Here is a 57,671-nt window from a genome sequence, read left to right on the forward strand (position 1 = left end):
CCTCGCCAAAGACTGGGAACGCTCCATCGAGAGCTCGACCGCGTGGGCGAATATCGCTTCTATCCGGATGCTAACCCGCAGAATTGCGCGACTTTCAGCCGCATGACAGACTTTTGAATCGGGCTCTTAGGTCGTAAACTCATAAATCGCGCCGTTCGGGTGTCCCTTCGGGATTTACCTCGCGGTGAACTTCGTTTGACCAAAACGGCCCATTGCAGCGTCGGAAAGGCTTGAGATATCGACATATCCCTGCGCATTCCTTCCTTGCACTGAGCCGTTTTGCTTCAAACCTCGATATCTCGATTTATGAGTTTACGACCTAATTCAGGCCGATGCAGAGCGCGATCTTGTATTCGGCTATCAGGATTATGCCGATACCATAGCGGGCATAGCCAGCTTTCGCAGGCCTGCAGATGCTTGATGCGCAGGCGCTACAAGCGATAGCTTGCGCGTACTGGTCAGAGCAGGCGACTTACCTTGCGCTTATTCGTCAGAACATGATGGCCACGATGCGTCGGCCCGTTCTGTTGAAGTGACGCGGTCCTTTAGGCGGGCGGCGTTGTCAGGGCGAGTGTCGACGGTGAAATCTCGAATACCTCAGGCGCCGTCCGTTCAGGGAATGGCAGCGGTCGGAACGGCGGGGCTATGGATCGAGTGCGGATTCTGGTCAGGCGGCCTGCAAGGCGGGGGATGGATCAGGGGGCGGGGGCGTAAAATTGGGCACGGGCAGATCGTCGAGCGAAGAGAATGCCGGGACCGCATCGCGCAGCAGCAGCGGAGCAGGTCCGCGCGCTACGACCCATCGCACCGGCTTGATCCGCAGCGCAAGCGCAGCCCCGGTCAGGATGGCAAAGTCTGTGCCCGGATCGCATCCCGGCAAGGCCAGAGCGCTGACGAACAACGATTGCACCAGAGCCCAGGCGCATGCCGCACCGGTGGCCAGTGTCGGATCCTGAACCGATGCATATGTCGAATGGCGCAAAGGTTTGAACGCACGGACGAAATGTAGGGTCAGTGTGATGGCGCCGACCACACCCGTACAGCCCAACACGGCGGTGACCAGACTTGAAGAGCGGAAACTGCCGGGCCCGATGCCGATACCACCGCTGACCCAGAATGCGCTGATTCCCTGCATCGCCCAAAAACGCCGCTGTGTGCCCGACGTCGAGCCGGATTTGTCGATTGTCATGTGCTTGACCAGATCGATGAACTGGTCGGCGAAGAGGGGGTGTACCGCCAGCACAACACCTACCAGAATAGTCATGGCGAGTGCCGCTGCCGCCATCCACAAGGCGCGATCAAGCGATACCGCGCCCGGAAAAACCATCGCGCGGGTGATCAGCAGGATCGCATAAAACGGCAAACCGACGTAGGCGAGGCTCGACGTGCTGAATACGAGCGCTGCCAGCAATGCCAGCGCGGCGGGGAAGGTGAACCGCGTCTCGATCCGGCGCATCCAGCATTCGAAAACGAACACGAACCAGACCATGGCGAATGCGGCATAACCCGATGCTTCGGGCCAGATCCCGGTCATCCGGACAAAACCCTGATAGGCATTGTCGAGCTGGGCATAGCTGGCATTGCGGAACATCATCAGACCAGCATCGATCGGCGTGTTCTTGCCCACCACCGACAGGAAACCAAGCGCGCTGTGGATCATTCCGACGATCGCCATTGTCCGTATCAGAGTGACGCGTCCACGCTCGTTCGAACAAACGATGTGGGCGGCCATTGCCACCAGCAATGTGCCGCACAGGTAGATCGACGTGGTGATGTTCTGCGTTGTGAATTTCAGCGGGCGGGTAGCGAAAAGATAAGCTTCGAAACTGCTGTAGCGGACTTCGGTCCGGCCGCGCAGCGGTGTCACGTCGATCATCCCGGCAAAGATGCGCGGGGCGACATAGGCAAGGACTACGCCATAGAACACGTAACTTGCCAGCCAGACATTGGCGCGCGCGGCGCGGCCGATCGCCGCCATCTGGCCGGCCCCCGGAACGAACAGGCGCATTGCCATGAAGACCAGTGCAAATTGCACCGGCGGGATCGATGAGCCTGTGCCCAGAGCCGGCAAGGTGACCGCAGCCGAGCCGCCGAACAAAGCGGACACCAGCAGAAAACCGAACATGGCTTCGATCGTGCCGCCAAGGAACAGCGACAGCCCCAGCAATGTCTGGACTGCGCCAATGAATGTCAGAATCATGATGGAGTTCCTCGCCGAGGCCAGCTCTCTGGTCGTCTTGATCCGTGATTGCTGTCCGCTTGCCTCACGGCCGGACGAACTTGTCCGACGCGCGCACCGGCTTCACGAAGGTTGCCGGATTGCCGCGCCAAAACCCGTCGGCTAGGTTGTCATCGAACATGACCGATCCCGCCGCGACAATGGTGTTGTCGTCAATGGTGGCGCCGGGCAGGACTATTGCGCCACGCCCCGGCCAGACATTGCGCCAAAGCGGGATCGACACCTGATACAGCGCATCATGTTCGCGCATAGACGGATGCCTGGTGTTTGCGAGCTTGCGACTGGTTTTCGGCCGATGTTGGTGGCCGAAGGTTCTCCGATGGCGCCAGATAGGCTCGCCCGTCGACCTGAGGACGGTCCGTTCACCGATCGAGGCCGAGACGCCATGCGCCAGCTCCAGACGGACCAGGGTTGGTCCGCATGGCAGATCGACCCCGCAAGCGGTGAACAGCTTGTCAGCGCGCTTGTTTGTCGGAAACCGACAGCCGTGGATGGCAAAACGCCGACCAGCGCGCGTTCCGCGAAGTCGCATGCGCAAGGAGGCTCGAAGGGTGACCAGATTGGCCACGGGTTGCAGGAGGGGCCCGCAACGGTTCCGCGCCGTTAGCATAGGCTCCTGCTGTCTCCCGCGGCTGGCTGCCAGCTCGGCCAGCGGCAGAGCCCGCCCTTTCACGCGTAGTACCCCTTGTACGAATGATAGAAGGCATCGTCGCCGTAGCCGAAGCGCGCCTGCTTGCGCATGTTGACGCGGGTCAGGGCCACGCCCGCCAGTTGGACGCGGTCATCAGGCAGAAGTCGCAAGGCGGATCGCAAGGCAGCTTCGGGTGTCTTGCGCCAGCGCACGAGGACGAGCGCGGCATCAACCTTGCCCAGCACAAGCCGTGCATCCGCGATCGGCAGAACCGGTGCGGTGTCGATCAGGACCGCATGGAACCGGCTGCGCGCCAGATCGAGCAGTCGATCCATTTCCTCGCCAGTCAACAGTTCGGGCGCATCGGCTACGTCCGCTGCGAGCGGCAGGATCGACAGGCCGGTTGCCGGATCGATCACCAGCGCTTCATCCAGCGTCGCTGTTCCGCGCAAGACTTCCATCAGGCCGGGGCGCGATTCGTCACCGCGCAGAAAGCGGCTGACGCCTTGGCGGCGCACGTCGCCATCGATCAGCAGCACGTCATCCCCGGCCGCGGCCATCGATCGGGCGAGGCAGATCGCCGTGGTCGTCTTGCCCTCATCGGGCAGCGCTGATGTAACCGCGATGATCCGTGCCATCGTAGTGTTCATGGCAATCGATGCACGTAACGATCGGAAGCTTTCGGTGAATGCCGAGCGCGGGTCTTCGAGCAGAGCGGTGGCTGGAACTTTGGTCCCCCCTTTGCGCATGACCGATTCGAGAGCGGGGATCGAACCCAGGTAACGAACCCCCAAACGCTGCTCGATATCGTCGCCCGTTGTCAGGCCGCTAAAGGTCATCTCGGCGGCAAAGGCGGCCGCGATGCCAAGGCCAAGGCCAAAGGCGAGCGATAGCGCCAGATTCAGGACAACGTGCGGGCTGTCGGGCTTTGTCGGAACGGCTGCAGGGTGAAGAAGATCGGCGTCTGCCGCCTCGGTCCCTTCGCGTGCGGTCAGTTCCTTGTACCGGTTGAGGTAGCTTTCATAGAGCGCGTTCGATGTCTCGGCGCGCTTTTCGAGATCCTGAAGTCCGGTTGCTGCGGCGTTGTTGGTGGCGAGCGTTCCGCGCGATTGATCGAGCGAGCCGCTGAGCGATGCGAGGCGCTGTTGCGAGACGCGCGCTCTCGCTTCCAGCGAGGACAGCACCCGCTGCGTTTCGGCTGATATCTGAGCATTGATCGCCTGCGTTGCGGCGCGCGCGCGAATGACGTCGGGGTGGAGGCTTCCATAGCGCGCTTCAAGCCCTGCAAGTTCGCTGGCAGCCTGCGATTGTTGCGCGCGCAATGCCGAGATCCCGGCTGAAGCGGTGGTTTCACCCACGCCGCCCGCGCTGGCCCCTTGCGCCAGTTGGCGACGTGCCGCGTCAAGGCGGGCCGAGTCTTCTGCCGATTGCGCCCGCGCCTGCGCCACTTCCTGATTGTAGGCCGAGATTTCCTGTTCGGTCAGGGTGCCTTGGGTGGTGCTGAGGAGGTTGTGCGCGAAACGATAGCGTTGGACGGCCGCGGTATCGGCAAGTGCTTGTTGCCGCAACTGGTCAAGCCGCGTGGCGATAAGCATCGTGGTCCCGCGCGCCTCGTTCCGTTTCCGCGCCAGCGCGCCCTCGGTGTATTGGCGGGCAAAGGCGTTGGCGATGCGGGCTGCCTCGGCCGGGTCGGTGCTTTCAAAGGCGATGCCTATGCCATAGGTCGTGCTGATCCGCTGGACCGCGACATTCCGGCGCACGTAGTCAAACGCCGCTTCACGTGCGGCAGACGGCGTGCGGCCTGTCGCGAAGCGGGGTTGGTTTGCCAGGCCGAGGCCATCGACCACTGCCGCCATGTTGGCTTCGGACGTGACGATCGAGACTTGCGTGTCGACAAATGTCTCGTTCGGTATCCCGGGATCCGGCCGCTCGCCCGAACCGGTCGGAGCTACTTCCTGCGGCCTGCTGTTCAACGTGACTTCGGCGCGAGCGATATAGCTTGGCTTCTGCCTTGCAGTCAGGACCAATCCAGCCGCCAGCACCACAAGAAGTACCGCCAGGAACACGCCCACCCGGCGCCGGAACACGGCGGTCAGGTGTTGCAGATCGACCCGGTCTGCTGCCGGTGGCGGCACCCGCGTTTCAAAAGCGGGCGCCGAGAATGCTGCCGCACCGCTACCATATACCCCGATTGCCGTTGTTGCCGACGAGTTCACCGCTACCCTCCATCGCTACCGAACTACGCCGTGGGGCGGTTTGCCCATCAAACGCGGTTCGGCTCTGGTGCCTGTTTGCCCTTACCCATCATTGGCTCGGGACTTGCCACAAGACTAAGCGATGCGGCTTTGTGCGGAAGGCAAAGCATATCCGCTGCGGAGGCAAAAGGACGCCTCCAACACGGATCGAACGCATGGTGACCATCGCACAAATGCACTGCCTGAAGCTGGCGGCGACTTATCGAGTTCGCCGACCGGGTGGGTTGACAGAATCTCTACCAATCTGTTGCGGCGCAATTCCGTGAGGTTTCGTAAGGTTCATGCCTGATAAGGGGGATTGCGACACCCGCGCCATGGCCGTCCCATCTTGCGCAACGCGCCGCCTGTTGTTCGCCAAAGTGGTGGGAATCTGTCCGCGGAACACCTCCAACTTGGAGTTTTCGTTACGGGGCGGCCGATTGTGCTTTGTCCTCTGCTGCATAGAATAGGGAGGACGAGATGCGGCACCGTTCTGGTGAACCGTGAAAAGCATTGGGGCGATTCATGCGCAAATGTTTGGCGACTGCCGTCGCGACGGCACTTCTTGGTTCCAGTTTGGCTGGCTGCGCCGGTGCTGCGCCACCCCCGTTGGCGGCTGCGGATGCCGGGCAGGGCCTTGCTGGGTACCGGCTCGGAGCTGGTGACCGGTTGAGGATCACGGTCTACAACGAACCAACCTTGACCGGGGAATACAACGTGACGCCGGGCGGTACTGTCGCCTTCCCGCTGATCGGCGCGATCGACGCGCAGGGCCGCACGATTGAGGTTGTTACGCAGGAGCTCTCTCACCGTCTGGCCGGCGGTTATGTCAATGACCCGCACGTCAGCGTCGAGGTTTTGAACTATCGACCGTTCTACATTCTGGGCGAAGTCAACAAGCCCGGCGAATACCCCTACGCAGCGGGTTTGACGATTGAACAGGCAGTAGCCTTGGCTGGCGGCTACACCTACCGCGCCAACGAGAGCAAGGCCGTCTTGCGACGTCAGACATCTGGCGCCGAAGGCACAGTCGCTTTGCGCGGCGGGCAAGTGCCCGTGCTGCCGGGCGACACGATCCGCATCGGACAGCGCTACTTTTGATCAGCGCTCGTCCTGCGATGCTGTTCGCGCGCTGACTGGCAGCATTCCGCTCGGAATGGCTGAAACGGACTGTAAGCGGATTTGCGCTGCCCGACGATCGTCTGCCGGTTATCGGGTAGATGACAGGTCTGTCGACACGAGCGCAGACTGTCCGATGCTGCAGGCCTCCCTTATGCGCACATTTGAGCCGGTATTCGGCGCGGACACGAGCGAGCATGCCGAGGAAACTGTCGGCCAACTGTGAATGACCCCTAGTCTCCTAGACGCGCTCTGCTTCCAAGATCTGCTGCCGATTGAACTCGGCGGGAGACAGCATCCCGTACCTGACCTGCTTGCGCACCGGATTGTAGAACATCTCGATGTAATTGAACACGTCCAGCCGAGCTTCCTCGCGGGTCTAGGCGGCGTGGACAGATTCCACGAGGCCACGGCTGGAGTCAAAAGCCGTCAATTCGAGGAGGTGAGGTGATGGAATATGCCGATATTCCGAGCCGAACCGACGCGGAAGTGGCGGCTTTTGGCCCAGCCCCTGCGGGGGTGCCCTGTAAAGGGCCCCAACAGCATTGCTCAGCCTTGAAAGAGGCCACTCTTCCTGCGGCTTCGCGCTTCGCTGGGGCCCTTTACAGGGCAGCCGTGGCCACATGGAATTTGTCCGCGCCGCATAGGGGCTATTGAGTGCCAGCATTTGATTTCCGAACCGGGCTTACGCAAGTTGCTCGCCTAAAGCCAGTCTGCCAGCAGTCGCGCTGCCGAAGCGCCTTCCGGCAAGCATTGGCGATGATCGGGACGTGGGGTGCGTGCGCAATTCCACCAAACGCCTTCGGCCCCTGTTCTGCTGTCATGGACATAGAGAAAGCCAAGGCGATTGGCGCCATCGGTATGATTGAGCTCCGCCCCTGTGATGCGACCGAAAACCACGCAACGCGCTTTACCCTTGCACAACCCGAATGCACGGACGGCGTAACTGCCAGCGTAGCTTGCCAGGTCAAGCGGCATGTCGATGTGTTCCGTCCCCGAAACGGTGGACGCTGTTGATCCGACTTGCTGTTCCCTGACCGATGCGTACCGTGTGTCGAGCTGTCTTGCCGCGGCAGTTGGGTTTGTCACAGTGGACGACATGCGCCGGGCTGCCTCCTCGTCAGCTGCTGGGCTGAAGGTCAGCGCGGTCTGGTCGTACTCCAATCTTAGCGTGTGGACCGGCGAAAGCATGGCCAACGTCGGCTGCGTGGGCTCGTCAGCCGGGGTTCGGTTAGCTTTCAGCGCGCTGCGCGACCCCCAAAAGCCGGGCCAGCGATAGAACAGGTGTGCGCCCACTTGCGCCAGCTTGACCAACCCGTCGCGCCAATAAGGCACTACATAGTCGGCGTGATAGTGTGTGGCGAGACCGACATCACGTGCGACCGCCCCCGTCAGCGCAGCCTGCGCAATCGCCCGCGCGCGCACCCAAGCCGATGCCGAGGGGCGTCGCGCAGACAACGAGCCGTCGCAGGTAAAAGTGAACTGGCAACCGGTCTTGCGTTCCGAACCCTGGAAAATCACACCGCAAACCGACGCTGGGAAAGCAGGGTGGCGCGCCCGGTTGAGCACGACTTGCGCCACCGCACGCTCTCCGTCGGGAGCGTCGCCCGCTTCGTACCATGCCGCCGCAGCCAGACAATCGACCGCACGGTCATGCGCGATCCCCGTAAGTGCAGCTGCAGGCCACGGCGGCGCTACGTCCGGCGAAGGATGGAATGCTACGGCCGCATTCGCGGCCTCAGCCTTTTCGCGGCTGAGCGGCCGGAGCGATACCGGGTCCGGAAGGGTCAAGAATAACGGTACTTTCTCGCTCGCGGAGGAGGGCGAGGCATGCAGATCCATTTGCTCCGCCGTATCGGAGACCGTGCGCGGTAGATGACCGATCAGCAGGCCCGCTGCCAGAAAAAAGCCTGTTGCCATCACAATGCGGACGGTCAGATCGCGCCAGGCCGGCGGAGCCACCATCGCCCTAACCAGTTCCATCATGGACCGCGTCACGGCGAAGCGCGCGCGCTCCACGATCGAATTCCAGCCTATTGCCGTCAGACCGGACGAGGATGCGGGAAAGGAGGCCATTGCTGTCGCTTGGCGCCGTTACAGGCGATACCGCACGGATATCATGGCGCGATTGTTGTCGTATTCGCGCATTTGGGCGGTTGGCACGTTGTTTCGCCGCAAACCATGCAACAGCGTGAAATCCACCTGCCAATGCGTATCGACCAGCCATGTCGTGGCGAACTGGGCGGTTCCGAAGGTATCGCGCTGTTCGCCCCCGCGGAATGCCGCGCGGGTGAAGGTGATCGCAGGGCGCAGAATGAAGTTGCGCAGCAGTTCATGATCAGCAGCAATCGAGAAGGTATCCTCGCGCACGCCGGCAATGCCAACGATGGGCGATCGTTGAAAGGTGCGCGCCGCGCGCAAACGCACCGTCGTCAACCCTGTCGGGCTCCACGCCAGCGCTCCATTGAAAGCCAACGCGCGGATTGCCGGAAAGCGCCCATCGTGAAACTTTTGCCCGATATAACCAAGTCCGATTTCGCCCTGAACAAGCCGGTTCCCTCCGAAAGCCACGCCGGCCAGCACGGTGGTGCCGTTGGAATTGCGGTCCACGCCGCCCGGTTGTTCACGCGTATAGCGGCTGTGCGACAACGACAGATCGATGAACCCTGCCAAGCCGGGCGAAATGCCCTTCGCCACGCGCGCATTGCCCGATGTCACCTCATAATCGCGCGGGGACAGATCGATCGTCGCGCCATCAAGCTGGCGATCCTGATACACGAACCGCTGATACCGGCCGCCGAGATGAAAGCGTACGGTGCCGACGTCCTGCTCGAGCGCGATAGCGCCGATCGTGCGGTCAAAGCCGATCGGTTTTGTGCCGAACAATGTGTCACCGGTCGTGCCGCGTGCTTCGATCAGATGGGCTTGCGACGCCTCTGCCAGCAGAACGGTTCGGCGGGCAAGGTTCAGCCGCCCGTTGGCCGACGCGTCAAACGATTGGGTGTCTTCCGACCGGTGGCTGGCGTAACGCTCTAACCGAGCGTCGGCCCGAACAGCCAGTTCATGGTTTGGCCCGCGCGACGCCAGCACGATGCCGGGACGCAACGCGATGCCGACATCGCGCACTTTCACATCGCTGCGAGCATAAAGATTGTCGGTGACCGTGGCGTCGACCTGCAACACCGGCGCGACTTCCAACGGACCGAACCGGATAGGAGGCGGTTCGTACCCCGGTCGCGAGCGCGCGTTGACCGTGTCCCGCGCCGCTCGGGCTTCGACTGCGTTTTGTGCATGTGCGGCCTCTGTGCTGGCAAGCATTCCGCCGATCGCGACCATGCGAATGGCACAAGAACAGTGTCCGCGCACGCCCCGCAACCGCATTGTTTTTCCGCCTCCGCATCGTCAAAACCCGATCCGGAGTTATCACCGTTATGCCATGGTGTGCGCGCAATTGCCGCCGTATCCGAGCAAGTACTCAGCGTTTTGCACCCGCATTCGTCCGGAATTAACCACTGGGCGAAAGTGTTCGTTGAGTGTGCTGGCCGATAGAAACAGGCATGACGCGATCCAGCCATCACCGCCCGTCCGGTTTGTTAGCCAACCTCATGCCGCGCACGCTTGTGCGCTTCGCCAGAGTGGCGGCGGCCTGCATCGGGCTGGCCATGATCGTCGGCTACGTTGGTAACAGCCTTACCCTGGAAAGCGCTGCGCTCGGCAGCTTCGCGCTGGCGGTGACCCTGTTGCTGGCAGTACCAGACCAGCGGAGTTCGGAACTGCTGGCCGCGGCCGCAATCTGGCTCACTACCGGGGAGTTCCTGACCGCCGTCCATGATGGGCACTTTGCGGTTTGGCGCTGGCTCGTTGCGATCGCCACGGTCGGCATGGTCTTGGTATCGCTGAAAGTGCAGTATTTGCGTATGCTTGCGCGCAGCAACCCCTATCGCACCATTGGTGATCTCGACCGACGGGCAAGGTCCACCGGCGTTCTGCCGTTGGGGGCTGCGACAGCCGCAGGAGCGCGCAGTTTCGATCCAGCAGGCCAAAGCAGACGCGAAGGTTCGTCGCCTGCAGCCTGAACGGCTCTGCCCGTGCGGTCCAACCGCGCGGTGTAGTGGCCGACAAGCGCATCGATCCAACCTTCGGGCGAATGAGCCAAAGCCGCAGTTTTTTGAAAGGCGGCGTGGCTCATCCGGCAAACCAGACTGTCGTCATCGGCCAATTGCCGCAACATCGCGCCAAGTGCAGCAGGGTCGCGCGGATCGGCGGCCAAAGCGGCGCCGCTTGCCACGAGATCGTCGGCTAGAAGAGCGCTGTGCGGCAACACGACAGGCAGCCCGCTTAGCGCAGCTTCCATTGCCACCAAGCCGTATGGCTCCGGATAGCGGCTGGGCATGATCAACGCGCGCGCGCGCGGCGATTTCCGCGATCTGATCGGTCGCAAGCCTGCCGGTGAAACGTGCTTGCGGATAGCGTTCCCGCAAAGTGGGAGCCAGCACACCGTCGCCAACGATGCAGATCGGCACGCCAGCGCGCGCGGCCGCTTCGAGTGCGAGGTCTGGGCCTTTGGTTTCCTCAAGCCGTCCGACGAACAGGAATTCGCGATTGGTTTCGGCGGGGATGCGCTTGCGACTGAACGGCATGACCGGGTTTGGCAACGTGTGGATCGCATGATCGGGAATACCTGCTCGCCGCAAGTACGGCTTCATCGCCGCATGAATGGCCAGCACCGGGGGTGAGGCACCAGGGCGGTAGACCGCGCGTTGGATCATCGCCCGCGCGATCCGCCAGAGCTTGTGCGCGCGGCCTCGGCGATCGCAGGCGGCGATCAGGCAGCCGGGGCCGAGCGGGCGATGCGGGCAGGGCGCTCCCGTGCGCAAATCGGCAAACGCTCCGTTCGGACATGCGAGGAAGAAGTCATGCGCCGAAATGACCAGCCGCTCGCGCACCGGGGCCAATGCGGCAAACACCGCAGGCGACAGGATCTGCGACCAACCGTGAAGATGATAGACCGTTCGCGGCGTGTCGTTCTGCGCGATCCAATCGCGGACGAGCGTGAACGCAGCGCGGTTCCACAGTCCATCGCGCAATGCCGATCCAAAGCCGCGCGCCAGCAGACGCCCTGCGCCCAGTCCGACGCAGGAAACGCCGGAGCCTGCCCATGCTTCAACATCGACCCTGTCACCGGCGAGAATGGTCACGGCATGGCCGCGCGCGCTCAGGGCCCGTGCCGACGCCACGGCAAGCGCGCTGGCTCCGCCCATCGGACTGGACAAGTCGTTGATCACGACGATCCGGTCGATGCCGCTCTGTATGCTTGGTTTGTCGGTCGACACGGTACCGGTCGTCATGCAGGTTCGGCCGAGACAGGCTGCCACGCTGTGCCGAAAGCAGCCATTTGGCTTGGCGGAGCCGAACCGATGTTGACACCGGCTGCCGCTGCTGCAAGCCGCCGGGCCATGCGCCCGATATCCCGGCTGGTCCGATCGATCAGATGAGCAAGTGCTGTTGCATCGACGCCTTCGTCCAACGCCCGGCGGGCCAAGGCGGTCAACTGCGATGCAGGAAGGTCATCGGTCGCAGCGATGTAAGCGTCGCGCCCGGCAAGGGCAAAGAAGCTTTCCAGTTTAACGTCCCACTTCAGCCCGATGGTAGGGATGGCAAAGGCATGCGCGGCGATGCAGGCGTGCATCCGGTGCGCCACGACAAGATCGCAACTCGAAATGAAGGTGACCAGTTCGGCGGGATCGACGAAGGGGTTGGTGATGGTGACCGGTCCCCGCGCTTGCGCGATCCAGCCTGGTCCCATCATCGCCAGATAGTCACGGTCTTCGGGGCTGCCGTTGGTGAACAGTGCCACGCGCAGTCCGGCGTCTGTCAAGGCACGGGCCGCTTGCCCATACCAGAGATCGGTCGCGCGGTCCTGTTCGGACCCTTCAGGGTCGGCGTGGCCGGTGGCGTGGTAGCGCAAGGCCATCGGCGCAGTCACGCACAAGCCAGCAACCGGCCCGTCATAAGCCGGGGCGCCGCGCCGAAAGTGCCTTGCGGCAAGCAGACCGGGGTCGCCCGCCAATTCAGCCGGTGGCAGGCCAGCCGGTTCGAGTTGAGTGCTCCAGGCTAGTTGCGATTGTCGATCACGCACGGTGACCGATGCCAGTCGCGCGGTGCCGATCGCGCGGGAGAACAGCGCCCTTCCGGCGCGCGACCAGCCCTTGTTCGCCCCGACACCGTGCACGGCCAGCGGAAGCTTGCGCCGCCGTGCTTCGGCCAGTGCGGCAGCAATTTTCATCGGGAAATTCAGATCGGCATCGGTCAACAGGTTGCCACCGCCCAGCACGACCGCATCGCATCCCGCCAACTGGCGCCGGAAATGGCGTCGCAACCGCAGCGCCACCAGCCCGGCCAGCACCATGCGCGCCGCGCGCTGCCGCGCCCAGCCGGGCAGCGCTTCGAGTACCGAGATCAGGTGTCCGCGGCGACTTGGCCGGATGGCGGGATAGGCACGTCGCCCTGCCAGATCGATCGAATGGACAAGCGCGCCGGGCAGGGCCGCTGCCAGTTCCCGCTCAAGGCATTCGGACAGCAGGCCATCCCCCAGATTGGGACTGTACTTCACGTTGAGCAGCCCGATCCGCATCAGGCAGGCCATTCCGCAAGAAACGGCGTGCGGTGCACGTTGTCGGGGCTGAACAAGGTTGATCGTTCGGTAACCATGTCCCGACATTCGCGCCAGGGAGCCCCAGCAGCAAGCAGGGATGGACCCGCTTCATAGCCGTTTCGGATCAACTTTCAACGCAAGTGCCCCCGAAGGCCGGTGCCCTAGTCTTTAGGGCCCTAACGGCGCCGAACGATGCCCGGTATCGGGATTGCCCGATCGATCAGGGTTTCAGGCCGCCTCCCAGCACGCGATAGAGCGTGACCATATTGGTCGCCTTTGTCAGCCGGGCCGTGACCAGCCCCTGCCGGGCCGAATAGGCCGTGCGCTGCGCGGTGAGCGGCTCCAGATAGGTCGCGACACCGGCGTCATAGCGCTTTTGCGACAGGCTGGCGGCCAGTTCGGCGTTGCTGAGCAGACTTGCCGCCGCATCGACCCGTGCATCGATCGTCCCGCGCCGGGCAAGGGCATCGGCAACGTCGCGAAACGCGCTCTGGATCGCCTTTTCATAGCTGGCGATGGCGGCGTCCCGGCTGGCCTTGGCGCCGGCCAAGGCATTCGCCTTGACCCCGCCATCGAACAGCGTCTGGCTAAGGCTACCGCTGGCGTTCCAGCGGAACTGCCCCGCATCGAACAAGCCGGACAGGCTGCTGCTGGCAAAGCCGAGCAGCCCGGTCAGCGAAATCGTGGGGAAGAACGCCGCACGTGCCGCGCCTATGTTGGCGTTGGCGCCTTGCAGCGTGTGTTCGGCCTGCAGCACGTCCGGACGGCGCAACAGCACCGCCGAATCGAGTCCGACCGGCAGGCTGGCGCGCACCTGATCGCCGTTGCCCAGCGTGGTAGGCAACTGCTCAGAGCCGACCGGCTGGCCGACCAGCAGATCGAGCGCATTCTTCGCTTGCGCCAATGCGGTGGTGAAGTCGGCGACATCAGCGCGCGCGCTTTCGACCTGGGTCTGGGCCTGCGCCACATCCAGCTTCGTGCCGATACCATCGCCTTCGCGTCGCTGGGTGACCTTGAGCGTCCGGGTCTGGCTGGCGAGCGTCTGCTGCGCGACGGCAAGCGCATCGGCGTTGGCGGCATAAGTCAACCATGCTGTGGCGACTTCGCCGACCAGCGCGATAGTGGCGGCCTTGCGGCCTTCATCGCTGGCGAGGTAGCTTTCGAAGGCGGCGCGGGTCAGGCTGGCCTTGCGTCCCCACAGATCTATCTCGAACGCCGACGTGCCGGCTGAGGCGGCGAAGCTCTCGGTCGTGCCCGATTGGCCCGTGCCCGACGCACCGCTCGACAGCGAGCCGTTGTGCACAGCGCTTGCCGTACCGCCCGCGGTGATGGCAGGCAGGTTGGCGGCGCGCTGCTGGCGGTAGGTGGTGCGCGCCAGTTCGACATTGGCGATCGTCACACGCAAGTCGCGGTTGTTGGCGAGCGCGGTGCCGATCACCGCCTGCAACTGCGGGTCGGTGAAGAAGTCATGCCAACCCATGGCATCGACCTGACCGTCGCCCGCTGTCAAAGCGGCATAAGCTGGTCCTTGCGGCAGGGCGGGCGGTACTGGCGCCGTGGGGCGGACATAGTGCGGCGCCATGCTGCAGCCAGCCAGCAAGAGTGCGGCACACGTCGATAGGCCGGTACGCAAGGTCATCATGCCGTGGCCTCCTGACCGGGAACGGCGGGCCGGGGCTTGCGGCCCAACCAACGCTTCACGCTGACGAAGAACAGCGGCACGAAGAAGATAGCCAGCACCGTGGCCGAGATCATCCCGCCCAGCACCGCCGTGCCGATGGCTTCGCGCCCGTTGGCGCCCGCGCCGCTCGCGATCGCCAGCGGGATCACACCCGCGATGAAGGCGACACTGGTCATCATGATCGGCCGGAAGCGCATCCGCGCCGCATCGCGCGCGGCTTCATAGGCGCTGAGGCCGCGTTGCATGCCGAACTCGGCAAACTCGACGATCAGGATCGCATTCTTGGCCGACAGCCCGATGGTGGTCAGCAAGGCGACCTGAAAATAGATGTCGTTGGCAAAGCCGCGCAGCGTGACCGCCAGCACCGCACCGATGACGCCGAGCGGGATCACCAGCAGTACCGACAGCGGCACCGTCCAGCTTTCATAGAGCGCGGCAAGGCACAGGAAGATGAAGAAGATCGAAGCGCCGAACAGCAGCGGAGCCTTGCTCGAACTGGACCGCTCCTGATAGGAAAGGCCACTCCATGCCACGTCATAGCCGCCGTTCAACTGCGCCGCATGGGCTTCCATCAGCTTCATCGCCTGACCCGAGCTTACCCCGGCGGCGCCGCTTCCCTGAAGCTGCTGGGCCGGAATACCGTTGAAGCGGCGCAGCAATAGCGGACCCGATGTCCAGCCGACATTGGCCAGCGCGCTTAGCGGTACCATGTCGCCGTTCTTGCCGCGCACCTGCCAGGTGCCAAGGTCGCTAGGGCTGGCGCGGAACGGCGCATCGCCCTGGACGTAGACCTTCTTGACCCGGCCGCGATCGACGAAGTCGTTGACGTAGGTGCCCCCCCACGCAGTGGCGATGGTGGAATTGACGTCCGACGGCGCGACCTGCAGCGCGGTGGCTGCGGCATCGTTCAGATCGACCTGTACCTGCGGGGTATTTTCCAACCCGCCAAAGCGGACCTGCGACAACTGCTTGTCGGCGTTGGCATCGTCGGTCAATTGCTTGCGCGCGGCGGTCAAGGCGTCGGCGCCCTGGCCGGAAGCATCCTGCAACCACATCTCGAAACCGGCCGAGTTGCCAAGGCCACGGATGGCGGGAGGGGCGATCACCAGCGCCTGACCGACCACTTCCTGCATGAAGTGCTTGTTCAGGCGCTTGGCGATGGCATCGGCCGAGTTGGCCGCGCCGACACGTTCGTCCCACGGCTTGAGCACGATCCATCCCTGACCGATGTTCTGGCCGTTGCCCTGCAACTGGCTGCGGCCCACGGCAACGAACACGTGGTCGACGTTGGCGCTTTCAGCCTTGCGCACATAGTCTGCCGCCTTGAGCGCGAATTCGCGGGTCTGTTCGAGCGTCGATCCGGAAGGCAGCGTGAAGCTGAGGTTCATGTTGCCCTGATCTTCATCGGGCAGGAAGCTCGTCGGCAACCGCGTATCGAGCCATAAGGCCAGCGCGGTGATCCCGGCGAACACCGCCAGCCAGGGCAGCGGACGGCCCAGGAACCCGACCAGACGGCTTTCGTAACCGGATTGCGCGCGGTCATAGTGGTGATTGAACGCGCGGAAGAAGCGATGGCGCGGCTTTTCCTCATGCTTGAGCAAAGTCGCGCACAAGGCCGGGGTCAGGATCAGCGCGACCGCCACCGACAGCGCCATCGCCGACACGATGGTGACCGAGAACTGGCGATAGATCACGCCGGTCGAGCCGCCGAAGAACGCCATCGGGATGAACACAGCGCTCAACACCAGCGTGATGCCGATCAGCGCCGAGGTGATCTCGCCCATCGACTTGATCGTGGCGTCGCGCGGGGAAAGGTGCTCCTCGGCCATCACGCGCTCGACGTTTTCGACCACGACGATGGCGTCATCGACCAGCAGGCCAATGGCCAGCACCAGCCCGAACATGGTCAGCGTGTTCATGGTATAGCCGACCGCGGCCAGCACGCCGAAGGTGCCCAGCAGCACCACCGGCACCGCGATCGCCGGGATCAGCGTGGCGCGCCAGTTTTGCAGAAAAACGTACATCACGATCACGACCAGCACGATCGCCTCGAACAGGGTTTTGATCACCTCGTTGATCGAAATTTTGACGAAGGTGCTGGAATCGCGCGGGTAATCGATGCGATAGCCGGGTGGCAGGTCTTTCGAGAGTTCGGTGACCTTGGCCTTGATCAACTCGGCGGTGGTCATCGCATTGGCGCCCGAGGCGAGGTTGGCGAACAGGCCGACCGCCGGATTGCCGTCGATCCGGCTGATCGAGGAATAGTTCTCCATCCCCATCTCGACGCGGGCGACGTCCTTCAGCCGCACGGTGGCCCCATCGACCGTGGTCTTGAGGATCAAGTTCTGGAACTGATCGATCGTCTGCAGCCGCGAACGGGCGGTGATCGTGGCGTTGAGCCGCTGTCCGTCGGGTGAGGGCTGGCCACCCACTTCACCCGCCGAGACTTGCGTGTTCTGGGCAAGCAGGGCGTTGTTCACGTCGGACGGCATGAGCCCGACCGCCGCCAGTTTGACCGGGTCGAGCCAGATGCGCATGGCGTATTGCGAACCGAACACGTCGGCATTGCCCACGCCCGGCAGGCGCGAGATCGGATCGAGCATGTGGATCGCCAGATAGTCGGCGATGTCGGCAATGTCGCTCTTGCCCGTGGTGTCGGACAGCGCGAGCATCAGCAGGAAGTCGCTTTGCGACTTGTTGACCGTCAGCCCCTGCGCCTGCACTTGCGTCGGCAAGCGGGTGAGTGCGCGCTGCAGCACGTTCTGCACTTGCACTTGCGCGGTATCGGGGTTGACGCTCTTGTCGAATGTCGCGGTGATCGAGGCCTGACCGTTGTTGCTGGTCGAGGTGAAGTAGAGCAGCCCGTCGATGCCCTTGAGCTGTTGCTCAAGCACCTGCGTTACGCTGTTCTCGATCGTCTGGGCATCGGCGCCGGGGTAGTTGGCGCTGACCGAGATCGTCGGCGGGGCGATGTCGGGGAACTGCTCGACGCCCATGGTCGAGACAGCATAAGTACCGGCGGCCATGACGACGATGGCCAGCACCCAGGCAAAGATCGGGCGATAGGCGAAAAAGCGCGACAGCATGGCCGGTCAGGCCCCCTGCTTCTTCGCACCCGCCTTGGCGGTCGACGGATCGTCGGGCCGGACGCTGCCTGCAGGCACGACCTTCACTTTCGCTCCGGGCTTGGCCTTGAGCAGACCCTCGACGACGACGCGATCGCCCGGCTTCAGCCCCGCGCTGACCACCCAGTTCTGCCCGACGGTGTTGTTGGCGGTGACTTCGCGCAGTTCCAGCACGTCATCCTTGCCGGCGACCAGCACCGTGGCCACCCCACGCGGCGTTCGTGAAAGCGCCGCCTGCGGCACCAGAATACCGTTGCTCAGCGTCGCTTGCGTCAGCCGCGCGCGCACGAACAGGCCGGGCAGCAGGTTGCCCTGCGGATTGGGCACAGAGGCGCGCAAGGTGACGGTTCCGGTCGTCTCGTTGACGTCGACATCGGCAAAGTCGAGCCGACCTTCGACCGGCCATTCGGTGCCGTCGGCCAGCACGATCCGCACGGGGGCCGAGCCATCGGCTGTGACCTTGCCCTGCGCCAGCGCGCGGCGGAGCGTCATGAAGTCGCCGCTCGACTGCTGGATGTTGACCCACAGGGGGTCGAGCCGCTGGACTTTGGCGAGCGCATCAGCCTGCCCGGTGGTCACCAGCGCGCCTTGCGTCACGCTCGATTGGCCGATGCGTCCGGTGATGGGCGCGGTGATGCGGGTGAAGCCCAGGTTCACGCCCGAGGCGGCGAGCGAGGCGCGGGCCTGTGCCACTTGCGCGCGCGACTGGTTGTAGCTGGCCAGCGCATCGGCGGCGTCCTGCTTGCTGATACCGCCATCGGCCGCCAGCGAGCGATAGCGTTCTGCTTTCAGCCGGTTGGCCTCGACCGTCGCTTCGGCTGCGGCCAGCGCGGCGCGGGCTTGCGCGTTGTTGGCGGCATAAGCGCGTGCGTCGATCTGATAGAGCGGTTGCCCTGCGCGAACCGTGCTGCCTTCGTGGAACAGGCGCGCGGTGATGATCCCGGTGACTTGCGGGCGCACTTCGGCCACCAGCGAAGCCGCCGTGCGGCCCGGCAGTTCGGTGGTCAGCGGCACGGCTTCGGCCTTGACCGTGACCACGCCGACCACGACCGGCGGCATGGTTTTGTCCGGGGCAGAGCCGCATCCGGCCAGAAGCACGAGCGGGAGCAGGCCAACGATGGTGGACGGGACGGCAAATGAAGAGTTCAGACGCAAGGGCATTCTCGCAGGCTTGAACCACCGTCGGGCACTTGGCGGTGGGGTCGGCGGGGTCGTTACCATAACGCGGCCACAGGGGAAGTGGCTGAAAGTGCGTTTGGTTCCGCCGCGACCCTTTGATACAAATCCCGCGTCTGTCACGCGCTTTCTAGGACATCTGTCCGGAAGTTAATGGAGACTGGCGATCCCGCTGCTACCGCAGTGCGCACAGTTCCATGCCGCCTGCGCTGGCAGGCGGCGCGTGCCGGGTATCAAGCGTCAGTTCGTGGCAGGGCTCGGCGCGGTATCGCCGGGTTCAGCGTGCGGCGAACAGCAAACGGCCGGGGCCTAGCTGTTCGAGCACGCTGTTGATCACGCCTTGCGAAACCGCAAAGCAACCCTGACTGCGCCCGACGCGACCCTGAATCGCGGCAAGGCCGGGTTCGACATAGGATGCGGCGTGGATGACGATGCCTCGCTGGCTGGCAAGGCTGTTTTCCGCGTCGAGCCCGATCAGCCTGCGCGACCGGCCATGGCGGCCGTAATAAGTATCGCCGGTGACGAAGCTGCCCCCGCACGAGGCTTCCGAGCCGTAGCGGTTGGACAACTGCTCGACCCACCCGCTGTTTGCCGGGTCCGAGCCCCGCCCATGGGCGACAAGGTGCGTGGCCAGCACCGCGCCATTGGCCGGATTGACGAGATGGAAGCGCGGATCGCGTGACGGCGCGGCGAAGTCGACGATGCCGATAACATCCTGCGTTGCCAGCTTTCCGCCGTGGATGCCCAAGGCTGTCCGCGCCTGCGCAAGAAGCGCGGCGAAGCGGTCGGCGGTGGCGCTGGCGGCCAGCGTGTCGGTCGTCGTGGCGGCGGTGGTCGGGGCCACGACGGGCTCTGCCGCCGCGGAAGCAGGTGCGATCAGCAACTGGCCGGACTGGCCCTGCCAGAATTGCGGCAGGAATTGTGGGTTGCCTTGTGCGCCGCCTGGTTCAACCGGAGCGCCCTTCACCACATGGGGGAGCAGAATGGACGCAGAAGCTCCGGCGAACATGCCAAGGAACTGCCGCCGATCAGCGTGCACTTTTCAAATATCCCGTTTGCGAAACCCGATGAGCATCATGGAGTACGCATTGCGGGCGGTCCTTTCAAACCGCGCAGTGCTGCAATGCGGCGAACCGTGCATTTCACGGCACTGGCCGCGCCAAACGGCCGGTGCGCCACGGAACCATCGGCCGACCGGACTGGACGAGCGGTCGAATCATCCTTCGTGATCGCGGGACGACCTTGCGGTAATCACCTTAGATTAGACGCGCCGCACTTACCTCGCCGGTTCACACTCAGTGCGTTTGCGGATCGACCGTTGCCGCGACATTCATCAACCTTGGGTGACAATATGATCGCTCCATGCAGCGCACGCGAATCGCCCGTTCAGTTCGTCGCAAGCTAACCCCGCTAAATCTCAAGCGGAGCGCTTTCAGGAACTTGCCGAGGTCTGCCACCGTCCCCGAGAAATGCAGGGGAACCGAGAGGCTTGAGCGGCGTTGATCGTGCAGATGGCAAGCGCAAAGCTCCTTGCGCTGTGTCACAAATGCAACATTTCGGTCAAGTTGGAGGCAGTTCGGCGACAGTGTGTCACACAACTGTATTTTTACGGGCCTAGTTGGCCCTCATCCGGGACCGTTCCCGCAGATGAGGGATTACCATGACTACCAAGACGATCGTACGCGCCAGCCTGTTGGCTGGAGTGGCCGTTTGCCTGTTCGGCAGCGTGCCAGCCATGGCTGCCGATGCACCTGCCGCGCCTGCCGCGCCCGAAGCCGAAGCGCCGGTTGACGAAATCGTCGTGACCGCGACCAAGCGCGAAACCAACTTGCAGGACACGCCGATTTCGATGGCGGTGCTGGGCAACGAAGCGCTCAAGGAGCGTCACGTCCAGAGCCTGATCGACCTTGGCGATGGCGCGATTCCGTCGCTGCGCATTTCCACTTTCGAAGCACGCCAGTCGGCGCTGACCATCGGCATCCGCGGCATCGTGCCGGGCGACGCCAACCAGCCCGCGCGCGAACAGGGCGTCGGCGTCTATATCGACGGCGTCTATCTTGGTCGTCAGCACGGCCTCAACGCCAGCCTGTTCGACGTGGAGCGTATCGAAGTGCTCAAGGGGCCGCAGGGCACCCTGTTCGGCCGCAACACCGAAGGCGGCGCGCTGTCGATCGTGACCAAGGCCCCCACCGGCGAATTCGGTGGCCGCGTGACCGCCGGGATCGGCAATTATGGCCAGTACAACAGCCAGTTGCACCTTGACCTGCCCGCGATCGCCAACATCGCGTTCAAGATCGATGGCGTGATCCAGCATCAGGATCCCACGATCAAGAACCCGCTGGCCGGCCAGGCCGGGTGGAACCAGTACCACCGCTATGGCGGCCGCGTGACCGCGCGCTGGAAGCCGGTTGATGGCCTGACCGTCGACCTGTCGTTCGACAAGAGCCGCGACGAGAACACTCCGTTCTACAGCCAGCTCGTCACCGTGAACCCGAGCGTGCTGCCCAAGCTGCCCTCGATCATCGACTATGGTTATGGTCGCGCGACCAGCGCCGACATCGGCGTGCCGCAGCAGCCCTCGGTCGACAAGACGCAAGGCTTCACCTCGACCATCAAGTACAAGGTTTCGCCCGCGCTTGAACTGCGCTCGATCACCGCATGGCGCACCGTCAGCGATGAGCAGTGGGACAACTCGGGCGGTGCACACCGTACCCCGGTGTTCAAGGCCAACACCGCGTTCAGCCGTTACAGCCTGTCCAACCTCGACCAGCGCCAGTTCAGCCAGGAACTGCAGGCCGTGGGCAGCTTCGACAAGATCGATTACGTGGCCGGCCTCTACTACTTCAGCGAACGCGCCAACGATGCGGCCCGAACGCCGAACACCAACCTGTGGAACGCCACGCTTACGGGTTACTCGATCATCGATCCGAGCACGTATGTGAGCGCGACCGTTGCTCGTGCATCGATCGCCTATGCCAAGAGCTATGCCGCGTACGGTCAGGCGACCTACAGCCCGATCGATCCGCTGCACATCACGCTGGGCGGACGCTACACCAAGGACAAGAAGAACGGCACGCTGTTCACCGTCAACGGTGCGGCCACCAACTTCACCTTCGACCAGAGCAACAGCCGCTTCGACCCGTTGGCGATCGTGGCGTTCGACGTGACGCGCGATGTCAACGTCTATGCCAAGTACTCGACCGGCTATCGCGCCGGCGGTGCCAGCTCGCGCTCGCTCAACTATCGCCAGTTCGGCCCGGAATCGGTCAAGTCGTATGAAGTGGGCATCAAGTCCGAGTTCCTTGATCGCAAGGTTCGCCTGAACCTGGCGGGCTACATCATGGATCGCAAGGACAGCCAGGTCGACTTCAACTTCTTCATCCCGCAGCCCAACGGTACGATCCGCAACACGCTGGAAACCGTGAACGCGGCTGGCATCACCAAGATCCGCGGTCTGGAAGCCGATCTGACGGTGAAGCCGATCAACAGCGTGTCGCTCGGTCTGTCGTACGCCTATACCTACACCCGGGTTCCGGCGGCCGAAAACACCGTGCAGGAAGCGCTGAACGGCGACGGCAAGCCGGTGTTCCAGGACGTATTCATCGTGTTCACGCCCAAGAACGCGCTCTCGGGCACGTTCGATTACAAGCTGCCCGTCGGCGGCGCCGGTGCCGAAGTGCGCCTGCACCTCGACGGCAACTACTCGGACCCGATGTACACCTTCGACAACGAGCCGGTGAAGAGCGACAAGAGCTTCATCGTCAACGCCCGCCTCAGCCTGGCGGACATCCAGATGAGCAATGGCGGCCAGAAGCTGACGGTGTCGGCATGGGCGCGCAACTTGTTCAACGAAGCGCACATCTATCGTCGCAGCGCGGCCAACGCGGCAACGCTGGGTGACTATGCCAACTACAACGCAGCCCGCACGTATGGTGTGGACGCGACGGTCAGCTTCTGATCGCAAGCGGGTGCAGGGAGGCGGTGCCGTTCGGCGCCGCTTCCCGGTCCGATGGAATGCAAAAGGGGCGACAGGTACATGCCTGTCGCCCCTTTTGTTTGTTCCGGATTGGCGCGGATCTTGGCGCTTTGGCGGCGCTGGGCCGGTTGTCCCTGCCGCCTCAGGCGGCGCGGCGGCTCGGCGTGATCAGGCGCTCGTAGCTGGCGAACAGTTCGCGGAAGTGATCGTCCATCGTGCGCGGCGCGGCGATCTCGGCGCGGGGGCCGGTCACCCCGGCAGCCCGGCCGACACAATATTCGACGATCGCCTGAGCAGCCGCTGCGGTATCGGCCGACTTGTAGATGAAGCCGTTGTTGGCGCGCGCCTGATCGGCCGCGCCGCCTTCGTCCGGCGCGATCAGCGGCAGACCGCTCGCACACGCCTCGGCGGCGACCATGCAGAACGTCTCCGCCTCGCACCCGTGCAGCAGGGCGTCGGCGCTGGCCATCAACCGGGCAAGGCCCGGACGGTCGGTGATCGGGGCAAGGATGCGCACGTGCGGGTTGCCGCCGATGCGCCGCTCGATCGCCTTGCGGTCGCGACCTTGCCCGGCGAGCACCAGCCCGACCGGCTGGCTGTTGCCAGCGGCAGCAACCGCATCGACCAGCATCGGCCAGCGCTTTTCCGGGGCGAAACGGCCGACACCGAGCAGCAACGTCGCATCCTCGGGCAGCTCGCAGCGTTCAAGCAATCCGCGCCGCAACGCCGGGTCGCGAAAACCGGGGGAGAACACGCCCGGATCGACGCCCATCGGGTTGGTCACGACACGGTGCAAACCACCGGTGGTCAGCCGCGCAGACAGCCCCGGGCTGGCGCTGACGATCATGTCATAAGACTGGTCAAGCTTGCGCAAATGGCGCCAATAGCGGTCGAACAGGCCGTCGATCGTGTCCCGCTTGGCCACCGGATCAAGCCAGCGATAGGCATAGGCCGACAGCGGGTCGGCGTGCATGATCAGCGCGCGCGGCGCCTTGCCGGGCCATTCGGCGATTACGCTGGCGCTGCGCCAGGGCGACGATGCCTCGACGAAATCGGGGTTTTCGCGATCGAGCGTGGCATAAAGCGCAGGGATGTCGCTGAAATAGCGGTAGTTGAAATCCAGCGGAAAGACCGTGGATTTCAGCCAGATGATCCGCGCGTTGGGGCCGCGTTCCTCAACATGATCGCGCTCGCCGGGGGCGATGACGACCACCTCGTGGCCCATGGCGGCCCCCGCCTTGAGCTTGCGATCCACGTAAGTGCGGACACCGCCGCCCTTGGGGGCGTAAAACGCGCAGACATCAACCAGCTTCATCGTGTGCCCTTGATCGGCCCGACCGAGAACAGCCCGTTACGGTAATTCATCACGATCCGCAACGTGGTGAGGCCGCTTCCGGCGCTGGCGGTCACGCTGCGGGCGGACGGCTTGGAAATGCCAAGGCTGGGATTGCCGGAAAAACCGATGCCATCGCGTGTCCAGTTGAACTTGCGATTACCATCGCGGTCATGCAGCACCGTGACAGCATAAGCGCCGGGACCGGGCAGGCGCACGCACAGGCGCGGGGTGGCGTCGGCCGGCATCGGCACTTCGACCCGGCGAAAGGTCTTGCCCGCCATCAACAGCACGTTGTCGTCGGCAAGGAAATCGGTGTCGTTGGCCGGATAGACTTCCAGCTTCAGTTTGCCGGTGTGATCCTTGACCCCGGCCACGTCGACCAGAAAGGCCGGCCCGGATTCGCCAGAACGACATTGCCCTTCGGCTTTGCCCAGTTCGGGGCCGGAAGGGATATAGGCGGCGGTCAGCAGCGGTAAGGCCACCACCAGCGCAGCCAGTCGTTTCATGCATTCTTCTCCTTCTGGATCAGATCGAGCAGCAGCATGGCGATGAACAGGATGACATGGGTCGCCACGATCAGCAGCGATATCATGGCGATCATGTCTCCGGTCTGAACTTCCTTGCCGGCCAGCAGCGTGGAGATTCCGGCGAATGTGATGTCCTTGTTGGGAATGAACGGCAGGCGGGCGACCAGCAGGCGTACGGTCGCGAACAGCAGCCACGGACCGATGGGCACTTCGGGCAGGATCAGGTGCCACGCCAGCGCCGACAAGCTGGTATTGGCCACGATGCGCGCGCAGTGGACGGCAAAGATGTACCACAATTGCGGCTTGGGCAGGCTGAGCAGCCCCTTGCGGAAGAACATGATCGCGATCGAGGTGACCAGCACGAACGCAATCGAGCCGAAGAAATAGAGCGAATTGTCGCCCAGCCCCAGATTGATGATCAGCGGCCAGGTGAAGGCCAGCATGATCACGGTAACGATGTTGCCGGCAAGAGCCGACAGGATCGCCACGTCCTTGACCGCGCCGAATGGCGAGGCGTCGATCTTTACATGCCGCCGCGCCCAGTCGTAGAAATAGACTTCACCGACATAGTTGATCGGCAGCAGTTCGTTGCCGATCATTTTCTTGAGCAGGGGAAAGATGCCCGTCGCGGGGATGCCCCAAAGGCGGCGGAAGATGACCCAGTCGGCGAACGGTCCTGCCAGATAGCTGGCGGCCAGCACGGTCCAGATCAGCGGCGAGGTGGGAATGATCGCCCAGACGCTGCCCCAGTCGAGCGCGCGCAGGCGGACCAGCACGGCCACCAGAATTGCCAGCGAGATCGCCGGGCCGACATAGGAACTCCACTTACGCAGCGCGCTTACCGTCGGTGCCGCTTCGGGAAGTGGCGGGGTCAGGGTCTCGGGGCCGGGGGCACTGCTCATGCGCGCGTCCCTGCCGTCGAAATGGTGGCGCCAAGATGGCCGCTGCCGGGGCCGGTTGAGTGGCTATCGCGCTGTGTCGTGGCGCAAGGCAGGGCGTTGGGCCGGTGAAAATCGGACATCGGCTTCCAGGTACTCCCTATCCCCATGCCGCAAGACCGGCCGTATCGATCGACCCCGCGCGGTGGCGAGCGTTTACGGGCGATTGCCGTGCAGGTCCAGCCTTCGCGAAGGGTTTGCCCCGCCTGAGCGTTGTCACCCGATAAACCGCCACCATTCCAGCCCATGCCAACGGGGTTGTGAAGCCCGGGTGAACAGAAGCGTGCAGCCATGGTCATCCGATCAGTTCGGCATAGCGGGCCGGGCGATGGCTGCGGGTAAACCGCACCAGGGTGCGATCGATGGAATCGAGCAATGCGGGCACGGTAGTGTCGCCAGGATGAACAGCGACCCTCACCGTGCGGGTAAGCGGCAGGGCGAGCCGGGCCAGCCGCGAAAACATCAGCGAACTGCGAATGCGCGCGGGGCTGCGGCTGGCCCAGGTAATCACTGGCCCGCGCGCCAGGACTGCTCCGCCGGTCGGTTGCCACACCTTCATGTGATCTTCGGCCAGCGCAAAGCCCGCTTCGCCCAGCGCCTGCAACGCGCCTTCGCCATAAAGCCAGGCCGGGGCGATGAAGCCTGCCACGCTCCGTCCGAGGATGTCCTCGAGCATCGCCTTGCCCTCGGTCATCCGCGCCAAGGCGGTGGCGTGGGGCAGGTTGAGGAACTCGCCTTCGCCGGCGGTCATGTGCTTGCCCTTGAACCCCGCCAGCCCGGCGGTGGCTGGGGTTTCGTCACGGTGACACCATCCATGCAGGAACATCTCGATGCCCTGATCGGCCCAGTCGCGCAAACGGGCATGGAACGCGGCGTTGTCGGCGATCGGCGCCTCACGCCAGTGGTCGGGGATGACCAGCATGGCAAAGTTGGGACCGCCCAGCCGGTGCGCAAGCGCGTCCGCCAATTGGTCCACCTGCCGTTCCGACCGGGGCGAAACATCGTGGATCGACACCAGCAGGCGTCTGGAAGGGTCAGGGGTGGTCATCTCGGTGCTCAGATGCCCGACTGTCGCACATGAGCGCAAGTTGCAACGCAAAAACGCATCACGGTGCGGCAAGCGTTTGCCGCGGGCCGCGCCCGCAGCCGGTCGAAATTGGTTGCCGGACTGGCTCAGGTCTATTGTCTATCCATTGAATTGAGATAGTCTTTTCGCTTCGGCCACGTGCGGCGACTCGCCTTGTTTGGCCGATGGTGATGCGGAGATCAGACCATGGCCGACGATTCGCGCCGCAGATCGAGCGGCAGCCCAATGATCCTTACCGTGCCGGGCCTCGGCAACAGCGGTCCGGGGCACTGGCAATCGCTGTGGGAGGCGATCCTGCCCGATTGTCACCGCGTCGATCTGGGACTGTGGGACGATCCCCACCGCAACACCTGGGTCAACAAGATCAACCTCGCCATCGCCCGAGCCGGGCGGCCAGTGGTCCTGGTGGCGCATTCGCTGGGGTGTCATGCGGTGGCGTGGTGGGCCGAATACGAACTGCGCGGCCAGCAACGCTTGTCCGGAGAAGCCGCGGAAAGCCCGGTGATCGGCGCACTGCTGGTCGCACCGCCCGATGTCGAGGAGCGACCGCTCGACCGTCGGCTGACCCGCTTTGCCCCGGTGCCGGGTGCCGAATTGCCGTTCCCCGCGATCGTCGTCGGCAGCCGCGACGATCCTTATGCCACGGTCGGTCAAGCGCGTCGCATGGCGCGCACGTGGGGCGCTCGCTTTGCCGATGCCGGTGGGATCGGCCATATCAACGCACAGTCGGGCATTGGGCCGTGGGCGTTCGGCCGTCTGTTGCTCAACCAGTTGCTGCCAGAGCCGCTGTCACTGGACGAGGGCGCCCGCGATGCCAACCTGGCGGCGGTCAATCCCGCGCCAGTCCGCATCGACCCTGCGCTCAGGCGGCTGGGGGCCTGACCAGCGGTTCGGCGATGCGCTGGGCCCGGTCGATGCGCCAGCCTCTGGCGCCATCGGCGTCGCGCCATTGCACCCCGGCTGTGTTCGGATCTTCCCAGCGCACCACGTCCATCGGTGCGCCCTCAAGCGCCAGCCAGGTGCCGTCGTCGGGAAACCGCGCCATGGTTGCAGCGGTTTGGGCCGCGCGCCACGCGCCAAGTGCGGCAACATGGGCCTCAAGCGCCAGATCACGCGCGCTCCAGTCGATCCAGGTGATCGGGTTGTCCTGACAATAGGCATTGTTGTTGCCTTGCTGGCTGCGCCCGAACTCGTCGCCAGCGGTCAGCATGATCGACCCGGCTGACAGGAACAGCGTACCCAGCAACGCCCGCGCATAGAGTTGTCTGCGCGCCTGTACGGCTGGGTCGGCGCTTGGCCCTTCGGCGCCGTTGTTCCAACTATGGTTGTCGCCATGGCCATCGCGGTTGTCCTCGCCATTTGCCCAATTGTGGCGATGGGCGAAGGCCAGCATGTCGGCCAGTGTGAAGCCATCGTGCGCGGCGACGAAGTTGATCGAGCGGCAGGCATGGTCGGCGCAAGGTCCGAACAGATCGGCCGATCCGGCCATGCGCGTCGCAAGTGCACCGATGCCGACCGCACCATCGTTGACCGCACCGTCGTGGACCGGGCCTTCACCGCGCCAGAACCGGCGTACGTCGTCGCGGAACACGTCGTTCCATTCTAGCCAGTTTTCGGGAAAGCGCCCCAACTGATAGCCTTGCGGTCCGATATCCCATGGCTCGGCGATCAGCACCCGGTCGGCGAGCCACGGGTCGGCGGCGATTTCGGCAAAGATCGGTGCCTGCGCGTCAAAGCCCGGCCCGCGCGCCAGTACCGGGGCCAGATCGAAGCGGAAGCCGTCGACCCCGCAATGCCGCACGAAGTGGCGCAAGGCATCAATGGTCAACACGCGCACCGCCGGATTGGCGAAGTCCAGCGTGTTGCCGCAGCCGGTATCGTTGATCAGCGTGCCGTCGGGCGCATGGGCGTAGGCACCGTTGTCGAGCCCGCGCAGGCTGATGACCGGGCCGAGCACATCGCTTTCGCCGGTGTGGTTGAACACCAGATCGAGCAGCACCCCGATCCCGGCCTCGCGCAGCTTTGCCACCGTTTCGCGCAGTTCGGCCACGCCACCGGGACATATGCGCGGATCGAGCGCCATCAGCGCCACCGGGTTGTAACCCCAGGCGTTGGTCAAGCCGAGTGCGGGCAGATGGCGCTCATCGATCCACGCCACGATCGGCATGAGTTCGATGGCGCTGACGTGCAACTTCCTGAAATGCGCGATCACCGCCGGATGCGCCAAGGCAGCGACTGTCCCGCGCAGCTCTGGCGGCACATCGGGGTGCAGCATGGTGAAGCCGCGGACGTTCAATTCATAGATCAACCCACCGGGCACGAACAGCGGCGGTTGCGGCGCCACCTCGGGCAGCGGCGGAGGGACGATTGCGCGCGGCACATGGCGTTCGGTATCCACCCCGAACGCCGACAGATCGGGATGGAAAGCGAAGCGCCTGTCCAACTCTATCGCGTGCGGGTCGACCAGCAGTTTGGCCGGATCGAACCACGATCCGCGCTCCGGAGCCCAGACGCCATCGGCGCGGAAGCCATAGCGAGCGCCGGACATGTCACCGGCCAGATCGAGCACCCAGTCCTGACCATCGCGCGTCATCGCGATGCGCTGCTCGCTCGTTCCGTCGAACAGGCACAGCCACACGCTTTCGGCACGCGGGGCGCGGACGCGGAAGTGTGTCCGATCCGGCCCCGCGATTGCCGTCATGTGATGACGCTGGGCTCGGTGCGGCCGGTGTGGCGCACGATGCCGGCCACCGCATCGGCCGCCGCGATCAGGTCGGCCAGCGCGTCGGGCGTTTCCTGATCGAGGTTGCCGTCGGCAGGCTCGTAGTTTTCGAGATAGACGCGCAAAGTCGCGCCTTCGGTACCGGTGCCCGAGAGGCGAAACACGATCCGCGATCCTCCCACGAACAGCACGCGCAAGCCCTGTTTCAGGCTGATCGAGCCATCAACCGGGTCGGTATAGCCAAAGCTGTCGGCGGTTTCGACCACCAGTGGCCCGAACGCCTTGCCCGGCAGGCTCGGCAGTGCGGCGGTCAGTTCACAGATCAGCGCATCGGCCACGTCGCTTGGCAGCGCTTCATAATCGTGGCGGGCGTAGTAGTTCCGGCCGTATTTGGTCCAGTGCTCGCGCGCCAATTGGTCAACGCTGATGCCGCGCACAGCCAGAATGTTGAGCCACAGCAGCACCGCCCACAGCCCGTCCTTTTCGCGGACGTGGTCCGATCCGGTCCCTGCGCTTTCCTCGCCGCAGATCGTGGCAAGGCCAGCGTCGAGCAAGGTGCCGAAGAACTTCCAGCCGGTCGGCGTTTCGTACAGCGGGATGCCAAGGCCTTCGGCCACGCGGTCGGCGGCGGCGCTGGTCGGCATCGAACGGGCAATGCCCTTGAGGCCTGCGGCATAGCCCGGCGCAAGGTGGGCATTGGCCGCCAGCATCGCCAGACTGTCGGACGGGGTCACGAAGCGGCCACGCCCGACGATCAGGTTGCGATCGCCATCGCCATCGGATGCCGCGCCGAAATCGGGCGCCGCGTCGCTGAACATCAGTTCGAACAGTTCGTGCGCATGGACCATGTTGGGATCGGGGTGGTGCCCGCCGAAGTCCTCAAGTGGCACGCCGTTCTTGACCGTGCCGGGGGCAAAGCCCAGCCGCCGTTCAAGGATTTCGACGCCATAGGGTCCGGTGACCGCGCTCATCGCATCGAAGCTCATCGTCAGGCCCTTGGCCACGGCGGCCCGGATCGCGGCGAAATCGAACAGCGTTTCCATCAGGTCAGCGTAGTCGGCGACCGAATCGATCACTTCGACAGTTAGCCCGGCGACTTCGGTCGAACCGATCGTGTCGAGGTCGACGTCCGCCGTTTCCACCGTCAGCCAGCGGTCGATGGTCTGGGTGCGGGCATAGATCGCGTCGGTCACGCCTTCGGGGGCGGGGCCACCGTTGGCGATGTTGTACTTGATGCCGAAGTCCTCGTCCGGCCCACCCGGATTGTGGCTGGCCGAGAGCACAAGGCCACCGCTGGCGCCGTACTTGCGGATCACGTTGCTGGCAGCAGGCGTCGACAGGATGCCGCCTTGCCCCACCAGCACGCGGCCATAGCCGTTGGCCGCCGCGATGCGGATGGCCTGTTGGATGACAGTGCGGTTGTGGTAACGCCCGTCGCCGCCGATCACCAGCGTGGTGCCCGGCTCGCGCTCGACCACATCGAACACCGCCTGGATGAAGTTCTCGGCATAGTTGGCTTGCGCGAAGACCTTGACCTTCTTGCGCAGGCCAGACGTGCCGGGCTTTTGTCCGGCATAGGGCGACGAGGGAACCGTGACGATCATTGAGCCTCCACCAGTCGGGCATAGAGCGCGGCATAGGCACGTCCGCTTTGGCCCCACGAAAAATCGGTTTTCATGCCAGCGCGCTGGATCTGGCGCCAGACTTCGGGCTGCCCGTGAAGGGCGACCGTCCGGCTGATCGCTTCGGCCAGCGCACCATAGTGCACGGCGTTGAATTGCACGCCAGTTGCTACACCGGCGTTAAGCGCGGCAAGATTTGCGTCGATGATCGTATCGGCAAGGCCGCCGGTACGATTGACCACCGGTACGCAGCCATAGGCAAGGCCATAAAGCTGGGTCAGCCCGCACGGTTCGAAGCGGCTGGGCACCAGAATGGCGTCGCCCCCGCCCTGCAACTGGTGCGACAGCGCTTCGTTATAACCGATGCGGATGCCCACGCGGCCGGGATGGCGTGCGGCAGCGGCGTGGAACTCGGTCTCCATCGCCTTGTCGCCCGATCCCAGCAGCGCCAGCCGCCCACCGATGCCGACCAGATGGTCGATGCATTCGAGCAGCACGTCCATGCCCTTCTGCCAGGTCAGGCGGCTGACCACCACGAACAGCGGCCCATCGCCTGGCTCAAGCCCGAAAACCTGTTCCAGCGCGCGCTTGTTGGCCCTCCGCTTGGGCAGCGTGCGGACGGAATAAGCTGCGGCGAGCGCCTTGTCGGCCTCAGGGTTCCAATCCGTATTGTCTATGCCGTTGACGATGCCGTGCACGCTGTCGCCCCGGCTCTGGATCAGCCCTTCCAGCCCCATGCCGAATTCGCGGGTGCGGATTTCACGGGCATACGTCGGGCTGACTGTAGTGACCGCCCACGCCGATTCCAGCCCCGCCTTCAGCAGCCCGACACCGCCGTGGTACTCAACCCCGCTGACCGACCAGGCTTCTGGCGGCAGGCCAAGGAAGGGGAAGATATCCGCGCCATAATGGCCCTGAAACGCCATGTTGTGGATCGTCATGACCGAGGGCACGGCCCGCTCGAAAGGGGCAAAGCGGATGTAGGCCGGGGTCAGCGCCGCCTGCCAGTCATGCGCGTGGACCAGATCGAACGCCAGTTTTGGCACCGCCCCTGTGGCAATGTCGGCCGCCGCGCGGCTGAACGCGGCAAAACGGCGCCAGTTGTCGGCCCAGTCCTGCCCCGAAACATCGCTGTATGGCCCGCCTTCGCGGTGAAACAGCCCCGGGGCATCGACCACCAGCAGCGGGTGGCCGCCGATGGTTCCGGCCAGCAGGCGTGCCGGTTCGCCCAGCAACGAATCCCACGAGTGCAGCACTTTGGGCTTGGCGCGCCCGGCAGGAAGAACCGCACGCAGCACCGCTGGATAACCCGGCAGCAGCGTGGTCATTGCCACGCCGTGCGGGGCTAGCGCGGCGGGCAGGGCGCCCGCCACATCGGCAAGGCCACCGGTCTTGATCAGCGGAACGGCCTCGGACGCGACCGAAAGCACCCGCAAGCGCGCACGGGCGGGCGGGTTGAGCGGTACATTCTCGCTCATGGCAGGGCGTCGATCATCGCCTTGGTGATCAGGCACACGCCGTTTTCGGTGCGGCGAAAGCGCTTTGCGTCAAGCACCGGGTCTTCGCCCACGACCAGCCCTTCGGGAATGCGCACGCCCGAATCGAGGATCACCCGCTTGAGCCGCGCGCTGCGCCCGATGTTGCAGTAAGGCAGGATCACCCCATCCTCGACTGACGAGAACGAGCCCATTTTCACCCCGGTGAACAGCAGGCTGCGCTTGGCCAATGCGCCCGAAACGATGCAGTCCTGGCTGATCAGCGACGAGATCGCCATGCCGCGCCGTCCATCCAGATCGTGCACGAACTTGGCCGGAGCGGCGACGATCTGGTCGGTCCAGATCGGCCAGTCGCGGTCATACATGTTGAGCTTGGGCACCGTGTCGGTCAGGTCGAGATTGGCGTCGAAATAGGCATCCAGAGTGCCCACATCGCGCCAGTATTCGCCGATTTCCTCGGCCGCGCGCACGCAGCTTTCGGTGAAGCGGTGGGCCACTGCCTTGCCGTGCTTGACGATGTAGGGGATGATGTCGCCGCCAAAGTCGCGGGTCGAGCCGGGCGTCGCCGCATCGCGCCGCAGCTGTTCGAACAGGAATTTCGTTTCGAACACATAGATGCCCATCGAGGCGAGCGAATGCGCGTCGTCACCGGGGATCGTCGGCGGATCGGCAGGCTTCTCGATGAAGTCGGTGATGATGCTCTGTTCATCGACCGCCATCACGCCGAACCCGGTCGCTTCGGCTTTGCTGACGACCAGACAGCCGATCGTCACGTCAGCGCCCGAATTGACGTGCTGGCGCAGCATCAGCTCGTAGTCCATCTTGTAGATGTGGTCGCCGGCAAGGATGACCATATAGCGCGGCGCATGGCTCTCGATGATGTCGATGTTCTGGTACACCGCGTCGGCGGTGCCTTCGTACCACTGGCTTTCCGAAACGCGCTGCGATGCGGGCAGGATGTCGAAGCTTTCGTTGCGTTCGGGCCGCAGGAAGTTCCACGCCCGGTTCATGTGGCGGATCAGCGAATGCGCCTTGTACTGCGTGGCCACGCCGATCCTGCGGATGCCCGAGTTGATCGCGTTCGACAGCGCAAAGTCGATGATCCGGCTGACCCCGCCGAAATAGACCGCCGGTTTGGCGCGGTTATCGGTCAATTCCTTCAGGCGGCTGCCGCGCCCTCCGGCAAGCACATAGGCCATGGCTTCGCGTGCCAGCGGTTGGCCGAAACTGTCCCTCATACCCTCTCTCCGGTCCCTTCGAAGATGAACATAACCGTTGCCAACGGTGGCAGCACGACCAGTGCCGCCCCGTCGATCGCCGTGATTCCCCCCAGGTTGCCCTGGCCCGATCCACCATAGAGGGCAGAGTCGCTATTGAGTAACTCGCGCCATTTGCCGTTGTGTGGCAGCGGCAGGCGATAGTGATCGTGCAGTGTCGGCGTCATGTTGCTGACGACGACGACGGGAGGCACGGCATCGGGCGATCCGGGCGCGCGGCGCACCCACGCGAACACGCTGGCGGCCATGTCATCGACCACCAGCCATTCGAAGCCTTCGACCTCGCAATCGCGCGCATGCAGCGCCGCGGTCTTGCGATAGGTGCGGTTCAGGTCGCGCACCCATGCCTGAATGCCCTGATGCGGGGCGTATTGCAGCATGTCCCAATCAAGCTCGCGCGCCTCGCTCCATTCGCGGCGCTGGGCAAACTCCTGCCCCATGAACAGCAGCTTCTTGCCCGGATAGCCCCACATCAACCCGTAATAGGCGCGCAACGAGGCGAACTTTTGCCAATCATCGCCGCTCATCTTGTGGAGCAGCGAGCCCTTGCCGTGGACCACCTCGTCATGGCTGAGCGGCAGCACGAAGTTTTCGGTAAAGGCGTACATCAGGCCGAAGGTGATGTCGTCGTGGTGATAGCGCCGGTGCGCCGCGTCGCGGCTCATGTACTTCAGCGTATCGTTCATGAAACCCATGTTCCACTTGAACCCGAAGCCAAGGCCGGTGCCTTGCGCATCGGGGGCAGGGGCGGGCAGGCAGACCCCCGGCCATGTGGTCGATTCCTCGGCCATCGTCAGGAACCCGTCCTGCGCCGCATGGACCGCGCGGTTCATGCCCTGCAGGAACGCCACCGCCTCCCAGTTCTCGCGACCGCCTTGCGCGTTGGGCAGCCACTGCCCGGCTGGCCGCGAATAGTCGCGGTGCAGCATCGAGGCCACGGCATCCACGCGCAGCCCGTCGACATGGTACTCTTCGGCCCAGAACAGCGCGTTGTTGACGAGGAAGCTTTCCACCTCGCGCCGCCCGAAGTTGTAGATCGCGGTGTTCCAGTCGGGGTGGAAGCCCAGCCGTGGATCCTGATGCTCGTACAGATGCGTGCCGTCGAACCGCGCAAGGCCATGCGCGTCGGTGGGGAAGTGCGCAGGCACCCAGTCGATCAGCACGCCAAGCCCGGCCTGATGCGCGCCATCGACGAACCGGGCGAACCCGTCTGGCCCGCCGAACCGAGCGCTGGGAGCGTAGAGCCCGGTAGTCTGATAGCCCCAAGACGGATCATAAGGGTGCTCGGACACCGGCAGAAACTCGATATGGGTGAACCCCATGTCGAGGCAGTAGGGGATCAGTCGGTCGGCCAGTTCGTCCCACGTGAAGAACTCGCGCCCGTCGTCCGGCTTGCGCCACGATCCGGCGTGGACTTCGTAGATCGTGATCGGCACCCGGCGCGGATCGACCTTGGCCCAATGCGCGCGGTGGGGGGCATCGTTCCAGTCGTCGCGCTTGCCCGGCTGCGCCACGATTGAGGCAGTGGCCGGGCGCAGCTCTGAAAAAAACGCATAAGGATCGGCCTTTAGGGGCTGGATCGTGCCATCGGGGCCGGTGATGCGGTACTTGTAGGCATTGCCGGTGCCGATGCCGGGGATGAAGATTTCCCACACGCCGATATCGGCACGCCGTCGCATCGGATGGAACCGGTGATCCCAGCCGTTGAAGTCACCCACCACGCTGACAAGTTGCGCGTTGGGCGCCCACACCGCGAAGTGCACGCCGCGCGCCCCCTGATGGTCGATCACGTGTGCGCCCAGCTTGTCGAACAGACGGAAATGCGCGCCCTTGGCGATCAGGAAGTCGTCCATCGGCCCCAGCACCGGGCCGAACGTGTAGGGATCACATACCTGCCATGCATGTTCGCCCGCACGGCAGCGATACGTCACCGGCTGCGGATCGCCCAGAACTTTGCCTTCGAACAGGCCGCGCGGATCGGTCCGTTCGAGCGTACCGAGCAACGTGCCGTCGAGCGCGTGCGCCTCGGCCAGCTCGGCTCCGGGCAGGAAGGCGCGGGCAAACGTGCCGCCGGGGCCGCGATGCAGCCCAAGCAGCGCAAACGGGTCGGCCTGCGTGCCCTCGAACAGGGCCTCGATGGCACGCGCCGGCGGTTTCATGGTGTGTTCTCAGACCCCCCAGATGTCGCGGGCATATTCGCTGATGGTGCGATCCGATGAAAACCATCCGACATTGGCGATGTTCCGTATCGCGCTGGCGCGCCATGCCGCCTGATCTTCCCAGCGCCGATCGATGCCGCGTTGCGCGGTGTGGTAGGCATCGAAATCGGCGGCGACCATGAACCAGTCGCTGTCATAGATGCCGCCCATCAGCGCCTTGTAGCGGTCGCGGTCATCGGGGCTGAACACGCCAGAGGCAATCGCGTTGATCGCCTGCTGCAACTCCTTCGACGCTTCGATGATCGCGCGCGGGTTGTAGCCATTGCCGCGCTGGTGGGCCACTTCGTCGGCGGTCAGGCCGAAGATCACGATGTTGTCGTCACCGACATGATCCTTGATCTCGATGTTGGCGCCATCGAGCGTGCCGATGGTCAGCGCGCCGTTGAGTGCGAACTTCATGTTGCCGGTGCCCGACGCTTCCATGCCTGCGGTCGAGATCTGCTCCGACAGGTCGGCTGCCGGAATGATCCGTTCGGCCAGCGTCACGTTGTAGTTGGGCACGAACACGACCTTGAGCAATCCGCCCACCGCAGGGTCGGAATTGACCCGCCGGGCGATATCGTTGGCCAGTTTGATCGTCAGCTTGGCGTTGTGATAGCTCGACGCTGCTTTGCCACCGAAGATCTTGACGCGCGGCACCCAGTCGCGTTCGGGGTGGCTGCGGATCTGGTCATACAGCGCAACCGTCTCGATCAGGTTGAGCAACTGCCGCTTGTATTCGTGGATGCGCTTGATCTGTACGTCGAACAGCGCATCGGGATCGAGCCGCACGCCGGTCAACTGCTTGAGATGGTTGGACAGCGCCACCTTGTTCGAGCGCTTCACCTCGGCGATGCGCTCGCCAAGATGCGCGTCATCAGCCAGCGCGTTGAGATCGGCCAGCTTGGTGGCGTCTTCCAGAAATTCGGGGCCGATGGCGTCCTTGATCACCGACACCAGACCCGGATTGCACTGCTGCAGCCAGCGGCGCGGGGTGACGCCGTTGGTCTTGTTGTTGATGCGCGTGGGATACAGCGCGTGCAGATCCGCAAAAACGGTGGTCTTCATCAGATCGGTGTGCAGCGCGGCGACGCCGTTGATGCTGTGCGCGCCGACGAAAGCCAGATTGGCCATGCGCACGCGGCGCTCGCCGTGTTCGTCGATCAGGCTGATCGCGGCGATCGCGGCATCGTTCAGTCCGGCCTTGCGCGCCTCGCGCAGCACCCGGCTGTTGATCGCATAGATGATCTGCATGTGGCGTGGCAGCAACCGCTCGAACAGCGGCAGAGGCCACGATTCCAGCGCCTCGGGCAGCAGGGTGTGGTTGGTGTAGCCGACGGTCTTTTTCGTCACCTCCCACGCTTCGTTGAACTCAAGTCCGTGGATATCGACCAGCAGCCGCATCAGTTCGGCCACGGCCACCGCCGGGTGGGTATCGTTGAGCTGGATCGCGGCCTTTTCATGCAGGGTGCGTACGTCACCGGCATATTGCGCGTGGCGGCGAACGATGTCCTGAATCGAGGCCGCGGTGAAGAAGTACTCCTGACGCAGCCGCAGTTCCTGTCCGGCAGCGGTCGAATCTGCCGGGTAAAGCACCCGCACCAGCGCATCGGCGCGCGCTTCTTCAAGCAGAGCACCAACGTGGTCGCCCGCGTTGAACGCATCGAGCCGGATCGGATCGAGCGCGGTTGCCGTCCACAGCCGCAGGGTGTTCACCCGCTTTCCGCGATAGCCGACCACCGGGGTGTCGACCGCGCTGGCTTCGACCTGCTCCGCCGGGCGCCATTCCACGCCATCGCCCTTGTCGACCACTTCGCCACCAAAGCCGATGCGATAGGCGCTTTCGCGGCGGTCGAATTCCCACGGGTTGCCATGGCTCAGCCAGGTTTCAGGCAGTTCGACCTGCCAGCCATCGTCGATACGCTGGCGGAACATGCCGTTCACATAGCGGATGCCATAGCCGTAAGCGGGGATGTCCAGACTGGCGAGGCTTTCCATGAAGCACGCCGCCAGACGGCCAAGGCCACCGTTGCCCAGCGCCGCGTCGGGCTCCAGTTCCTCAAGCGCGGCAAGATCGAACCCGTGCGCGGCCAGCGCCTTTTCCATCTCGCGCGTCAGGCCCATGTTGGACAGCGCATCGCGCAACAGGCGGCCGATCAGGAATTCTAGGCTGAGGTAATAGACCCGCTTGCCCTCGGCATCATATGTGCGCCGGGTCGATTCCATCCAGCGGTCGATCACCGCGTCGCGCAGCGTCAGCACCGCTGCTGTGAACCAGTCGTGCGGCTTTGCGGCGCGTTCGTCCTTGCCGACGCGATGGCGCAGCACGTCGATGATGTGGGCATCGATCTCGGCCGCTTTCGAGCCGGTGCTGAGAGGGGTGTCGAGGCTCATGGAACTGGCTCCCTTCGAATTCCCGGGCAGGGCGCACGGCTGAGCCGTCCGCAAAGCGGGTGGTTGTGCGCGCCCTTCATGGCCTGTTGCCGCCCGTGATTTTAACCCCCGGCGGCTTGTCTGCCCAATTCTCCCTGCACCATGACTAGGCCACACGCGTTAAAAACTTCAAGCGATGACCTGCGTCCGACACAAAAAAGTTGCCGCCACCGGCATGACCGGCAGCGGCTTCTTGCGCTAAAAAGTCGGTTTGCGAAACTTATCGGAAGCGATAAATTCGTTTGCGCGGGCACACACTGCGTACCAGAGCGGTTTTACAGCATCCGTTGCAGCGTGCCGTCCTTCAGTACCCACTGGTGATAGACCGCCGCCGCAATGTGCAGCACGACCAGCGCGGCGAAACCATAGCCCAGCAGTTCATGCGTTTCGTGGGCGGCGTCGACGATCGCCATGCCCTTGGTGAACGGCAGCTTGGGAATGGCGAACAGGCCATAGAAGCTGAGCGGATACTTGCCGGCCGACGAGAAAATCCAGCCGGTGACCGGCAGGATCAGCATCAGCAGATAGAACGTGCCGTGGGTCGCGGCGGCCACCTTGCGCTGAAACGCGCTGAACCCGGCCGGATAGTCGGGCCGCTTCCACAACAGGCGCCAGCCGATGCGCGCGATCGACAACACCAGAATGAGCAGTCCGGTCGCCTTGTGCGAGGGCATCGACGCCCACACATCTTCAAAGCTTTCGCCGAAAATCCCGGTGAACAGGTTGAACAGGATGGCCAGCGCGATCGCCCAGTGCAGCGTTCGTGCCACGCCGTTGTAGCGGGCGACAGCGGCAGGCGGGTACAAAGTGCTGGCCATGGTCATGTCCTTCGATTCACGTGCAACCCTTGCTCGCAGCCCCTATCGGACAGCGATGCGCAGACCCGCCCACACCGTGCGCGGGGTGCCGTAGTCCATAGACCCCCCGGCGTTGCGCGTCACCACCGTTGCATCGAACAGATTTTCGCCACGCAGCACCAGACTGAACGCTCCCTTCAGCGGGATCTGGGCAAAGGCATCGAGCGTCGTCGCCGCCTTAAGCGCATCGGTCTGCAAGTCGTCCTCGTACTGCAGGCCGACATGGTGCAGCGTCACCGCAAGGTTCCAACGTTCGGCCGGGCGCCACGATGCGGTGGCGCTGGCCGCCCAGCGCGGCGTCTGCGAGGGGCGCTTGCCGTCGAACGCCTGCCCCGGCGCTTCGACTTTGGCGTTGGTATAGGACAGCGAGCCACCCAGGCTGACTTTGCCCAGCGCGGCGCGGGCGGAGAACTCGACACCCTGCGCATGGATCGCATCGACATTCTGGCGCTGGCGCGTGGTAGCATCGATCGTGACGTTGGCGATGGCATGGCGCACGCGGTTGTCGAAACCGGTCAGCGACAGCGTGACCGCAGCCAGCGGGCGCCAGTCCACCCCGCCTTCATAACCGATCAGCCGCTCGTTCCCGAGCGCCGGGTTGGCCAGCGTGGTAATCGGGAACACGGTAAAGGTGCGGTACAACTCGTTGAGCGTGGGCTGGCGCAAGTTGCTGTAGGCCGCCGCGCGCACGTCGATGTGCGGCAAGGCATGGACCACCACCCCGCCGCGTCCGCTGACCGACCAATCGGACTGCTCGGGATAGACCTTGTCGCTGGTCAGCTTTCCGGCAAGGTCGCTGGTCTGCAACATGCCGCCGCTGATCGCGGTGCGGTCGGCGCGCACGCCACCGGTCAGCACGACCGCGCCCAGAGTCCAGTCATCCTCGGCATAGAGCCCCAGATCGCGGTTGGTTCCGCCCGCGCGACGATGACCACTGACCACGCCGGCCTTGTAAGTGTCCTCGTTGGTGTGCCCTTCGGCAACGCGCCAGTCTGCGCCCAGCCGCAGCACATGGGACGCGCCTACCGGCGGGCGCAGCTCAAGCTTGCCGCCCGCGCCGGTCGCCGGGGTGGAGCGCTGCGCCAGCGTGGGCTTGAACGTACTGGCGCTGATCACGGTGTTGTAGAAATTGCGCGCCTGGACATAGCCGAGCGCATCGAACTGCCAGCGACCGCGACCGACCACGCGGATCGATCCGTCCTGCCCGTTGGTGCCGGTATCAGCCCCGGCAAAGCGCAGCGTGCGGTTGTCGTCGAAGGCCAGTCCGCGCACCTGCAATTCGACGTCCGGCGCGATCGGGGTGACGTAGCGCAGACCTGCCGACCAGCTTTCATACTTGGCTTTTACGCTTGCTGGCACGCGCTGGTCGACCGGGGTGGTCCAGAAGCCGGGGCCACGGTCCCAGCGCCCGCTGACGACGGCAAAGCCTTTGCCAAGCGTCGGCGCAACCGTGCCCGAAAGCTCGGTATCGCCGCGGTCATCGACCAGCCCCTGGGCGTTGAACAGCCCAAGCTCGCGCGCCGATGCGCTGGTCAGCTCGATCGTCCCGGCCACCGCGCCGGCGCCGAATGCTCCGGAGCCACCGCCCTTGGTCACGCGGATGTTCGACAAGCGTTCGGGCGCCAGCGCCGACAGCGGGATATGCCCGAAGAACGGGTCGGCCATCGGTACGCCGTCCAGCAGCACCAACGAGCGGCTGGTGGCGTTGCCGCCCAGCGCCCGCAGCGTGACGCCTTGCGCCGAAGGGTTGGAGGCGCGGCTGTCAGACCGGCGAAATTGCTGAAACCCGGCGACGCCTGAAAGCGCATCCTCGATCCGGCCCGATGCGGTGGCCAGAAGGCGGTCGCGATCGATCTCCTGCACGTTGTAGGCCGGAGTCGCGGGCGGAGTCGCAAGTCCGATGCCGGTAACCACGATCTGCTGGGCCGCCGAATCGGCAGCCTCTGCATGGGCGCTTGCGGGATCGCCGAGCAGGCTGATTGCAACCAGCGGAAGGCAGGAGAATCGAGAGATGGAAATGGTTTGGCGCATTGTCATGGCGGTTTTTCAGGCTCCTCGGAACAATCGCAGGTAGCCTGAAGCGGTGTGGGCGTCATGTGCCAAAAAGTTCAATGCAACGCCCTTCTTTACGCATGGAATCAAAAGTTGGGCATGGGGCGAATTGCGTATGGGACATACTGCGCTGCGGCATAATCTGGCATCACAACGCAACCGTGATGAGGGGCTATGCGCATTCAAAGATTGACCCAGGTCGAACCCGCTGTCGTGGCCAAAATGCGCCAGGCGATCAATTGTCAGAAGCCGGAAGTGATCCAGAGCCGTTTCGGCATCGGTCTGAACACGTGGGTGAAATTGCGTGAGGGCAAGGCGATCCGTCATTCGGTCGCAATCCGCCTGTTGCAACGTTTGCAGCGCGACGAACTGATCTGACCAAATTGCACCCCGGCCGCTGTCGAGGTCGGGGTGAGACCCACTGAAACCTTGCTCTTGGGGGGGACTTGAGTCCGTTCCGATTGCAGTGCACAATGGTTTCAATGTCGGCGTCCCGCGAAGGACCGATCCGGCATGGCACAAGGGTCAAAACGCAACCGATGTTGATCTCGCCGCACTTTGGAAGCGTGCCGCCCACCGGGCGTTCCAGCGCGGTATCGCGGCTCCGGTGCCATAAACGCTATCGTTTCGCGATATGTTCGCTTCTCAGGCAGTTGGACATTGTCGCATGAAGCCGGGGCTCGGTGGAGCACCTCAAGACCACAGGCATCACAGGGCGGAATCTCCGGTGTCTGCGGGGGCAACTGAAATTTGCGCGGGCGCGCCGGGTTCTGCCGAATCGATCGAACGCGAGCTGCGGGCGGAAATCGCGCAACTTGCGCACGAGCGCGACGCGGCCGCCGCAGCAAGTGCCGCAAAGAGCCGCTATCTGGCCAATGTCAGCCATGAAATCCGCGCGCCGCTCAACGCCATTTACGGCTATGCGCAATTGCTAGAGCGCGGATCGGGCGTCGACCCGACCGAGGCTGCCCGCGTCATCCGCCGCAGCGCCGAACATCTGACCGATCTTGTCGATGGCTTGCTCGATATCTCGTTGGTCGAACACGGCGTCATGCGCGTTGCCAGCGATGTGGTGCGGCTGTCTTCGTTTCTCGACCAGATCGAGCGCATGTTCCGGCCCGCCGCTACGGCAAAAGGGCTTGCGTTCAGTGTCGAGGTGCGCGGTCGGCTGCCCGAATGCGTGCGCACCGACCAGAAGCGCTTGCGGCAGGCGCTGATCAATCTGGTGTCCAACGCGATCAAGTTTACGCCTATCGGATTTGTCACGCTGGCCGTCGGCTTTTCGGGGCAGGTCGCCACGTTCGAGGTGCGCGATTCCGGTCCCGGCATTGCGGCCGAAGCGCAGCATCGCATCTTTGCGCCGTTCGATCGGGGCGAACAGGATGCGGGCACCGAAGGCATCGGGCTGGGACTGCCGATCACCCGGGCCATCGTGCAGATCCTGGGCGGCGATCTCGACCTCGACAGCACGCCGGGGCAGGGATCGTGCTTCCGGGTGCGGTTGATGTTGCCCGAAGTCGCGCCCCCGCGTGAGGCAAGTGTGCAAGCGCGTCAGAAGTCGGCACCGATCGTCGGCTACGAAGGCGCGCGCCGCAAGATTCTGGTCATGGATGACGACGTGCGCCAGCTGGCGTTCGTGCGGCAGGCGCTTGAGGACATCGGCTTCGATGTCGCGACTGCGCCCGACGGAGCCACCGCGCTGGCATTGGCCGATGCGCGCCATTTCGATCTTGCCCTTCTCGACATCGCGATGGCCGGGCCCGACGGTTGGCAGACCGCCGCCGCGTTGCGCCAGCGCCATGCCGAAAGCCTGCGCATCGTGATGCTGTCGGCCAATGCACACGACCGCCACGGGCCGCCGTCCGGTGAATCGCCACACGACGTTTTTCTGGTCAAGCCGGTCGAAATCGCCACGCTGTTCGACACGCTCGGCACCCAATTGAACCTCGCGTGGCTGCGCGCCGACCGACCGGATGCCACCGATGCAGCGGTACTGCCGCAACCCGAGGCGTCACGCATTGCTTTGCCGGAAGCGGCAAAAGTCCGTCTGGGTGCATTGCGCGAACTGCTGAAGATCGGCTACGTGCGCGGCATAGAAGCGGAAATTCGGGCCCTTGAAGCCGCTGCGCCACAGGCGCAACCGCTCGTCGCAACGCTGTACGATTGCCTCGACCGGTTCGATCTCGCCGGGTTGGCGCGGACTATCGAGGACTATTGAAAATGGCGGACCTGCCGCTCCATCGCGACACGGTGCTGGTTGTCGATGACATGCCGGATTCGTTGCGCCTGCTGACCGATACGCTGGAAAGCGGTGGTATCTCGGTGCTGGTGGCGACATCGGGCGGCGCTGCGCTGGACTTGCTCGAACACGTCGTGCCCGATCTGATCCTGATGGATGCGGTGATGCCCGGCATGGACGGGTTCGAGGCGACCGCGAAGATCAAGGCGAACCCGCGCATCGCGCAAGTTCCGGTGATCTTCATGACCGGGCTGACCGAAAGCGAGCACGTGATCGAGGGGTTCGAGGTCGGCGGCGTCGATTATGTGCGCAAGCCGGTCAACGTGCACGAACTGCTGGCGCGGGTGCGCGTCCATCTGGGGCACGCGCGGGCGGTGCAAGCCAGCACCGCCGGGCTCGACGCGACCGGGCGAATGATGATCGCCACCGATTTCTCGGGGCAGTTGCTGTGGTGTACGCCGCTGGCCGAGCGCGCGATTGTACGGGTGGCGCCCGATTGGCGGCGCGATGGGGCAGAATTGCCCGCCAATCTGCGTCAACTGGTCGAGCGACTGGTGCAACGGCGCGAAACGCGCGGCGCAAGCGCGCGGCTCGAACGGGGATCAGGCGCGCTCGAACTGGTGCTGATCGCCCAATACCGCGAAAACGAGGTGCTCATCCGCCTCAACGAACTTGATCCGCAAGAGCATGCGACAAGGTTGCAGGCCCGCCTTGGCCTGACCGAGCGGGAGGCCGAAGTCCTGCTGTGGATCAGCTATGGCAAATCGAACGCCGACATAAGCGATGTGCTGGCGATCAGCCCGCGCACGGTGCAAAAGCACCTTGAGCGCATTTACGAGAAGCTGGGCGTGGAAACCCGCGCGGCGGCCGCTGCCATCGCGATCCGCTCGACCGAGCAATAGCAACGCCGTCCGGCCTCCACCGCGGATGAACACGCAGCGGAGGCCTTGGGCATTAGCTCAATTGATGGCGTCCATCACTTCTTCTTGGGTGCAGGCTTCTTGGCTGCGATTCCTTCGATCTCGATCAGGAAATAGGGACCGGCCAGCGCCGCGACCTGGAAGGTCGAGCGAGCGACGGTGTTTGGGTTCTCGGCGGTCTTGAAGAACTGCTTGAAGCCCTCGTTTGCACCTGCGAAGTCCATCTTGCCCAGCTTCGGATCGGCCGCGACGAACAGCGTCAGCTTGATCAGGTCGGAAATCGCATAGCCACGGCTGGCGAGCGTTTCCTTGATGTTGTTCAGCGCGCTGATCGTCTGGGTCTTGGTGTCGCCCAGATCGTCGATCGACTTCACGTCAGCGAAGGTTTTCGTCGGATCGACGGGCGAGGCGAGTTTGCCCGAGAGGAAGAACAGGTCGGTGCCCGCCTTCACGTCGGCACCATCGAGGATGAGGCTCTTGGTGTCGTTCTGCACCCGCGTAACCTGCGCTTGCGCGGCGGTGACAGGAGCGATGGCGGCTGTGGCAAGAGCGGCGGCAAGGACGAAGCGGTGAGCAGACATAAATGCTGACATGAAGGTATCCTCTGGTCTGGCGTGATCCGCAGCCTGTCGGGCCGCGTGGCCGGGCACCAATGAAAAGCGCTTATTGGCATATTGAGCAATACCAATGGTCGCTGCCGCGCAAAAGGGTTAGCTCAATTGTCAACTTGCGCAGTTGAGATACGTCGATCGGCGTATGTGCAACTGCGAAGGTCGGGGTGCATGGCTGGTCGCTGATAAGGATCGGCATGTGAAGGCTGCAATCATAAGCGGCTGGGCCAATCCCGAGGCAAACACGGGGTTCTACCCCAAACCACCGGGAGGGGACCCGGCGGTAAAACCAATGAGGGCAAGAAATCATGGCGCCAATTTCGAAGATCGCGTTTGCAACGCTGCTGGCCTCGACGGCCATCAGCACCTCCGCCTTTGCGCAAGAAGCGCCTGCCGCTGCTGAAGCGTCAGCGCCGGTCGCCGAGGACATCATCGTCACCGGCACCCGCACCACCGGCATGCGCGCCGCAGACAGCGCCGCGCCGATTCAGTTGGTTGGCTCCAGCGCGTTCCAAAGCGTCGGCCAGCAAGACCTGACGCAAGTGCTGGCACAAAGCCTGCCTTCGCTGAACTTTCAGGCATTCGGTGGCGACACCGCCAACCTCAACCTGACGGCCGCGCTGCGCGGCATCAGCCCGAACGACACGCTGGTGCTGGTCAACGGCAAGCGTCGCCACACCACCGCCAACCTCGCCGTGCTGGGTGGCAGCCCCTATTCCGGCGCTGCCAGCACTGATCTTTCGTATGTGCCCACCGGTTCGATCGGTCACATCGAAGTGCTGCAGGATGGCGCTGCGGCGCAATATGGCTCCGACGCCATCGCGGGCGTCGTCAACATCATCTTGAAGAACGCCGACCACGGCGGCAGCCTCAGCGTCAATGGTGGCAAGAACTACGAAAACGGCGGCAAGACCGTCGCCACCTCGCTCAACGCCGGTTTCAAGCTGGGCGAGCGCGGTTTCGTGAACGTCACCGGCGAGTACAAGTTCCATGACTATACCCAGCATGGCAACTATGACCGCCGCTTCTTCTATGCCGACGGCACGTTCAAGCCGGGCCTGAGCGACGTGCAGATCGCCGGGATCAAGGCGAACCCCAAGTACCCCAACGTCAACACCATCAACGGTGACGCGCGCTACACGCTGTACAACATCTCGTTCAACGCGGGCTACGATCTGGGTGACAGCGCGCAAGTCTATGCGTTCGGCAACTATGGCAACCGCAATGCCAAGGCGTACGAAAACTATCGTCACCCGGCGCGCGTTTCGGGCACGACCAGCACCGGCGTGAAGGTTTATCCGCTGCCGCTGGGCTTCCAGCCGCAAGAACACAGCCGCGAAGAAGACTTCTCGCTGACCGGCGGCGTAAAGGGCAAGGTTTCGGACTGGAACTACGACCTGTCGCTGACTTACGGCAAGGATGCGGTCGCGCTCTATACCATCAATTCGGCCAACCCCGGCGTGTTCGCACTGCTCCAGTCGGCCAGCGCCACGCCGCTGACCGGGCTGCAGCGTGACTTCTACGACGGCCAGTTGCTCAACAGCGAATGGACCGGCAACCTCGACATCACCCGCGATTTCGACGTGGGGCTGTCCAAGCCGGTCACGCTGGCGTTCGGTGGTGAATACCGCAAGGGCACTTACGCCATCAAGCAGGGCGAGTGGGCTTCGTACATCTACGGCGGCGGTCAGTCCTATCCGGGCTTCGCACCGACCGATGCCGGCGTCTACAGCCGCAAGGCCTATGCCGGTTACATCGACCTGGCGGTTGATCCGGTGGAGAACCTGCACCTCGACGTAGCGGGCCGTTACGAACACTATTCGGACTTCGGTTCGGTGTGGACCGGCAAGTTCAACGCCCGCTATGACTTCTCGCCCGCAATCGGCATCCGCGGCACCGTCTCGAACGGCTTCCGCGCGCCGACGCTGGCCGAGCAGTACTACTCTTCGGTCAACGTCGGTCCGGGTTCGACCTTCGGCCAGTTGCCGCCGAACTCGGCTGCCGCGCAAATCCTCGGCTTTGCCAAGCTGAAGCCGGAACGTTCGGTCAACTTCTCGGGCGGCATCGTGCTGCACCCGGCCGACAAGGTGCAGATCACGATCGACGCCTACCAGATCAAGATCAAAGACCGCATCGTGCCGTCGGGCGACCAGTTCGGTTCGCTTGGCACCGACATCGTGTCGCAGGCGATCATCAACGCGCTGATCTCGCGCGGCGTGTCGCTGGCCGACGCCACCTCGTATGCCGGTATCGACATCTTCACCAATGGCGTCAGCACCCGCACCCGTGGTGTGGAGGCAACCGCCAACTATGCCAGCGACTTCGGCGATTCGGGCAAGGTCGACTGGTCGCTGGGCGTCAACTACAACAAGACCGACGTGACGCGGATCTCGGGCCTGCCCGCTTCGGTGTACAACGAAAAGTACGGTCAGACGAAGCTGCTCACGCAGAACTCGCTCGACGCGCTGACCTCGGCCACGCCGCGCGTGAAGGTGATCGCCAACGCCCTGTGGAGCCTTGGCAGCCTGTCGGTGAACTTGCGCGGCACGGTCTATGGTTCGGCCAGCCAGCACATCAGCCCCGATGGGTCGGGTGCGGGCAGCGCGGCGCAGTTGATCAAGATCGGTACGACGCTGATCGCCGACCTCAACGTCGGGTACAAGGTGACCCCGGCGGTCCGGTTCGACCTTGGCGCCAACAACCTGTTCAACAAGCAGGCGCCGACTCTGCCGACGATCGCCAAGGGCACCACCAACGAACGTCCGCTCAACGGTAACGTGTACAACTCGCCCGTCGGGTTCACCCCTTGGGGCATCAACGGCGGCTACTACTACGCCCGCGCGACGTTCAACTTCTGACGACTATGGGCAGCGGCTACGTCCCTTGCGGCGTGGCCGCTGCCCACAACCCTTCAAGGCGCGGCACGAAGCGATCGATGCTTCGGCCGCGTTTTGCGATTTGAGGATGTGACCGTATGGTCGCGGTCATGACCGATCCGATTGCCCAGGCCGCTGCCGCGCTGGCGAGCGATCCGCGCAAGGCCGCAGCCCAAGCGCGCGCGCTGGCCGCCCGCATGCCCGGCGATCCGCGCCCCCGCCTGATCCTTGCCTCGGCACTGCGCCGTCTCGAGCAACCCCAGGAAGCCCTGCCGATCTTGGTCGAACTGGCCCGCGCCTTTCCCAAGGCCGCCAAGACCCGCTTTGAACTCGGCCTGTGCCTTTGCGCAACCGGGCGCACCCGCGAAGGCGATCAGCAACTTGACGAAGCCGTCCGGCTCGATCCCACCAATGCCGAAGCGTGGAGCGCCATCGAAACCCGCGCCTTTGCCGCTGGCGATGCTCTGCGCGAACGCCGTGCGCAGGCCGCACTGGCCCGCATCGATGCCGGCCACCCCGAACTGGGCCGTGCTGCCGAACTGGTCGTGCTCGATCGCCACGCCGAGGCCGAGCCGATGCTGCGCCGGTTCTGCCTTGCCAATCCCAACCATCCTCAAGGGCTGCGGTTGATGGCAGCCTGTCAGGTGGCGGCGCGCGGCTTTGACGCCGCCGAAACACTGCTGCGCCATGCGCTGTCACTTGAGCCAGGGTCCATCCGCCTGCGCTTCGATCTTGCTCACGCCCTGTTCGCGGCGCGGCAGGCCGAGCGAGCGCTGGTGGAACTGGCGCCGCTGCTTGAGGCCGATCCAGCCAACCCGGCCTACCGCAACTTGCAGGCCGCCTGCCTTGGCCTGCTGGGTGACGATCAGGCGGCTGAGGCGATCAACGCCGAACTTGCCGCCGCGTTCCCGACGAACGCGCGCGTGGCCGTCAACCACGGCCATGCCGCGCGCACGGCGGGCGGACGTGACCGGGCGATCGCCGCCTATCGCCGCGCCACCGCACTCAGCCCGCAGTCGGGTGAGGCGTGGTGGGGCCTTGCCAACCTGAAGGTCGGCGTGCTGACCGACGAGGATGAGGCGCAGATGCGCCGCCTGCTGTCCATGCGATTGCCCGATGATGATCGGATGCGCATCGCCTATGCTCTTGCGCGGCGGCTCGAGGATACCGGACGCGCTGAGGAAGCCTTCGCCCACTACGCCAGCGGCGCCGCGCTGGCGCGGGTACGCTTTGGCGGGGCCGGGCGCGATTATGCGGCTGAGGCAGCCGGTGTGGTGGGCACCTTCACGCCCGATTTCCTTGCCGCGCGCGCCGGGCAGGGGGCGCAGAGCGATGCGCCGATCTTCGTGGTCGGCCTGCCGCGTTCGGGTTCGACGCTGGTCGAGCAGATCCTCGCCAGCCACCCGGCAATCGAAGGCACGATGGAACTGTCCTACATCGGCGCGATCGCCGCACGGATCGAGCATCAGGGCGGAGCGGAGCGGCTGACTGCTGCCAGTGCCGACGAGTTGCGCAGCTGGGGCGAGGAATACTTGGCCCGCGCGCAAGTCCATCGGCGGCTGGGCCGGGCCCACTTCATCGACAAGATGCCCAACAACTTCCGCCATATCGGGCTGATCCGGCTGATCCTGCCCAACGCGCGGATCATCGACGTGCGACGAAATCCGATGGCCTCGTGCTTTTCGGGCTTCAAGCAGCTTTTTGCCGAAGGTCAGGAGTTTTCCTACGACCTTGCCGATCTTGCCGCCTATTACCGGCACTATCTGGCGATTGTCCGCCATTTCCACGCTGTCGCGCCCGGAACGGTGCATACGCTGATCTACGAGGATCTGGTCGAGGATACCGAGGGGCATGTGCGCCGGTTGCTGGATGCGGTCGGTGTGCCGTTCGACCCGGCGACGCTGCGCTTCTTTGAAAACGACCGAGCGGTGCGCACGGTCAGTTCAGAGCAGGTGCGCCAGCCGATCTATCGGTCGGGACTGGATCACTGGCGCACGTTCGAGCCTTGGTTGACCCCGCTGGCCGATGGGCTTGGCCCCGATCTTGCCGGATGGCGGGAATGAGCGGGGTGGGCGCCGAGCCTGCGGGCAACAAGGAATTTGGTCTGCAGGGCTCGGTTTGCGATGGGAATGCCCGTGCAAACCGGAGCGCGTCTGAAGCGATGATGATGGTGGGACTTTGATGAACAAGACGATACGAATGACGGTGCTGGGCCTTGCCGGGCTTGCCTGTGCTGGCGCACTGGCGGTCGGCAGCCCCGGCTTTGCGCAGGATCGGCCGGGACCGGGCGGCGGTGGAGCCGCGGTGTCCGATGAAGGGCGCGAGGTGTTCGAACAGATCTGCGCTGCCTGCCACATGGCCGATGCCAAGGGCGGCGGCAGCGATGGCGCGCGCGTGCCAGCTCTTGCTGGAAACAAGAACCTGGCGAACAAGGACTATCCGATCATCCTGCTGCTCAAGGGGCGCGGCGGCATGCCCTGGTTCACCGACATTCTGACCAAGCCGCAAATCGCCGCGGTGATCACGTATGTGCGTGGTCACTTCAACGACTACCACGATCCCGTGACCGTTGCCGACATCGACCGCATCGGCAGCACCAATCCGCCCGTTCCCGATTGCAACTGCGGGCATTGAGCCTGCCGCCTGCCTGCTGATCCCAACCGACCGCGTTCTGGAAGGACCAAGATGCTCGACAACTTCACCCCGCCGACCCGCCGTGACCTGCTGACGATGATTGGCAAGGCGGGGGGCGCGGCTGCGCTCTATCAGGCCATGACGGTGCTGGGGCATGCCGCCGACAGCCAGTTTGCCGGCCCGCCCAAGCTGACCGGCGCCAAGCCCGGCGCGACCGTGCTGGTACTGGGTGCAGGCGTTGCAGGCATGTTGTCTGCCTACGAACTGACCAAGGCCGGCTACAAAGTGCAGGTACTGGAATTCCAGAACCGGCCCGGTGGGCGGAACTACACGGTGCGCGGCGGGGATACGATCACCGAGCTGGGATCGACCCAGGCGGTGAACTTTGCGCCGGGCAACTACCTCAACCCGGGGCCATGGCGCATCCCGTACCATCACCGCACCGTGCTGCATTACTGCAAGGAACTGGGCGTCCAGCTTGAGCCGTTTCTGCAGATCAACCACAACGCGCTGGTCCACCGCAAGAACGCGTTTGGCGGAAAGCCGCAGCCCTATCGTGACCTGATGGTCGACTACAAGGGGCACGTCTCCGAGCTGCTGGGCAAGGCGCTCAATGCCGGTGCGCTCGACACCACCGTGACCGCCGAGGACAAGGCCAAGCTGCTCGAAGCGATGCGCGACTGGGGCGTGCTCGACAAGAACATGGCCTATACCAAGGGCGTCAAGGTTGGCGAACAGCGTGGCTGGGACCGGGCGCCGGGCGGCGGCGTGAACGGTGCGCCGATCCCCAATGACGTGCACGGCCTGTCGGACATTCTCGACAGCCGTATCTGGGACAACATGAACTTCTTTGCCGAACACGTGATGCAGACCACGATGTTCCAGCCTAAAGGCGGCATGGACCACATCGGCAAGGCGTTTTACGCCAAAGTTGCCAAACAGGTGCGACTGGGCACGCGCGTGACCAAGATCGCGCAGGACGACAAGGGCGTGACCGTCGACTGGGTCGACACCAAGACCAATGCGGCCGGGCAAAGCAAGGCCGACTGGCTGGTCTGCACGATCCCCGCGCCCGTGCTCAACCAGTTGGACATTCAGGTGTCCGACGCCAAGAAGGCGGCGATCCGCGCGCTGCCCTATGGCAATTCGGTCAAGATCGGGCTGGAGATGAAGCGCCGCTTCTGGGAGACCGACCACGCCATTTATGGCGGCATCTCGTTCACCGATCAGCCGATCGGGCTGGTCAGCTATCCCAGCCACGGCACCTTTACCGATGGCCCGGCGGTTCTGTTGGGTGCCTATCCGTTCGGTATCGGGGCCTATATTCTGGCCGGTATGACCCCGGAAAAGCGCATTGCTGCAGCATTGGAACAGGGTTCGGTGTTCCACCCGGCCGAATACAAGGCCGAATTCAGCAACGGCGCTTCGGTCGCATGGAGCCGGATGCCGTGGATTCTGGGTTGCTGCGCCACCTGGACCGAGGAATCGCGCGCCGCGCACTATCAGAACCTGGTTTCGCTCGACGGCCGGATCGTGCTCGCTGGCGAACACGCCTCGTACTATGGTTGCTGGCAGGAGGGGGCGCTGCTCTCGGCGCTCGATGCGGTCACTCGCCTGCACGAACGGGCGGTCGCGGCGTGATCCGCCACGCCGCCATCACTATGATCTACTGAGCGAAACAGCGCCGGAGCCAGCCAAAGGGGAAACATATGGCAAGGCTCCGGCGCTGCCGCGCCCGTGACGGCCCTACCGATGGTGCCCCAGGGTGTGGCATACCAGAGGTCCGATCACGGACTTTCCTTAAGTCCGGGACTGCGCCAAATTTAGTCGCTGCGGTGCCGTTGTACAAGCGATTGCCAGTCAAATCGTGCAGAATGGCGGGGCTTCGCAACTGCGGCACTGACGCAGCCTTGCGAATAGTACTGCGTTCGCGCCGCTCTAACCACCTGCAGGTATCTTGCAATTTCGCGCTGCAATGCGCATCGCTTTGTTCCGGGAGAAACCGGAATGACCATGAGAGCCTTGCAAGTCCACGCCTTGACCAGCGACTTTTCGGGAATCGGACTTGTCGATGTACCGACTCCGCAGCCCGGTCCGGGTGAAGTATTGGTGCGGATCGAGGCCTGTGCGCTCGGTTTTCCCGATTTGCTGATGACGCAGGGGCTCTATCAGGCCAAGCCAGCGCTGCCGTTCGTTCCGGGGATGGAGGCTGCTGGCACGGTCGTTTCGACAGGACCGGGCGATGCCGCTGGCTGGCGTGCGGGCGATCGGGTGATCGCAGGGGGTCTCACCGGCGGAGCGGCGCAATATGGCGTCTTTCCTGAAAGCGGGCTGCAACCGTTGCCGACGGCGCTCGACTTTGCGCAAGGCGCTGCGCTGCGGGTGGCCTACCTTACAGCATGGGTCGCGCTGGCCCGGTTGGGACGGGCACAACCCGGCGAGACAGTGCTGATTCACGGTGCGGCTGGTGGGGTCGGACTGGCGGCGGTCGATCTGGCGCGGGCGCTGGGCCTGAAGGTGATCGCGGTTGCCTCAACCGGTGCCAAACGCGCTGCAATCGCGGCGTTGTATGCACCCGATCATGTGCTGGCGGGGCCGCTTGGCCTGCGCGAACAAGTGCTTGAACTGACCGATGGGCGCGGGGCCGATCTGGTCTACGATCCGGTGGGTGGTGACGTGTTCGACGAATCCTGTCGCTACACCGCGTTCGGTGGCCGCCTGCTGGTCGTTGGCTTTGCCAGTGGCCGGATCCCCGAGGTGAAGGTCAATATCCCGCTGATCAAGGGCTTCTCGGTCATCGGTGTGCGGGCTGGCGAGTATGGTCGCCGCTTTCCCGAGCACGGGCGCGAACACCTTGCCGCGATCCATCGGCTGGCAGACGAGGGGCGCATCACGCCGCACGTTCATGCGCGGGTGCCGCTGGAAAGTTGGCGCGATGCCTATGGCGCGATGCAGGATCGCAGCGTCGTGGGCCGGACGGTCATCCTGCCCTGGGGCTGATCTTCAGAGCAACGACCTAAATGACGGGCCGAAAAAGCGACGGGCCGAAAAAAAAGGGCCGCGCGTTGCCGCGCGGCCTTTTGAAGTTTGGGAGAGGATGCCTGAAAGGCCCGTCCTCTTTGGCTCCGACTGGGGAGTCGTGCAAGTGCGAAACAGGCGTGTACACTTGCAAAAATATCAATGGAATGCTCTGGTTTGCGACGAATTGATCGTTTCGAGCGCCAATGAAATTCAGAAAAATGTTTAAAAACAGATTATTAAATCGTATGCGTAAATTCACTTAAATTGCATCAGATGCGCTAACTGCAATTTTTGATAGGCGCAGGTCACTGCCACCTTTGGCGCTTGCCTGGCAAGGCAAAGGGCCTTGCCATTGCGTCCGTACGCTTTCAGACCGGCGCGGATAAAGGAGTTCGGGTCATCATGAAGTCGAATCGCATCGCCACCATCGCGTCTGGAACCGGCCTCGCGGCCCTTGCCGCACTGGTCATTGGTACCGCGCCGGCGCAGGCCGCCGCAGCTTATGGAGCAACGGCTGCCACCGAAGCGGCGGCGCTCGATCTGGCAATGAAGTCCATCGCCATCCGTTCGGTGATCGGCGAGGGCAACCGCACAGCCGATGTCGCCGCGCTCTATCGCGACCGACTGGTGGCGGCTGGCTGGGCAGCGGGCGACGTGGCGATCACTCCGTTCGAAGATACCGCCTATCTGATCGCCACATGGCCGGGCAGCGATCCCACGCTGAAGCCGCTCGTCCTGTCCGGGCACATGGATGTGGTCGAAGCCAAGCGCGCCGACTGGCAGCGCGATCCGTTTGGTCCGGTGGTAGAAGATGGCTTGCTCTATGGCCGCGGGGCGACCGACATGAAGTTCGACGGCGCCATGCTGGTGACCGCGCTGGCCGACTTGCGCAAGCAGGGCTTTCGTCCGCGCCGTACCATCGTGCTCGAATTTTCGGGCGACGAAGAAACCACGATGAAGACCAGCTCGGTGATTGCCGAGAAGCTGAAGAACGCCGAGCTGGTGCTCAACGTCGATGGCGGCGGTGGCGCCTTCGATGAAGCCAGCGGCAAACCGCTATACTGGACGTGGGGCGGCGCGGAAAAGACGTATGCCGATTTCCAGCTGGAAGTGCGCAACCCCGGCGGACACAGTTCGGCGCCGCACCCCGACAATGCCATCGTCCAGTTGGCGCAGGCACTGGAAAAGATCGGCGCCTATCAGTTCGCGGCCGAGCAGAACGCCATCACGCGCGAATGGTTCGCCAAGGCGGCGGCCTATCAGCCCGATCCGGCCAAGGCAGCGGCCATGCGTGCTTTCGCCGTGAACAAGGACGATGCCGCCGCCGTGGCACTGTTGCGCAGCGATCCGTCGCTGGTCGGCAAGACCGGAACCACGTGCGTGCCGACGATGCTGGCGGGCGGCCATGCCCTGAACGCGCTGCCCCAGCGCGCGACCGCAAACATCAACTGCCGCATCTTCCCCGGTCACAGCCGGGCCGAAGTGATCGCGGAGTTGCAGAAGGTCATCGCAGCGCCGGTGGTCACGATTTCCGACGTCTCGCAAGGATCGGTCGAGACCGGGCCATCGCCGGTCCGGGCGGATTTCGTGGGTGCCGCGACCAAGGCGATCCGTGCGGCCTGGGGCAAGGACTTGCCGGTCATTGCAACGCAGGATTCAGGCGCATCGGATTCGGCCTATTTCCGCGTCAACGGTGTGCCCAGCTACAACGCCAGCCCCACTTTCGCCAAGCATTCGGAAAGCTTCTCGCACGGGCTGAACGAGCGGGTGCGCTTAAGCAACGTAAAGCCCGCGCTGACTTATTATTTCAGCATCATTCCCGATCTGGCGAAGTAAGCGCGTCGATGTGGCGGCGGGCGATCGCGCCCGCCTCCGCTGCGCTGAAGCATCCGGGTGACAGGCACAGTTCCAGCCACAACCCGTCGACCAGCGCGGCAATGGCGATGGCTGACAGCCGCAGTTGTCCGGCCGCAACGCCGCAATCGGCCAGCAACGCCTCCAACCGGGCGCGATAGCCAGCGTATTGCTCGTCGTGCTGGCGGGCTATGTCGGTGCGGGCGCCGACCAGTCCCCAGAATGCGATCCAGGTGGCAAGCAGTGCCGGATCGGCGATCGGCGCGGCAAAGCTGGCGGTGACGAACGCTTCAAGTCGCGCGCGCGGTGCCGCTCCTGCCTGCGCCAGCACGTCGTCGAGCGTGGCGGTCACCGTCGCGTCGATATGCGCATATGTTGCGGCGACCAGCGCATCGACCCCGCCGAAGTGGTGTCCGATCAAGCCAGCCGAAACGCCGGCCTCCTGCGCGATGGCGCGCACGCTGGCGCCTGAAGAACCGCTGCGCGCAAGCACTCTTGCGCAGGCCTCGATCAGGCTTAGCCTGCGCGCATCGGGTTCGGCGCGGGTATAGGTCGGCGTGCGTCCTGGGTTGCCGTCGGCAGCAGGTTCGGGCGCATCAGCGGCGCGTGCAAGAAAGGTGGCGTCGGTCACTTGTCTATCCTGCCCGTTGTTGTACGATCGTTCAACAAGATCGTTTTCAGAGGAGTCGTGCCGTGGCCGATCTCGCGAATGCCTTTGAACAGATTGCGGCGCTCGATCATGATCCCGATGCCGACTGGAGCCTTCCGGGCTGGCTCTATACCGATCCCGAAGTGCAGGCGCTCGAGATTGAGCGGGTGTTTCGCCCATCGTGGCAGATCGTGTGTCATGAAAGCGATATTCCGGGTCCGGGCGACTGGCGCAAGCTGGACTATATCGGCGAAAGCGTGATCGTGGTGCGCGGTGATGATGGCGTCGTGCGCGCCTTCGCCAATGTCTGTCGCCATCGTGCGATGCGGTTGGTCGAAGGCGACAAGGGCTGCGCCAAAAAGTTCATCTGCCCCTACCACGCCTGGGCGTTCGAGACCGACGGGCGGCTGACGGGCGTACCGATGAAGTCCGACTATCCGGCGCTTAGGCTTGAGGAAAACGGGCTGGCGAAGATCGATCTTGAGATCTGGCGCGGGTTCATCTTCGTGCGACTGGTCGATGCCGGGTTCCCGTCGGTGGCCACCATGATGGCTCCGTTTGAGGCTGAGGTCGCCGCCTATCGCTTTGAGGACATGCGCTGCATCTCCGACGTGCGGTTGCGCGACCGCTCGGTCAATTGGAAGAACGTGGGCGACAACTACTCGGACAACTTGCACATCCCGGTGGCGCACGACGGGCTGACCCGCATCTTCGCCAAGTCCTATGAGATCGAGGCGCACGGCTGGGCCGACCGGTTGAAGGGCGATCTGGTCGACAAGCCCAGCAGCAACTTCTGGGAAAGCTTCTACATGAAGCACTTGCCCGCAGCGCCGCACCTTTCGCCCACCGCGCAGCGGCGCTGGCTGTATTACAAGCTGTGGCCCAACATGGCGTTCGATATCTATGCCGACCAAATCGATTTCATGCAGTGGCTGCCGACCGGCCCGACCACCTGTGTGCTGCGCGAGATGGCGCACGCCTTGCCCGACGATCGCCGCGAGATGAAGTTGGCGCGCTATGCCAACTGGCGGGTCAACCGGGTGGTCAACAAGGAGGATACATGGTTGATCGAGCGGGTGCAGCAAGGCATGGCCTCGCAGACCTATGGCGCCGGACCGATCGGGCGCAGCGAAGTGTGCCTTCGCAGCTTTGCCCGCAAGTACCGCGCACTGATCCCCGAGGCTCGTCTGCACAAGGCACCGCCTGCGGGGTGGAGCAAATCTTGAATTGAAAACAACCCCTCCGTTCGTGTCGCGCGTCGGCGAGACACCTGTGCGCGCGCGTTGCGACCCGGTGTCCCGCCCGCGCTCGACACGAACGGGTCGGGGGCATGACAGGGGAGCAATACCATGACCAACCGTTACGACGCTCTGATCATCGGCGGTGGCCACAATGGCCTGACTTGCGCGTTCTATCTTGCCAAGGCGGGGATGAAGGTGCGCGTGCTTGAACGCCGCGACATCGTCGGCGGGGCCTGTGTGACCGA

General features: G+C 64.1%; 39 protein-coding genes and 4 pseudogenes (1 of these 43 running past the window's edge). 16 read left to right on the forward strand and 27 right to left on the reverse strand.

All coding sequences use genetic code 11. The features are described 5' to 3' along the window. Positions 1-106, forward strand: a pseudogene (locus LDN95_RS03775) (IS5/IS1182 family transposase); the annotation flags it as partial. A gap of 561 nt (positions 107-667) precedes the next feature. On the opposite strand, the gene LDN95_RS03780 reads toward LDN95_RS03775, so the two are convergent. The 3 genes from LDN95_RS03780 to LDN95_RS03790 all read right to left on the reverse strand — a co-directional run bounded on the left by LDN95_RS03780 (position 668) and on the right by LDN95_RS03790 (position 5,086). Beyond that, entirely contained in the window at positions 668-2,200 is a 1,533-nt protein-coding gene (locus tag LDN95_RS03780) for a hypothetical protein (protein ID WP_226016310.1), read from the reverse strand. A 64-nt stretch (positions 2,201-2,264) separates the two neighbouring features. Next, complete coding sequence (locus tag LDN95_RS03785; RefSeq protein ID WP_226016311.1) at positions 2,265-2,807, reverse strand: acyltransferase; 543 nt, start codon at positions 2,805-2,807, stop codon at positions 2,265-2,267. 101 nt (positions 2,808-2,908) lie between these two features. Continuing rightward, positions 2,909-5,086, reverse strand: coding sequence for a polysaccharide biosynthesis tyrosine autokinase (locus tag LDN95_RS03790; protein ID WP_226016312.1), 2,178 nt, complete (start codon positions 5,084-5,086; stop codon positions 2,909-2,911). 543 nt (positions 5,087-5,629) lie between these two features. Here LDN95_RS03790 and LDN95_RS03795 point away from each other — a divergent pair. Next, complete coding sequence (locus LDN95_RS03795) at positions 5,630-6,205, forward strand: polysaccharide biosynthesis/export family protein (protein ID WP_226016313.1); 576 nt, start codon at positions 5,630-5,632, stop codon at positions 6,203-6,205. 259 nt (positions 6,206-6,464) lie between these two features. On the opposite strand, the pseudogene LDN95_RS03800 reads toward LDN95_RS03795, so the two are convergent. From LDN95_RS03800 to LDN95_RS03810, 3 genes and pseudogenes are all read right to left on the reverse strand, one after another. After that, positions 6,465-6,602 (reverse strand): annotated as a pseudogene (locus LDN95_RS03800) (IS3 family transposase); the annotation flags it as partial. 323 nt (positions 6,603-6,925) lie between these two features. Then, the gene (locus tag LDN95_RS03805; RefSeq protein ID WP_226016314.1) at positions 6,926-8,014 is read right to left on the reverse strand and encodes a cell wall hydrolase; all 1,089 of its coding nucleotides are present in this window, start codon (positions 8,012-8,014) and stop codon (positions 6,926-6,928) included. Between the two features lie 303 nt (positions 8,015-8,317). Then, a complete protein-coding gene (locus tag LDN95_RS03810; protein ID WP_226016315.1) occupies positions 8,318-9,559 on the reverse strand; it encodes an outer membrane beta-barrel protein in 1,242 nt (413 codons plus the stop codon). A 269-nt stretch (positions 9,560-9,828) separates the two neighbouring features. Between LDN95_RS03810 and LDN95_RS03815 the strand changes: the two genes are divergently transcribed. Then, the gene (locus LDN95_RS03815) at positions 9,829-10,299 is read left to right on the forward strand and encodes a hypothetical protein (RefSeq protein ID WP_226016316.1); all 471 of its coding nucleotides are present in this window, start codon (positions 9,829-9,831) and stop codon (positions 10,297-10,299) included. A gap of 155 nt (positions 10,300-10,454) precedes the next feature. On the opposite strand, the pseudogene LDN95_RS23280 reads toward LDN95_RS03815, so the two are convergent. From LDN95_RS23280 to LDN95_RS03845, 7 genes and pseudogenes are all read right to left on the reverse strand, one after another. Beyond that, positions 10,455-10,892, reverse strand: a pseudogene (locus LDN95_RS23280) (hypothetical protein); the annotation flags it as partial. A gap of 31 nt (positions 10,893-10,923) precedes the next feature. After that, a pseudogene (locus LDN95_RS23285) lies at positions 10,924-11,571 on the reverse strand (glycosyl transferase family 1); the annotation flags it as partial. Then, the gene (locus LDN95_RS03825; protein WP_226016318.1) at positions 11,568-12,857 is read right to left on the reverse strand and encodes a polysaccharide pyruvyl transferase family protein; all 1,290 of its coding nucleotides are present in this window, start codon (positions 12,855-12,857) and stop codon (positions 11,568-11,570) included. The gene LDN95_RS03825 and the pseudogene LDN95_RS23285, both read right to left, overlap by 4 nt. 241 nt (positions 12,858-13,098) lie before the next feature. Then, positions 13,099-14,520, reverse strand: a complete 1,422-nt coding sequence (locus LDN95_RS03830; protein WP_370631646.1) for an efflux transporter outer membrane subunit — start codon at positions 14,518-14,520, stop codon at positions 13,099-13,101. Beyond that, the gene (locus LDN95_RS03835) at positions 14,517-17,645 is read right to left on the reverse strand and encodes an efflux RND transporter permease subunit (protein WP_226016319.1); all 3,129 of its coding nucleotides are present in this window, start codon (positions 17,643-17,645) and stop codon (positions 14,517-14,519) included. Before LDN95_RS03835 ends, LDN95_RS03830 begins: the two co-directional genes overlap by 4 nt. Positions 17,646-17,651: 6 nt before the next feature. Further along, positions 17,652-18,845 (reverse strand): efflux RND transporter periplasmic adaptor subunit, encoded by a 1,194-nt coding sequence (locus LDN95_RS03840; protein WP_226016320.1) that lies wholly within the window; start codon positions 18,843-18,845, stop codon positions 17,652-17,654. A 292-nt stretch (positions 18,846-19,137) separates the two neighbouring features. Continuing rightward, positions 19,138-19,869 carry a murein L,D-transpeptidase catalytic domain family protein gene (locus LDN95_RS03845; RefSeq protein ID WP_226016321.1) on the reverse strand — a complete coding sequence of 244 codons (732 nt, stop codon included), beginning with the start codon at positions 19,867-19,869 and terminating at the stop codon, positions 19,138-19,140. 651 nt (positions 19,870-20,520) lie between these two features. On the opposite strand from LDN95_RS03845, the gene LDN95_RS03850 reads away from it, so the two are divergent. Beyond that, a complete protein-coding gene (locus LDN95_RS03850) occupies positions 20,521-22,818 on the forward strand; it encodes a TonB-dependent receptor (RefSeq protein WP_226016322.1) in 2,298 nt (765 codons plus the stop codon). A gap of 160 nt (positions 22,819-22,978) precedes the next feature. Here the strand turns inward: LDN95_RS03850 and LDN95_RS03855 are convergent, their stop codons facing one another. From LDN95_RS03855 to LDN95_RS03870, 4 genes are all read right to left on the reverse strand, one after another. Beyond that, positions 22,979-24,151, reverse strand: a complete 1,173-nt coding sequence (locus tag LDN95_RS03855; protein WP_226016323.1) for a glycosyltransferase — start codon at positions 24,149-24,151, stop codon at positions 22,979-22,981. Next, positions 24,148-24,678 (reverse strand): DUF2141 domain-containing protein, encoded by a 531-nt coding sequence (locus LDN95_RS03860; RefSeq protein ID WP_226016324.1) that lies wholly within the window; start codon positions 24,676-24,678, stop codon positions 24,148-24,150. Before LDN95_RS03860 ends, LDN95_RS03855 begins: the two co-directional genes overlap by 4 nt. Continuing rightward, a complete protein-coding gene (locus LDN95_RS03865) occupies positions 24,675-25,601 on the reverse strand; it encodes a hypothetical protein (protein ID WP_226016325.1) in 927 nt (308 codons plus the stop codon). Before LDN95_RS03865 ends, LDN95_RS03860 begins: the two co-directional genes overlap by 4 nt. A gap of 331 nt (positions 25,602-25,932) precedes the next feature. After that, complete coding sequence (locus LDN95_RS03870; protein ID WP_226016326.1) at positions 25,933-26,685, reverse strand: DUF2334 domain-containing protein; 753 nt, start codon at positions 26,683-26,685, stop codon at positions 25,933-25,935. Positions 26,686-26,910: 225 nt separating this feature from the next. Here LDN95_RS03870 and LDN95_RS03875 point away from each other — a divergent pair, with 225 nt between their 5' ends. Further along, on the forward strand, positions 26,911-27,606 hold the full coding sequence (locus LDN95_RS03875; RefSeq protein WP_226016327.1) for an alpha/beta hydrolase: 696 nt from the start codon (positions 26,911-26,913) through the stop codon (positions 27,604-27,606). Here the strand turns inward: LDN95_RS03875 and glgX are convergent. The 8 genes from glgX to LDN95_RS03915 form a co-directional block, all read right to left on the reverse strand. Next, positions 27,587-29,425, reverse strand: a complete 1,839-nt coding sequence (glgX, locus tag LDN95_RS03880) for a glycogen debranching protein GlgX (RefSeq protein WP_226016328.1) — start codon at positions 29,423-29,425, stop codon at positions 27,587-27,589. The genes LDN95_RS03875 and glgX overlap by 20 nt on opposite strands. Continuing rightward, positions 29,422-31,050, reverse strand: coding sequence for an alpha-D-glucose phosphate-specific phosphoglucomutase (locus tag LDN95_RS03885; RefSeq protein ID WP_226016329.1), 1,629 nt, complete (start codon positions 31,048-31,050; stop codon positions 29,422-29,424). The genes glgX and LDN95_RS03885 overlap by 4 nt, the downstream gene beginning before the upstream one ends. After that, positions 31,047-32,546 carry a glycogen synthase GlgA gene (gene glgA, locus LDN95_RS03890; RefSeq protein ID WP_226016330.1) on the reverse strand — a complete coding sequence of 500 codons (1,500 nt, stop codon included), beginning with the start codon at positions 32,544-32,546 and terminating at the stop codon, positions 31,047-31,049. Before glgA ends, LDN95_RS03885 begins: the two co-directional genes overlap by 4 nt. Beyond that, the gene (glgC, locus tag LDN95_RS03895; RefSeq protein ID WP_226016331.1) at positions 32,543-33,802 is read right to left on the reverse strand and encodes a glucose-1-phosphate adenylyltransferase; all 1,260 of its coding nucleotides are present in this window, start codon (positions 33,800-33,802) and stop codon (positions 32,543-32,545) included. Before glgC ends, glgA begins: the two co-directional genes overlap by 4 nt. Continuing rightward, the gene (gene glgB, locus LDN95_RS03900) at positions 33,799-36,000 is read right to left on the reverse strand and encodes a 1,4-alpha-glucan branching protein GlgB (RefSeq protein ID WP_226016332.1); all 2,202 of its coding nucleotides are present in this window, start codon (positions 35,998-36,000) and stop codon (positions 33,799-33,801) included. The genes glgC and glgB overlap by 4 nt, the downstream gene beginning before the upstream one ends. A gap of 9 nt (positions 36,001-36,009) precedes the next feature. After that, positions 36,010-38,433, reverse strand: coding sequence for a glycogen/starch/alpha-glucan phosphorylase (locus LDN95_RS03905; protein ID WP_226016333.1), 2,424 nt, complete (start codon positions 38,431-38,433; stop codon positions 36,010-36,012). Between the two features lie 314 nt (positions 38,434-38,747). Then, complete coding sequence (locus tag LDN95_RS03910; protein ID WP_226016334.1) at positions 38,748-39,290, reverse strand: cytochrome b; 543 nt, start codon at positions 39,288-39,290, stop codon at positions 38,748-38,750. A gap of 42 nt (positions 39,291-39,332) precedes the next feature. Further along, a complete protein-coding gene (locus LDN95_RS03915; RefSeq protein WP_370631652.1) occupies positions 39,333-41,360 on the reverse strand; it encodes a TonB-dependent receptor plug domain-containing protein in 2,028 nt (675 codons plus the stop codon). A 243-nt stretch (positions 41,361-41,603) separates the two neighbouring features. On the opposite strand from LDN95_RS03915, the gene LDN95_RS03920 reads away from it, so the two are divergent. The 3 genes from LDN95_RS03920 (at position 41,604) to LDN95_RS03930 (ending at position 44,522) form a co-directional block, all read left to right on the forward strand. Continuing rightward, entirely contained in the window at positions 41,604-41,759 is a 156-nt protein-coding gene (locus LDN95_RS03920; protein ID WP_226016336.1) for a hypothetical protein, read from the forward strand. A 349-nt stretch (positions 41,760-42,108) separates the two neighbouring features. After that, complete coding sequence (locus LDN95_RS03925; protein ID WP_226016337.1) at positions 42,109-43,599, forward strand: ATP-binding protein; 1,491 nt, start codon at positions 42,109-42,111, stop codon at positions 43,597-43,599. 2 nt (positions 43,600-43,601) lie between these two features. Next, a complete protein-coding gene (locus LDN95_RS03930; protein ID WP_226016338.1) occupies positions 43,602-44,522 on the forward strand; it encodes a DNA-binding response regulator in 921 nt (306 codons plus the stop codon). 74 nt (positions 44,523-44,596) lie between these two features. On the opposite strand, the gene LDN95_RS03935 is transcribed toward LDN95_RS03930, so the two are convergent. Beyond that, a complete protein-coding gene (locus LDN95_RS03935) occupies positions 44,597-45,133 on the reverse strand; it encodes a Rid family hydrolase (protein WP_226016339.1) in 537 nt (178 codons plus the stop codon). A gap of 326 nt (positions 45,134-45,459) precedes the next feature. On the opposite strand from LDN95_RS03935, the gene LDN95_RS03940 reads away from it, so the two are divergent. The 6 genes from LDN95_RS03940 (at position 45,460) to LDN95_RS03965 (ending at position 55,518) form a co-directional block, all read left to right on the forward strand. Further along, complete coding sequence (locus LDN95_RS03940) at positions 45,460-48,009, forward strand: TonB-dependent siderophore receptor (RefSeq protein WP_226016340.1); 2,550 nt, start codon at positions 45,460-45,462, stop codon at positions 48,007-48,009. A gap of 128 nt (positions 48,010-48,137) precedes the next feature. Next, positions 48,138-50,090: a tetratricopeptide repeat-containing sulfotransferase family protein gene (locus LDN95_RS03945; protein ID WP_226016341.1), complete on the forward strand. Its 1,953-nt coding sequence runs from the start codon at positions 48,138-48,140 to the stop codon at positions 50,088-50,090. 118 nt (positions 50,091-50,208) lie between these two features. Further along, positions 50,209-50,661: a cytochrome c gene (locus LDN95_RS03950; protein ID WP_226016342.1), complete on the forward strand. Its 453-nt coding sequence runs from the start codon at positions 50,209-50,211 to the stop codon at positions 50,659-50,661. A gap of 51 nt (positions 50,662-50,712) precedes the next feature. After that, positions 50,713-52,302, forward strand: a complete 1,590-nt coding sequence (locus LDN95_RS03955) for a flavin monoamine oxidase family protein (protein ID WP_226016343.1) — start codon at positions 50,713-50,715, stop codon at positions 52,300-52,302. A 372-nt stretch (positions 52,303-52,674) separates the two neighbouring features. Beyond that, on the forward strand, positions 52,675-53,661 hold the full coding sequence (locus tag LDN95_RS03960) for an NADPH:quinone oxidoreductase family protein (RefSeq protein WP_226016638.1): 987 nt from the start codon (positions 52,675-52,677) through the stop codon (positions 53,659-53,661). A 423-nt stretch (positions 53,662-54,084) separates the two neighbouring features. Further along, positions 54,085-55,518 (forward strand): M20/M25/M40 family metallo-hydrolase, encoded by a 1,434-nt coding sequence (locus LDN95_RS03965; RefSeq protein WP_226016344.1) that lies wholly within the window; start codon positions 54,085-54,087, stop codon positions 55,516-55,518. Here the strand turns inward: LDN95_RS03965 and LDN95_RS03970 are convergent. Beyond that, entirely contained in the window at positions 55,496-56,167 is a 672-nt protein-coding gene (locus LDN95_RS03970) for a TetR family transcriptional regulator C-terminal domain-containing protein (RefSeq protein ID WP_226016345.1), read from the reverse strand. The genes LDN95_RS03965 and LDN95_RS03970 overlap by 23 nt on opposite strands. 62 nt (positions 56,168-56,229) lie before the next feature. Between LDN95_RS03970 and LDN95_RS03975 the strand changes: the two genes are divergently transcribed. Both LDN95_RS03975 and LDN95_RS03980 read left to right on the forward strand, forming a co-directional pair. Further along, positions 56,230-57,411, forward strand: a complete 1,182-nt coding sequence (locus LDN95_RS03975) for an aromatic ring-hydroxylating dioxygenase subunit alpha (protein WP_226016346.1) — start codon at positions 56,230-56,232, stop codon at positions 57,409-57,411. Between the two features lie 123 nt (positions 57,412-57,534). Further along, positions 57,535-57,671: the start of an NAD(P)/FAD-dependent oxidoreductase gene (locus LDN95_RS03980; protein WP_226016347.1), read on the forward strand. Its footprint extends 1,480 nt past the window's final position; only the first 137 of its 1,617 coding nucleotides appear in the window; it begins with the start codon at positions 57,535-57,537; its stop codon lies off the right edge, out of view.

Source organism: Novosphingobium sp. FKTRR1, assembly GCF_020404405.1.
Taxonomy (GTDB): domain Bacteria; phylum Pseudomonadota; class Alphaproteobacteria; order Sphingomonadales; family Sphingomonadaceae; genus Novosphingobium.

Coding starts and splice junctions, on each gene's coding strand:
- glgA (WP_226016330.1), bottom strand. CDS start 32,546: ATGAGCGAGAATGTACCGCTCAACCCGCCCGCCCGTGCGCGCTTGCGG.
- LDN95_RS03935 (WP_226016339.1), bottom strand. CDS start 45,133: ATGTCAGCATTTATGTCTGCTCACCGCTTCGTCCTTGCCGCCGCTCTT.
- LDN95_RS03840 (WP_226016320.1), bottom strand. CDS start 18,845: ATGCCCTTGCGTCTGAACTCTTCATTTGCCGTCCCGTCCACCATCGTT.
- LDN95_RS03830 (WP_370631646.1), bottom strand. CDS start 14,520: ATGATGACCTTGCGTACCGGCCTATCGACGTGTGCCGCACTCTTGCTG.
- LDN95_RS03910 (WP_226016334.1), bottom strand. CDS start 39,290: ATGGCCAGCACTTTGTACCCGCCTGCCGCTGTCGCCCGCTACAACGGC.
- LDN95_RS03850 (WP_226016322.1), top strand. CDS start 20,521: ATGACTACCAAGACGATCGTACGCGCCAGCCTGTTGGCTGGAGTGGCC.
- LDN95_RS03860 (WP_226016324.1), bottom strand. CDS start 24,678: ATGAAACGACTGGCTGCGCTGGTGGTGGCCTTACCGCTGCTGACCGCC.
- glgB (WP_226016332.1), bottom strand. CDS start 36,000: ATGAAACCGCCGGCGCGTGCCATCGAGGCCCTGTTCGAGGGCACGCAG.
- LDN95_RS03940 (WP_226016340.1), top strand. CDS start 45,460: ATGGCGCCAATTTCGAAGATCGCGTTTGCAACGCTGCTGGCCTCGACG.
- LDN95_RS03920 (WP_226016336.1), top strand. CDS start 41,604: ATGCGCCAGGCGATCAATTGTCAGAAGCCGGAAGTGATCCAGAGCCGT.
- LDN95_RS03835 (WP_226016319.1), bottom strand. CDS start 17,645: ATGCTGTCGCGCTTTTTCGCCTATCGCCCGATCTTTGCCTGGGTGCTG.
- glgC (WP_226016331.1), bottom strand. CDS start 33,802: ATGAGGGACAGTTTCGGCCAACCGCTGGCACGCGAAGCCATGGCCTAT.
- LDN95_RS03945 (WP_226016341.1), top strand. CDS start 48,138: ATGACCGATCCGATTGCCCAGGCCGCTGCCGCGCTGGCGAGCGATCCG.
- LDN95_RS03950 (WP_226016342.1), top strand. CDS start 50,209: ATGAACAAGACGATACGAATGACGGTGCTGGGCCTTGCCGGGCTTGCC.
- LDN95_RS03960 (WP_226016638.1), top strand. CDS start 52,675: ATGAGAGCCTTGCAAGTCCACGCCTTGACCAGCGACTTTTCGGGAATC.
- LDN95_RS03845 (WP_226016321.1), bottom strand. CDS start 19,869: ATGTTCGCCGGAGCTTCTGCGTCCATTCTGCTCCCCCATGTGGTGAAG.
- LDN95_RS03875 (WP_226016327.1), top strand. CDS start 26,911: ATGGCCGACGATTCGCGCCGCAGATCGAGCGGCAGCCCAATGATCCTT.
- LDN95_RS03965 (WP_226016344.1), top strand. CDS start 54,085: ATGAAGTCGAATCGCATCGCCACCATCGCGTCTGGAACCGGCCTCGCG.
- glgX (WP_226016328.1), bottom strand. CDS start 29,425: ATGACGGCAATCGCGGGGCCGGATCGGACACACTTCCGCGTCCGCGCC.
- LDN95_RS03955 (WP_226016343.1), top strand. CDS start 50,713: ATGCTCGACAACTTCACCCCGCCGACCCGCCGTGACCTGCTGACGATG.
- LDN95_RS03930 (WP_226016338.1), top strand. CDS start 43,602: ATGGCGGACCTGCCGCTCCATCGCGACACGGTGCTGGTTGTCGATGAC.
- LDN95_RS03855 (WP_226016323.1), bottom strand. CDS start 24,151: ATGAAGCTGGTTGATGTCTGCGCGTTTTACGCCCCCAAGGGCGGCGGT.
- LDN95_RS03825 (WP_226016318.1), bottom strand. CDS start 12,857: ATGCGGATCGGGCTGCTCAACGTGAAGTACAGTCCCAATCTGGGGGAT.
- LDN95_RS03810 (WP_226016315.1), bottom strand. CDS start 9,559: ATGGTCGCGATCGGCGGAATGCTTGCCAGCACAGAGGCCGCACATGCA.
- LDN95_RS03815 (WP_226016316.1), top strand. CDS start 9,829: ATGCCGCGCACGCTTGTGCGCTTCGCCAGAGTGGCGGCGGCCTGCATC.
- LDN95_RS03915 (WP_370631652.1), bottom strand. CDS start 41,360: ATGCGCCAAACCATTTCCATCTCTCGATTCTCCTGCCTTCCGCTGGTT.
- LDN95_RS03865 (WP_226016325.1), bottom strand. CDS start 25,601: ATGAGCAGTGCCCCCGGCCCCGAGACCCTGACCCCGCCACTTCCCGAA.
- LDN95_RS03795 (WP_226016313.1), top strand. CDS start 5,630: ATGCGCAAATGTTTGGCGACTGCCGTCGCGACGGCACTTCTTGGTTCC.
- LDN95_RS03780 (WP_226016310.1), bottom strand. CDS start 2,200: ATGATTCTGACATTCATTGGCGCAGTCCAGACATTGCTGGGGCTGTCG.
- LDN95_RS03885 (WP_226016329.1), bottom strand. CDS start 31,050: ATGATCGTCACGGTTCCCTCGTCGCCCTATGCCGGACAAAAGCCCGGC.
- LDN95_RS03870 (WP_226016326.1), bottom strand. CDS start 26,685: ATGACCACCCCTGACCCTTCCAGACGCCTGCTGGTGTCGATCCACGAT.
- LDN95_RS03905 (WP_226016333.1), bottom strand. CDS start 38,433: ATGAGCCTCGACACCCCTCTCAGCACCGGCTCGAAAGCGGCCGAGATC.